At 64.8% G+C, this 56,526-nt stretch carries 52 protein-coding genes (1 of these 52 only partly in view); 28 read left to right on the top strand and 24 right to left on the bottom strand.

The window, feature by feature from the left end:
- The 6 genes from I6F09_RS34610 to I6F09_RS34585 form a co-directional block, all read left to right on the top strand.
- Positions 1-1,463: the 3' portion of a gamma-glutamyltransferase gene (locus tag I6F09_RS34610; RefSeq protein WP_225140593.1), read on the top strand. The gene continues 148 nt to the left of window position 1, outside the view; the window shows 1,463 of its 1,611 coding nt (coding positions 149-1,611); the start codon falls outside the window, past its left edge; it ends in the stop codon at positions 1,461-1,463.
- Between the two features lie 201 nt (positions 1,464-1,664).
- On the top strand, positions 1,665-3,809 hold the full coding sequence (locus I6F09_RS34605; protein WP_225140592.1) for a GumC family protein: 2,145 nt from the start codon (positions 1,665-1,667) through the stop codon (positions 3,807-3,809).
- A gap of 2 nt (positions 3,810-3,811) precedes the next feature.
- The gene (locus I6F09_RS34600; RefSeq protein WP_225190023.1) at positions 3,812-4,975 is read left to right on the top strand and encodes a cellulase family glycosylhydrolase; all 1,164 of its coding nucleotides are present in this window, start codon (positions 3,812-3,814) and stop codon (positions 4,973-4,975) included.
- A gap of 56 nt (positions 4,976-5,031) precedes the next feature.
- Positions 5,032-6,591, top strand: a complete 1,560-nt coding sequence (locus I6F09_RS34595; protein WP_225190022.1) for a hypothetical protein — start codon at positions 5,032-5,034, stop codon at positions 6,589-6,591.
- A 105-nt stretch (positions 6,592-6,696) separates the two neighbouring features.
- Positions 6,697-6,915: a hypothetical protein gene (locus tag I6F09_RS34590; protein WP_036026528.1), complete on the top strand. Its 219-nt coding sequence runs from the start codon at positions 6,697-6,699 to the stop codon at positions 6,913-6,915.
- A 10-nt stretch (positions 6,916-6,925) separates the two neighbouring features.
- Positions 6,926-7,384, top strand: coding sequence for a hypothetical protein (locus I6F09_RS34585; protein WP_225190021.1), 459 nt, complete (start codon positions 6,926-6,928; stop codon positions 7,382-7,384).
- An 87-nt stretch (positions 7,385-7,471) separates the two neighbouring features.
- Here I6F09_RS34585 and I6F09_RS34580 read toward each other — a convergent pair whose 3' ends face one another.
- The 5 genes from I6F09_RS34580 to I6F09_RS34560 all read right to left on the bottom strand — a co-directional run bounded on the left by I6F09_RS34580 (position 7,472) and on the right by I6F09_RS34560 (position 9,851).
- Positions 7,472-7,900: a hypothetical protein gene (locus tag I6F09_RS34580; protein WP_225190020.1), complete on the bottom strand. Its 429-nt coding sequence runs from the start codon at positions 7,898-7,900 to the stop codon at positions 7,472-7,474.
- A 21-nt stretch (positions 7,901-7,921) separates the two neighbouring features.
- Positions 7,922-8,275, bottom strand: a complete 354-nt coding sequence (locus I6F09_RS34575; protein WP_074448055.1) for a hypothetical protein — start codon at positions 8,273-8,275, stop codon at positions 7,922-7,924.
- 59 nt (positions 8,276-8,334) lie between these two features.
- Positions 8,335-8,835, bottom strand: coding sequence for a hypothetical protein (locus I6F09_RS34570; protein ID WP_057027814.1), 501 nt, complete (start codon positions 8,833-8,835; stop codon positions 8,335-8,337).
- A gap of 206 nt (positions 8,836-9,041) precedes the next feature.
- Complete coding sequence (locus tag I6F09_RS34565; RefSeq protein WP_051057172.1) at positions 9,042-9,434, bottom strand: hypothetical protein; 393 nt, start codon at positions 9,432-9,434, stop codon at positions 9,042-9,044.
- Between the two features lie 72 nt (positions 9,435-9,506).
- On the bottom strand, positions 9,507-9,851 hold the full coding sequence (locus I6F09_RS34560) for a DUF1236 domain-containing protein (RefSeq protein ID WP_036026829.1): 345 nt from the start codon (positions 9,849-9,851) through the stop codon (positions 9,507-9,509).
- 491 nt (positions 9,852-10,342) lie between these two features.
- Between I6F09_RS34560 and I6F09_RS34555 the strand changes: the two genes are divergently transcribed.
- The gene (locus I6F09_RS34555; protein ID WP_225190019.1) at positions 10,343-11,662 is read left to right on the top strand and encodes an aminotransferase class V-fold PLP-dependent enzyme; all 1,320 of its coding nucleotides are present in this window, start codon (positions 10,343-10,345) and stop codon (positions 11,660-11,662) included.
- A gap of 27 nt (positions 11,663-11,689) precedes the next feature.
- On the opposite strand, the gene I6F09_RS34550 is transcribed toward I6F09_RS34555, so the two are convergent.
- The 8 genes from I6F09_RS34550 to I6F09_RS34515 all read right to left on the bottom strand — a co-directional run bounded on the left by I6F09_RS34550 (position 11,690) and on the right by I6F09_RS34515 (position 19,957).
- Positions 11,690-12,088 carry a VOC family protein gene (locus I6F09_RS34550; protein WP_225126981.1) on the bottom strand — a complete coding sequence of 133 codons (399 nt, stop codon included), beginning with the start codon at positions 12,086-12,088 and terminating at the stop codon, positions 11,690-11,692.
- A gap of 153 nt (positions 12,089-12,241) precedes the next feature.
- Positions 12,242-13,315, bottom strand: a complete 1,074-nt coding sequence (locus I6F09_RS34545; RefSeq protein ID WP_225190018.1) for a M48 family metallopeptidase — start codon at positions 13,313-13,315, stop codon at positions 12,242-12,244.
- A 28-nt stretch (positions 13,316-13,343) separates the two neighbouring features.
- A complete protein-coding gene (locus I6F09_RS34540) occupies positions 13,344-13,742 on the bottom strand; it encodes a DUF2846 domain-containing protein (RefSeq protein ID WP_225114314.1) in 399 nt (132 codons plus the stop codon).
- 159 nt (positions 13,743-13,901) lie between these two features.
- Complete coding sequence (locus I6F09_RS34535; protein ID WP_225190017.1) at positions 13,902-14,924, bottom strand: LLM class flavin-dependent oxidoreductase; 1,023 nt, start codon at positions 14,922-14,924, stop codon at positions 13,902-13,904.
- A gap of 54 nt (positions 14,925-14,978) precedes the next feature.
- Positions 14,979-15,443, bottom strand: coding sequence for a hypothetical protein (locus tag I6F09_RS34530; RefSeq protein ID WP_109145435.1), 465 nt, complete (start codon positions 15,441-15,443; stop codon positions 14,979-14,981).
- A gap of 238 nt (positions 15,444-15,681) precedes the next feature.
- Positions 15,682-16,545: a L,D-transpeptidase gene (locus I6F09_RS34525; RefSeq protein WP_225126976.1), complete on the bottom strand. Its 864-nt coding sequence runs from the start codon at positions 16,543-16,545 to the stop codon at positions 15,682-15,684.
- 188 nt (positions 16,546-16,733) lie between these two features.
- Entirely contained in the window at positions 16,734-18,821 is a 2,088-nt protein-coding gene (locus tag I6F09_RS34520) for a LuxR C-terminal-related transcriptional regulator (RefSeq protein WP_225190016.1), read from the bottom strand.
- Between the two features lie 224 nt (positions 18,822-19,045).
- Complete coding sequence (locus I6F09_RS34515; protein ID WP_225190026.1) at positions 19,046-19,957, bottom strand: AraC family transcriptional regulator; 912 nt, start codon at positions 19,955-19,957, stop codon at positions 19,046-19,048.
- Between the two features lie 227 nt (positions 19,958-20,184).
- Between I6F09_RS34515 and I6F09_RS34510 the strand changes: the two genes are divergently transcribed.
- Together I6F09_RS34510 and I6F09_RS34505 are read left to right on the top strand one after the other, a co-directional pair.
- Positions 20,185-21,234, top strand: coding sequence for an aldo/keto reductase (locus I6F09_RS34510; protein WP_225190015.1), 1,050 nt, complete (start codon positions 20,185-20,187; stop codon positions 21,232-21,234).
- Positions 21,235-21,306: 72 nt separating this feature from the next.
- Positions 21,307-22,008, top strand: a complete 702-nt coding sequence (locus I6F09_RS34505; protein ID WP_225190014.1) for a formylglycine-generating enzyme family protein — start codon at positions 21,307-21,309, stop codon at positions 22,006-22,008.
- Between the two features lie 99 nt (positions 22,009-22,107).
- Here I6F09_RS34505 and I6F09_RS34500 read toward each other — a convergent pair whose 3' ends face one another.
- The 6 genes from I6F09_RS34500 to I6F09_RS34480 form a co-directional block, all read right to left on the bottom strand.
- Positions 22,108-23,154, bottom strand: coding sequence for a transglycosylase (locus tag I6F09_RS34500; RefSeq protein WP_036014474.1), 1,047 nt, complete (start codon positions 23,152-23,154; stop codon positions 22,108-22,110).
- A gap of 353 nt (positions 23,155-23,507) precedes the next feature.
- Positions 23,508-24,020, bottom strand: a complete 513-nt coding sequence (locus I6F09_RS37795; RefSeq protein ID WP_346730139.1) for a hypothetical protein — start codon at positions 24,018-24,020, stop codon at positions 23,508-23,510.
- 19 nt (positions 24,021-24,039) lie between these two features.
- Positions 24,040-24,507 (bottom strand): glycosyltransferase family 2 protein, encoded by a 468-nt coding sequence (locus I6F09_RS37790; RefSeq protein WP_346730138.1) that lies wholly within the window; start codon positions 24,505-24,507, stop codon positions 24,040-24,042.
- 322 nt (positions 24,508-24,829) lie between these two features.
- Positions 24,830-25,825: an acetylserotonin O-methyltransferase gene (locus I6F09_RS34490; RefSeq protein ID WP_225190013.1), complete on the bottom strand. Its 996-nt coding sequence runs from the start codon at positions 25,823-25,825 to the stop codon at positions 24,830-24,832.
- A gap of 711 nt (positions 25,826-26,536) precedes the next feature.
- Positions 26,537-26,869, bottom strand: coding sequence for a DUF3325 family protein (locus I6F09_RS34485; RefSeq protein WP_051057169.1), 333 nt, complete (start codon positions 26,867-26,869; stop codon positions 26,537-26,539).
- Positions 26,866-27,081 (bottom strand): hypothetical protein, encoded by a 216-nt coding sequence (locus I6F09_RS34480; RefSeq protein ID WP_225150889.1) that lies wholly within the window; start codon positions 27,079-27,081, stop codon positions 26,866-26,868. Before I6F09_RS34480 ends, I6F09_RS34485 begins: the two co-directional genes overlap by 4 nt.
- Before the next feature lie 10 nt (positions 27,082-27,091).
- Here I6F09_RS34480 and I6F09_RS34475 point away from each other — a divergent pair, with 10 nt between their 5' ends.
- Positions 27,092-27,334 carry a hypothetical protein gene (locus tag I6F09_RS34475; RefSeq protein ID WP_225190012.1) on the top strand — a complete coding sequence of 81 codons (243 nt, stop codon included), beginning with the start codon at positions 27,092-27,094 and terminating at the stop codon, positions 27,332-27,334.
- 99 nt (positions 27,335-27,433) lie between these two features.
- Here I6F09_RS34475 and I6F09_RS34470 read toward each other — a convergent pair whose 3' ends face one another.
- The 3 genes from I6F09_RS34470 to I6F09_RS34460 form a co-directional block, all read right to left on the bottom strand.
- A complete protein-coding gene (locus I6F09_RS34470) occupies positions 27,434-29,455 on the bottom strand; it encodes a YgiQ family radical SAM protein (RefSeq protein WP_225190011.1) in 2,022 nt (673 codons plus the stop codon).
- Between the two features lie 84 nt (positions 29,456-29,539).
- Positions 29,540-30,952 carry an amidase gene (locus tag I6F09_RS34465; protein ID WP_225190010.1) on the bottom strand — a complete coding sequence of 471 codons (1,413 nt, stop codon included), beginning with the start codon at positions 30,950-30,952 and terminating at the stop codon, positions 29,540-29,542.
- Between the two features lie 2 nt (positions 30,953-30,954).
- Positions 30,955-31,989 carry a LacI family DNA-binding transcriptional regulator gene (locus I6F09_RS34460; RefSeq protein ID WP_225190009.1) on the bottom strand — a complete coding sequence of 345 codons (1,035 nt, stop codon included), beginning with the start codon at positions 31,987-31,989 and terminating at the stop codon, positions 30,955-30,957.
- A gap of 202 nt (positions 31,990-32,191) precedes the next feature.
- On the opposite strand from I6F09_RS34460, the gene I6F09_RS34455 reads away from it, so the two are divergent.
- The 6 genes from I6F09_RS34455 (at position 32,192) to I6F09_RS34430 (ending at position 37,941) form a co-directional block, all read left to right on the top strand.
- Positions 32,192-33,133: an ABC transporter permease gene (locus I6F09_RS34455; protein WP_225190025.1), complete on the top strand. Its 942-nt coding sequence runs from the start codon at positions 32,192-32,194 to the stop codon at positions 33,131-33,133.
- Positions 33,133-34,041, top strand: coding sequence for an ABC transporter permease (locus I6F09_RS34450; protein ID WP_051057167.1), 909 nt, complete (start codon positions 33,133-33,135; stop codon positions 34,039-34,041). The genes I6F09_RS34455 and I6F09_RS34450 overlap by 1 nt, the downstream gene beginning before the upstream one ends.
- Entirely contained in the window at positions 34,038-35,027 is a 990-nt protein-coding gene (locus I6F09_RS34445; RefSeq protein WP_225190008.1) for an ABC transporter ATP-binding protein, read from the top strand. The genes I6F09_RS34450 and I6F09_RS34445 overlap by 4 nt, the downstream gene beginning before the upstream one ends.
- Positions 35,024-36,052 carry an oligopeptide/dipeptide ABC transporter ATP-binding protein gene (locus tag I6F09_RS34440; protein WP_225126955.1) on the top strand — a complete coding sequence of 343 codons (1,029 nt, stop codon included), beginning with the start codon at positions 35,024-35,026 and terminating at the stop codon, positions 36,050-36,052. Before I6F09_RS34445 ends, I6F09_RS34440 begins: the two co-directional genes overlap by 4 nt.
- 25 nt (positions 36,053-36,077) lie before the next feature.
- Positions 36,078-37,643: an ABC transporter substrate-binding protein gene (locus tag I6F09_RS34435; RefSeq protein WP_225190007.1), complete on the top strand. Its 1,566-nt coding sequence runs from the start codon at positions 36,078-36,080 to the stop codon at positions 37,641-37,643.
- 160 nt (positions 37,644-37,803) lie between these two features.
- The gene (locus I6F09_RS34430; protein ID WP_162130853.1) at positions 37,804-37,941 is read left to right on the top strand and encodes a hypothetical protein; all 138 of its coding nucleotides are present in this window, start codon (positions 37,804-37,806) and stop codon (positions 37,939-37,941) included.
- Positions 37,942-37,947: 6 nt separating this feature from the next.
- Here I6F09_RS34430 and I6F09_RS34425 read toward each other — a convergent pair whose 3' ends face one another.
- Together I6F09_RS34425 and I6F09_RS34420 are read right to left on the bottom strand one after the other, a co-directional pair.
- Positions 37,948-38,613 carry a GntR family transcriptional regulator gene (locus I6F09_RS34425; protein ID WP_225113404.1) on the bottom strand — a complete coding sequence of 222 codons (666 nt, stop codon included), beginning with the start codon at positions 38,611-38,613 and terminating at the stop codon, positions 37,948-37,950.
- 7 nt (positions 38,614-38,620) lie between these two features.
- A complete protein-coding gene (locus tag I6F09_RS34420; RefSeq protein WP_225190006.1) occupies positions 38,621-40,033 on the bottom strand; it encodes an FAD-binding oxidoreductase in 1,413 nt (470 codons plus the stop codon).
- 165 nt (positions 40,034-40,198) lie between these two features.
- Here I6F09_RS34420 and I6F09_RS34415 point away from each other — a divergent pair, with 165 nt between their 5' ends.
- The 12 genes from I6F09_RS34415 (at position 40,199) to I6F09_RS34360 (ending at position 56,369) form a co-directional block, all read left to right on the top strand.
- Positions 40,199-41,083 carry a dihydrodipicolinate synthase family protein gene (locus I6F09_RS34415; RefSeq protein ID WP_225190005.1) on the top strand — a complete coding sequence of 295 codons (885 nt, stop codon included), beginning with the start codon at positions 40,199-40,201 and terminating at the stop codon, positions 41,081-41,083.
- A 192-nt stretch (positions 41,084-41,275) separates the two neighbouring features.
- A complete protein-coding gene (locus tag I6F09_RS34410; RefSeq protein WP_225190004.1) occupies positions 41,276-43,609 on the top strand; it encodes a TonB-dependent siderophore receptor in 2,334 nt (777 codons plus the stop codon).
- A 2-nt stretch (positions 43,610-43,611) separates the two neighbouring features.
- On the top strand, positions 43,612-44,808 hold the full coding sequence (locus tag I6F09_RS34405; protein ID WP_225190003.1) for a PepSY-associated TM helix domain-containing protein: 1,197 nt from the start codon (positions 43,612-43,614) through the stop codon (positions 44,806-44,808).
- Between the two features lie 76 nt (positions 44,809-44,884).
- The gene (locus tag I6F09_RS34400) at positions 44,885-46,117 is read left to right on the top strand and encodes a rhodanese-like domain-containing protein (RefSeq protein WP_225190002.1); all 1,233 of its coding nucleotides are present in this window, start codon (positions 44,885-44,887) and stop codon (positions 46,115-46,117) included.
- A gap of 125 nt (positions 46,118-46,242) precedes the next feature.
- Positions 46,243-47,487: a phosphoglycerate dehydrogenase gene (gene serA / locus I6F09_RS34395; RefSeq protein WP_036014487.1), complete on the top strand. Its 1,245-nt coding sequence runs from the start codon at positions 46,243-46,245 to the stop codon at positions 47,485-47,487.
- A gap of 108 nt (positions 47,488-47,595) precedes the next feature.
- Positions 47,596-48,615 (top strand): patatin-like phospholipase family protein, encoded by a 1,020-nt coding sequence (locus I6F09_RS34390; protein WP_225140558.1) that lies wholly within the window; start codon positions 47,596-47,598, stop codon positions 48,613-48,615.
- Between the two features lie 3 nt (positions 48,616-48,618).
- Positions 48,619-50,073: a GntP family permease gene (locus tag I6F09_RS34385; protein ID WP_225190001.1), complete on the top strand. Its 1,455-nt coding sequence runs from the start codon at positions 48,619-48,621 to the stop codon at positions 50,071-50,073.
- Between the two features lie 92 nt (positions 50,074-50,165).
- A complete protein-coding gene (locus I6F09_RS34380; RefSeq protein ID WP_225190000.1) occupies positions 50,166-51,827 on the top strand; it encodes a tannase/feruloyl esterase family alpha/beta hydrolase in 1,662 nt (553 codons plus the stop codon).
- Between the two features lie 49 nt (positions 51,828-51,876).
- On the top strand, positions 51,877-52,326 hold the full coding sequence (locus I6F09_RS34375; protein ID WP_225189999.1) for a MarR family winged helix-turn-helix transcriptional regulator: 450 nt from the start codon (positions 51,877-51,879) through the stop codon (positions 52,324-52,326).
- 14 nt (positions 52,327-52,340) lie between these two features.
- Entirely contained in the window at positions 52,341-53,111 is a 771-nt protein-coding gene (locus I6F09_RS34370) for an enoyl-CoA hydratase (RefSeq protein ID WP_225189998.1), read from the top strand.
- Between the two features lie 110 nt (positions 53,112-53,221).
- Positions 53,222-55,303 carry a methyl-accepting chemotaxis protein gene (locus I6F09_RS34365; RefSeq protein ID WP_225189997.1) on the top strand — a complete coding sequence of 694 codons (2,082 nt, stop codon included), beginning with the start codon at positions 53,222-53,224 and terminating at the stop codon, positions 55,301-55,303.
- A gap of 127 nt (positions 55,304-55,430) precedes the next feature.
- Positions 55,431-56,369 carry a dihydrodipicolinate synthase family protein gene (locus I6F09_RS34360; RefSeq protein WP_036026912.1) on the top strand — a complete coding sequence of 313 codons (939 nt, stop codon included), beginning with the start codon at positions 55,431-55,433 and terminating at the stop codon, positions 56,367-56,369.
- The last annotated feature ends 157 nt before the right edge of the window (positions 56,370-56,526 follow it).

Raw genomic sequence — 56,526 nt, 5'->3', positions numbered from 1 at the left:
CCCTCAACGTGGTCGAGCCGTTCATGTCGGGGCTTGCCGGGTTTGGACTGGCCACGATCTGGGTGGCGATCGAGCAGCGCATTCGCGTGCTCGACTTCGCTCCGCCGGTGCCCGCAAGCTTCCCGGTCGGCAGATACACCAGCAGATTCGAGCTCGAGCGCGGTGCGCAGGCGGCCTCGACGCCCGGCAATCTCGCGGGCTGGTGCGAGCTGCTCTCGCGCTATGGACGCAAATCGCTTCCAGACGTCTTTGCGCCGGCGATCACGCTGGCGCAGGGCGGCTTTGCGCTCTCGGACTTCGGTGTTGATGAGATCAACGAGCAGGTGCCGCTGCTCGAACCCTGGCCGGAGCTGCACGCCGCACTGGTCAGGAACTATCTCCCGGATGGAATGCCGGTGAAGCTCGGCAGCATCGTCGCGCAGCCTGATCTTGCGCAGACTCTTGCCGAGATCTCCGACTTGGGGCCCGAGCATCTGTATGGCGGCAAGCTCGGCCGGCGGATCGTGGACTATCTCGCCACGCTCGGCGGCAGCCTGACGCTGGACGATGTCATCGCCGTCAAGCCGCATTGGTTCGATCCCCTGACCGTGTCCTATCGGGGGCTCGAGCTTCACGTCCCGGCGCAGCAATGCGGCGGCTTCCAGTTCGCCCTGACCCTCAAGATCCTTGAAGGCTTTGACCTCGGGCGTCTGCCGAAGGACGGCGCCGATCATCTCGACACGGTCTATCGCGCGATCCGTCTCGCCGCCGGCGAGCGCATCGCCCATGGCAATCTGGGACCGGATCAAGCCGCTGGAGCAATGTCCGAGGCGACGATCGCGCGGCTTCGCCAGCGTGTGAGCGACGGCCGCCCGATCACGGGCCCGACAGAGCAATGGATGCCGCAGGATCGTGCCGATCCCGGCCACACCACCTCGTTCTCAATCGCCGACACCGAAGGCAATCTGGTCTGCATGACGCAAAGTCTCGGCAGCCCGTTCGGCAGCGGCGTCGTGGTGCCGGGGACTGGCGTTTGCCTCAACAATCATCTGCATTGGGCCGACGTGCAGCCGGGAAGCCCGAACCTCGCCAAGCCGGGCGATGCGTTGCCGGTGACGCTGGCACCGTCGATTGCGACGCGCGGTAGCCGCCCGGTGCTCGCGCTGGGGACGCCCGGCAGCTACGGCATCCCGCAAACCCAGGCCCAGGCTTATGTGCAGCACCTCGAGTTCGGCCTTCCGCTGCAGCAGGCGATCGAGGCGCCGCGTTCACGGCTGTGGGACGGCCGCTTCATTCAGGCGGAGAACCGCATCGCGCCGGAGACCATCGCCGAACTGAAGCGCCGCGGCCACGAGATCGAGATCTTGGACACCGAATGGACCATGCTCTGCGGCGGCATGCAGGCCGTCGCGCTCGATCCGGTAACCGGCGTGATGACGGGTGCCGCCGATCCGAGGCGGGACGGGTATGTCATCGCCTTGTGAGCGGTCTGCACATCGAGGCGAGCGCAGGCAGGCGCCGCCGATGTGCGCCGCGCCTGAATGGCTGGCCGCGTCGCGTTAACGAATCGTTCACCGCCCAAGACCATCCCAGCCCGGCCCAGCCGTAACCGCCGGTTAACCATGGATATTTACGGTGTAGCAAGCCTCAGAGCTATGACTGTCAGTTGATTTCGAGTCCAACCCATGGCGTTCGGTAGCCGCGCATCTCCGCGAAGCATCGCCCCGACGGAGCAAGCGGCTTCGTGGGAAGCGCCGCGCGCTGCGAAGGCGAAGCCTGACGGCGCCTCGCCGGGACTGACCAAGGGATCGCTGACCGTCTCCGGGACGCTGTCCTTTCTGCGCGAGAACGGCCGGCGCATCCTGACGCTGACGCTGGCGCTGTTCGCCCTCGGCGTCGTCGCCCTGATGGTGCTTCCGGTCCGCTATGCCGCGACGGCCTTGGTCGTGCTCGATCCGCGCGAGCTGCGCGTGACCTCGGAGCAGGACGTGCTGCCCGGCATCGGCCAGGATGCCGCGGCGCTGCAGAGCCAGATCGAGATCGCCAAATCCGACGGCTTCCTCCGCCCCCTGATCGAGCAGCTCAAGATCGCGGACGACGACGACATCGCGGGCGGTTATACCGACATGACGCGCCTGCTCGAAAGATTCCGCAACCGCCTCGAGATCACCCGGCGCGGGCTGACCTACGTCATCGCGATTTCCTTCACCTCCAACCGGCCGGATCGCGCCGCCTACTACGCCAATGCCATCGCCGAGGCCTTCGTCGCCAGCCAGGGCCGCGTCCGCACCGAGGCGACGGACGAGGCGGCCGGCTGGCTCCAGGACCGGCTGAAAACGCTGAGCGAGCGCCTGCGCGCATCGGAAGACGCCGTCGCCGCCTTCCGGCTCGAGCACAACATCGTCAATGCCGGCAAGGAATCCACCACGCAGCAATTGCGGGTGACCGACCTGACCCAGCAGGTCTCCGCCGCCCGCGCCCGCACCGAGGAGGCCAAGGCGCGCTACGAGCAGGTGCAGCGCGACGTCAAGGCCAATGTCGAAGGGCCGGTGAAGCAGGATCTCCTCAGCATGCTGCGCGCGCAGCGCTCGGCGCTGAACGACCAGATCGCGCAGAAGAAGGCGGTTTATGGCGACCGCCATCCCGACCTTGCGATCTCCTACAGCCAGCTGGCGGACATCAACCGGCAGATCGAGATCGAGCGGAAGAAGAACATCGATACGGCCAAGTCCGAATATGAGGCTCAGCTGGAGCAGCAGAACGCGCTGGAAAAGCAGCTCAAGGCGGTCGAGACCAAGATGCTGCGCGACGGCCAGGCGCTGGTGAAGCTGCAGGAGCTGCAGCGCGACGCCGATGCCAACCGCAACATCTACGAGCAGTTCCTGTCGCGGTTCAAGACCACCAATGAGCAGCGTCAGCTGCAGGCGTCCCAGACCAAGATCGCATCCGTTGCCATTCCGCCGTTGCGCTCGACGCGTCCGCCGCTCGCCTTGCTGCTCGCGGCGCTGGCGATCGGCTCGCTGCTGACGTCGACCGCCGCCGTTGCGGTGACGACCAGCCTGTCCGCCGACAAGCCCGAATCCGTTGAGGCGCCTGTCTCACGTGAAGCGGAGGAGACGCCCAACCGGCAAGTTTCCCCTCCTGCCGCCGCCGCGCGCCCAGCCGAGGCGATGCCCCGCCTTCCTGTCTGGGCTCGCATCCCCGAGCTGGCGCCAGGAGGCGGGATCAACACGGTCTGGCAAAGACCGGTCAGCGCGTCGGCCGAGCTCGATCTCGGCCCCCACTTACGGCCGCTGCTCGAACGCATCGACCGCGTGCCGGTGCGCGGCTGCAAGGTCGCGCTGGTCTTGTCGGTCGGTAAGAGCGCCGGCGGCAACACGGTGGCGCGCTCCCTCAATCGCGCCGCCGTCAACCGCGGCATGATGAGCGTGCTGATCCGGCTCCAGCCGGAATTTGCAGGCTCCCAGCCGCCGGTGACCGAATGGCAGGACGGCTCGACCACGGCGGGACTTCAGTCGATCGACGAGTTGCTGAGTGCCGGCCGCAAGCCCGATGCTCGGCCCGAGGACGATATCCGCTCGGAGTTCGACCTGATCGTCGTCCACGCCGGTAATCTCGCCTTGCAGCCCGACGCCATTGCGCTCGCCGCGCATGCCGACCTGATCGTCCTGGTGGCGCGCGCCGGCGAGCTCGACTCGTCCGCGATGCGCAGGGTGACCGCGGCGCTGGCGAGATACGCGGCGGTGCCGACCGGCCTCGTCGTCAATCACGTGCCCGCCGATTCGATGGCGCCTCAGCCCGACGGTGGCGCTTTGGGCCTTGCGGTGTGACGATGACAGTCTTGCGCCGCCGTCTGCTGGCTGCGGCGATGCTGTTGTCGATCGCGGTCGGCCGTCCGGTATTCGCCGAGGATTGCGTGCCACTGCCGTCGACGGTTTCGCCCGGGCGGCTGGCCGCCCTCTCGCGCGGCTTCAACGCCGACGGTTGGATCAACGGTGCGCCACCGAGCCGCGCGCTGCTGCAGCAGCTGCGCAAGGCGGGCATGAGCCATGTCCGCCTGCCGGTGCCGGCGGAACGCGTGATGCCGCGCTTTGCCGCAAAGGACGAGCGCCAGGCGACGCTGCGCGTGCTCGACAGCGCGCTGAAGCAGCTGACCTCGCTCGGCTATTCCAGCTCCGTCGACCTTCATCCGGGCGAGCGCTTCAATCGCCTGCACAAGGATGATCCGGATGCGGCGATGGGCGAGATGCAGGAGGCCTGGCGCGCGCTTGCAGGGGTCATTCGATCCTATCCTGCCGATCTAGTCTTCGCCGAGCTGCTCAACGAGCCCGATATCGAAGCGGACAGATGGCAAAGAGAGGTCGAGGCGCTCGCCGCCTTCGTTCGCCGGTTGCTGCCCGCAACCACCCTCATCGTCGGCCCTGTCAACTGGCAGCGCGCGGACTCGCTGCCGCGGTTTCGCCCCCTGGCGGACCCTGACGTCATCTACGCCATCCATTTCTACGATCCGATGGTGTTCACCCACCAGGGCCACTGGGACGCGCGCGATCCGCTGCACGACATCATGGATCTGCCTTATCCGATCAATGCCGGCGATCCCAAGGTTCAGGCGCTTCGGCAGGATTTGCAGGCTAGGGCCGCTGTCAAGGCGCTCGCCATGCTCGATACCGCGATTGCCGCCACCAAGGAGAAGCCGGGAGCCGATCGCTGGCTCGCGGCCGCGCTCGCATGGCAGCAGCAATTTTCGCGGCCGATCGTCGTCAATGAGTTCGGCGTGTTGAAAGCCGGCGCCCCCCGGCAGAGCCGGTTGCGCTGGCTGGCGGAGGTCACTGCCTATGCTCGCGCGCATTGCTGGGGCTGGGCGCATTGGGAACTGGAGCAAGGCTTTGGCCTCGTCGATGCCGCAACCGGCAAGCCCGATCCCGACGTGATGCGGGCGCTGCTCGGCGCGCCCGGCCGGCCTGAACGGGCTCCCGCTGTGCGCCGCGATCGTTAACGGATCCTTACCCCTCGCGCGGCTATCGTGTCCGGCGCGATGGCAAAGGACGATTGATGAGCGCCGGGTACTCACCGCAAGGCCAGAGCGTGCAGGCCGCGCCGCCACCTCCGGCCTGGCGCGAGTTGACCGCGACCTTCTGCATCGCCATCGCGGCGATCGGCTCTGCGCCGGTTCTGCACCTCGCCAATCCCGCGCTGGCCATCACCATCGAGGTCCTGATCGGCATCGCCATCGTCGTTGCGGTCCCGACGTCGGCGCCGGCCGTCGCGATCTTCGTCCTGTTTTTCCAGAACCTGTTTGTCTCCGTGCTGTCGCCGCTGGTGCCGCTGCCCTCCGATCTCGACTTCATCAAGGGCTACAATTTCCTGCTCTGCTCCGTGATGTGGCTGGCGACGTTCGGGCTTTACGTGCTCGGCCGGAGGAGTCAGTCGAGGGAAATCAATCAGATCATGCGCTGGGGCGTCGTCACCCTCGCCGTCGTCTCGCTCTATTTCGCGATCGGCTTCGTCCAGGACGGGCAGCCGGCGGCGGTCTATTTGCGCAACATCGTTCTGCCGCTGTTTCTGTTTCAGCTGTCGCTCCTGACCGCGGCAACCTTTGAGGTGCGCATCACGCCGTTCCTGGTCGCGCTCGCGGTCATCCTCATGCTGTGCGGCTATGTCGAGCTCGTCTTGCGCGATGTCTGGCTGGCCGTCACCAACGGCCATACGTTCTGGGGCTTCGACGAGCTCAAGGCGACCCATTCCGGCGTCTGGGAAACCCAGATGCGGCAGACCGGCAACGTGCCCGTCACACTCAAGGATCGTTTCAGCTTCGATTTCCTGAACACGCCCTTGCTCGAAGGCTTCGGCCTGTCGAAGATGCTGCGCGTTCACGGCCCGAACATGCACCCGATCAGCTTCGCCTACGGGATCGGCTTTCTCGCCCTGTTCCTGTTCTCGGTCGGACGCCCGCTGCTCGCCCTGGCAGCCCTGCCGCTGCTGGTCTTCTGCAGCGTGAAGGGAGCGCTCATCACCGTCATCTTCGTGGCTGCGGGCTGGATCGGGACCCGCCTCATCGGTGCCGTAGCGACATTGTTGCTGGGGTTCGCCGGCATGATCGCCTTTGCGATCCTGGCGATCCGCATCGGCCTGCAGATCGGCGACTATCACGTCATCGGCCTGATGGGCGGCCTCGACGGATTCGTGCAGAGACCTTACGGCCGGGGCCTCGGCATCGGCGGCAATTTGTCGGACAGCTATTTTTCGATCGATTGGAGCGCTGCGCAGGCGGCCGGCACGATCGACGGCGCGGTCGAAAGCGCGATCGGCGTCCTCTTGTACCAGATGGGCATCGCGGCCTTCGTGCCGCTGGCCTTCTATTTCGCGATGGCGCTCAAGGCCTGGCGCCTCTACGCGTCGTCGGGATATCTGACGCAGGGTCTCGCCGGCTTCGGCGTGCTCGTCGTTCTGCTCAACGGATTATTTCAGGAAGAGGCCCTGTTCGCGCCGCTCGCGCTGGGCCTGATGCTCTCGCTCGCCGGTCTCGTCATCGGCAGCCATGCGAGGGTGCAGAGCGTTGCAAACGAGCATGCCGAGCCCGCTCGGCTCACCGGCTACCAGCCGGCTGCGTGAGCTGCCGACCTGCCGACGGTCCCAGTACTCGGGACCGTGCCCATCCAGGAACTTCCGGTTTTTCCCGGCGTTGAACACGACCCGCACAAGCGGCCGACGCACGCGATGAAGAATTTTTCCAACGCCGAATTTTCTCCCGAGGTGATCGAGATCATGACGACCGCGCTGGAAGCTGCGGTTGCGACCCTGCCGGATCCCGTGCATTCCTCGCATGTCAACGCGCTCGCCGAATCCATCCTGCGCACCGCCGGCGCTGGCGAGCGGGACGTCTCCAACCTGCAAAGGATGGCCTTGATGGAGCTGCAACTGGCGCCGCGCAAATGACGGGGCGGACATGAAGACATTGCTTGCCGCAATCATCGCGCTCTGTGCGACATCCTCGATCGCCTCGGCAAGCGGCTGGAGGACTTACCGCATCCCGGAATCCGGAACGACGGTCGACATTCCCGCCTCGATCTTCGCCGAGCCGGCTGGCAAGCCAGACGGATATGGGCAGCAGTTTCGCAGCTCCGACGGCAGTGCAGATCTCACCGTTCAGGCCGTCGAGAACCGGCAAGGTCTGTCGCCGGCCGAATTCCTCGCCAGCAAGAATCCGCCGACGGGGATCATCTACAAACGGATCAGCTCGAACTTCTTCGTGGTCTCGAGCATCAAGCGCGACAAGATCTGGTACAACCGCTGCAATTTCGCGCGCGGCTACGTGCACTGCGTTCTGATCAACTACCCGGCCGCCCAGAAGCGGCGATGGGATGCCGTCGTCACCCGGATCAGCCACAGCCTGCGTGGTGGCTGAGCCGGCTCGCAAGACGGAAAGTCGCAAACGGAAAAGCTGCCCGGGCCAAGCCGGGCAGCAGGTGGTGAGGAATAGAGCCGCGCGATGCTAGCGGACCGTCGTCGTCGTCCTCGACATTGTCGGCTTCGAGCCCGGCACATGCGACATCGTCTTGGTGGTCGAGCCGACCTGCTCGCCGGCCTTGACCTTGGTGCGGGTGTGCGAGCGGCTGAACGTGCCGCCATCATGGGCTTGCGCGCGGGCGTTGGAGTTCAGTACCGGACCGTTGCCCTTGTTCATGCTGACGCCGGTCTTGGTCTTGCCGTCGACGGTAGCGGCGCTTCCGCCGGCCGCGATCGAAGAGCCGGTGCGGCCCGTCGCCGAGGTGGACGTTCCGCCGGTGCCGACGGTGGAGGCGGAGGTGCCGCCCGCTGCAGCCGAGCCGCCGCTGCCACCGGTGATGCTGGTCTGCGCCAGCAATGGTGAAGTGGCGGCAAGCAGAAGCGCGACCGCCGAGGTCGTAACGAGTGTTCTCATGTTTTCAATCCTTTCTATGCCTTAAGGCGACGAGGTCGAGATCGTGCAGCCGTTGACGGTGATGGTGCTGGCGCTGGTGGAGCCGGGCCCACCCGCCGTCGACGAGGAGCTCGAGACGTGGCCGCCGCCCGCTTGCACATTGACCGACGATCCGCCGGCAGAGCTCGAGCTCGACAGCGAACCGCTCGATGCGGTCGAGCCCGTCGTGCCCGAACCCGATGCGCCCGCGGCCGTGATGCTGCCGTCCGCATGCTTCACCACCGTCACCTTGCACGTCTCGCCCGACGCCGTCTTGCCGGTCTTTTCCATAGTAGCCGCCTGAGCTGCGCTAAAGGTCAGTGCCAACGCTGCGATCGCAATGATTGATCTGTTCATGCGAGTTCTCCTCCAACAAAGACGAAGGAGCGGCATCGCTGCCGCTCCTGGTCAAGGCACTAGTTCTTGTCCTTCTTCCACTCGTCCTTGTTATGGCCCTTGCCCTTTTCGAGGCCCATGTCGCTGGCGTGGCTACCGGACTTGCCGTCGCCCATGCCGGGCGATTTCGACGAACCGGACTGGCCAACTGTCGAGCCGCCCGCAGCCGAGCCGCCAGTGCCGACGCTGGATGAGCTCTTGCCATCGCCCGCCGATGAACCACCGGTGCCGAGCGTCGAGGCCGAGCCGCTGCCCGAGCCACTGCCGGCCGCCGATCCGCCGGTGCCGACGGTCGAAGAGCTGGTGCCGCCGCCGGCCGAAGAGCCGCCGGTGCCGAGCGTCGAAGCAGAGCCTGACCCGCTGCCGCCAGCCGAAGAGCCACCGGTGCCCACCGTCGAAGAGCTGGTGCCGCCGCCGGCCGATGAACCGCCGGTGCCGACCGTCGAGCTCGATTGCGCAACGGCGAGCGCCGTGCCGGCCAGCAGCGCGGCCGCAGCCGCAGAGAGCTTCAGGATCCTCATGTGCATTTCCTCCAGGTTTCCAAAAATCAAATCGCCAATCAGGCCCGGGATAAATTGGCAATCGCGGAAACGTTCCTTGTGTCGGACACGTTGACGCTTCGATTCAGCCTGAGACAGTTCCGCGACGCGAAGCGCACAGCTTTTATTCATTCAGCGTTCATCTGGTGCTGCGGCCATGGAGTCGCGTTCGCTACGATCGCCGGCTCTCAGAATGCTCCGGCCGTCACCTGACGCGTGGAGAGGCGAGAGGAAGCCGCGCGGCCATTCCGATTCGAATGCAGACCGGCTGCGCGCGCCGTGTCGCGCCGAGATGCCGCGACGTCCGGCGTTCGCGTTTCAAGCATCGTCAATGCGCCGCTCGTACCGCGATCAGGCGCGTCGGCGGCGAGCAGGGGAGTGGAGACGGTGGCGGCGATCCGAGTGGATGTGTCGAAGATGATTTTTTCAGGCAGCGCCCGTGCGGAGTGGATGCGAATGGTGGCCCGAGCGGCCTCCGGGCCGGCAGCACGCTCCGCGGGCTGCGGCAGAGAGCGATCCAGCAACAAGAGCAGCGCCACCGCGAAAATGCTTGCAAATACGACGTATCGAACGATCGGCATCAGGCGCTACCGCAAACGAGCTATCGAAAGAATGCACGGGCGGGTCGCCTCGACGACCCGCCGTGCGGCGGTTTAGTCAATCTCCTGGACGACCATGCGGCTGCCGGGATCGACCAACATCACGCGGTTGCCCGAGTAGACGTAGCGGTACTTGGTGAGCGAGGGACCCCAGTCACTCGGCACGGCTGCGAGCTCGACGTCGCTCGGCACGGGCGAACCGACGACGATCTTTTCGCGCGTTTCGACCGGACGGATCTTGCGCTCGGTGACGTAGGACCGGATCTTGGTGCGGTACTCCGGTTCGATCTGCACGGCCGCGCCGTGCCCGGCTCCGGTCGTGGTGGTGACGGTGGTTTGTGCCATCGCGCCCGTCGACACGAGCAGAGCGGCGGCCGAAATCAACATGAGCTTCTTCATTGCGTTCTCCCTCGCCGCTGCATGCGGCGCTGCAATGAACTCGCCATCAGCTGCGCCGTTCCGGCAAAACCCGGAACGTTTGCCGTTTTTTCCCGTTCTCTCACCGGGAGCACTCAACTGGAGGAGAGGAAAATGCCTGTGTTGATTCTTTGGGCGGTGCCCGCGCTCATCGTCCTGGGCGGCGGCATCTATCTCATCGGCTACCTGCAATGAATGTGAAGGTTCCGGTTTCCGGACAAAGGAAGAAACCGGACCCCACATCCGCTCGCGCGCGTCGAGGCCGGTGCTCCGGCCGCGCCGTCGCCATCGGCTTCCGATCATCACATTGTCACGCTCCGGTCATCTCCGCTGCATCGTCCGTTGCTCTTGTCCCGCGCGCCAGAGCCTGCCTCGTCCGGTGACGTCGGAACGGAGCTCTGGATCGTCGTTTGGCACTTTCGCGATGCGATTCCGACGCCGCTTCGCTCGCAAACGCTCTGGGGAGAGCTGACATGCAACTAATCAGGACGATTTCAGCGGACCGCCGCGCGATGCTCAAGGGCCTCGCGGCAGCAGCCGTGGCGCCGCTTGCGGGCCCGGCCTTTGCCGCCGAGGGACTTCCGCCGCAGCCGACCGGCTCAGTGGCTGCCATCGCCACCGACAAGTCCTATTGGGCGGCCGTGAAAGGGCTCTATGCCGTGACGCCGGACATCGTCAATTTCGAGAACGGCTATTGGGGCATCATGGCCGAGCCCGTGCGGCGCGAGTTCATCCGCCAGTCCGACATGGTCAATTATCAGAACACCTATTACGCGCGGCTGCGTGCGGGTGCGGATTTCGAGGCGGTGCGCACCAAGGTGGCGGAGGCGGTCGGCGCGCTTCCAGCTGAGATCGCGCTCACCCGCGGCGCCACCGAAGCGCTCCAGCTCCTCATCGGCGGCTACAACAGGCTGAAGCCGGGCGACGGCGTGCTCTATGCCGATCTCGACTATGATTCGATGCAATATGCGATGAACGCGCTGAAGGCGCGCCGCGGCGTCAACGTGGTCAAGTTCGACGTGCCGGAGCCCGCCACCCGCCAGGCGGTGCTCGACGCCTATGCCCGCGCCATCGAGGCGAACCCGAAGACGAGGCTTCTGCTCCTGACCCATGTCAGCCACCGCACCGGCTTCGTCATGCCGGTCGCCGAGATCGCCCGCATGGCCAAGGCCAAGGGCATCGACACCATCGTCGATGCCGCCCATTCCTGGGGGCAGCTCGACTTCCGGGTGAGCGAGCTCGAGGCCGATTTCGTCGGCTTCAATCTGCACAAATGGATCGGCGCGCCGCTCGGCGTCGGCTTCCTCTACATCAGGAAGGATCGCCTCGCGGCCATCGACCGCAACATGTGCGACGAGGATTTTCCGGAAAGCGATATCCGCTCGCGGGTGCATACCGGCACGGTCAATTTCGCCACGATGCTGACGGTGCCCACGGCGATGGCGCTGCATCAAGAGATCGGCGCGGCGGCGAAGCAAGCGCGCCTGCGCCACTTGCGCGATTATTGGGTGAGCCGCGTCCGCGGCTTCAAGGACATCGAGATCCTGACGCCGGATGAGGCCGGCTCATATGGCGCGATCACGTCGTTCCGCCTCGCCGGCAAGACCGGCAAGACCGACAACGAGGCCATCGTTGCGAAGCTTCGGGACAGCTACCGGATCATGACGGTGCGCCGCGCCGGCGTCGCCAAAGGCCAGTGCATCCGCGTGACTCCGGCGCTCTTCACCGACGAGGCCGATCTCGACCGCCTCGTCGAGGCGCTGGCCGTCATCACGGGGACGAAGACGGGGTGAGCGTCGCGGAAGCGGCGTCGTCGGGCGTCAACTGCGGCTGGAGGGCTGGATGAGGTCCCAACGGTTGCCGCATAGGTCCTCGAAAACCGCGACGACGCCATAGGCCTCGTGCCGCGGCGGCCGGACGAAACGCACGCCGGCGGCAACCATGCGCGCATGATCGCGCTCGAAATCATCCGTTTCCAGGAAGAGGAAGACGCGCCCGCCGGTCTGGTCGCCGATGCGCGCCGTCTGCGCCGGCCCGTCTGCTCGCGCCAGGAGCAGGCCAGAACCAGGATTGCCCCGCGGCCGCACCACCACCCAGCGCTTGCCGCCGCCGAGCGGCGTGTCCTCGCAAAGCTCGAAATCCAGAGCGCGCGTGAAGAAGGCGATCGCTTCATCATAGTCGGCGACCACGAGACTGACGAGTGACAGACGCTGATTCATCGCGCGACCCGGCGAATGGCGGCAAGCTCGCTGTGGAGGAGACAGGATAGCATAACACTGTCCAGCTCGCGTGATCCTGCCGCCGGTCCCAAGAGCTAGCACGGACACACGAAGATCGTCGAGCAATTGTTCGCTCGGCCAGAGCCCGCACGTTCATCTGCCGACGCTGACCCACTCCTGGACCTTCTTCCGCCATTCCTCATCGAATCGTAAGGTGAGTTGGTTGGCAGCGTCCGGTGAGAGAAGTTGGTCAACCGCGGACATTTGTATCTCGCCAACGTCAGGTACGTCGATGTATCCGAGGCTGGCCAACCGCTGGCCAAAAGGCGGATGTGTCGAATCGGGATCGTGCTGGCGGCTCAGACTGGCGACGGCGGCGGTCATGAATCCGGGCGCTCTTATAGCTGAAATCTGATCTAAGATTCGCGCGAATGGCGGCGATGGCGCCTTGATTGCGCCGAGCACCTCCTTCTGCAGGGGAGCGAAGACGAGATCGGCCAGACGTGCTCCACAAACCTCCATCATCACCAGCGCGCGTGCCATCTCCTCGCGTCCAACATGCTCGGCCGCTTCCAGATCGGCGGCAAGCTCGTTCTCCCGTGACAATGCCTTGTATTCCTTCTCCAGCCTTTCGAGCAGGGAATGGAGTAGGATGCGAGCAATGTATCCGGTAATCGTGTGCTCCGGATCGGCGTAGAAGAAAACGTTCTCCGCGGCCGCCATGAAATCGGCGAGGTTGGTGCCTCCCGAAGTGTGCCGAAGCCGGGCGTGCGCCACTTCATGAGCGATAACGGCACGAACCGATCGCTGGTCCAGGATCATCAACAATGGCAGACCAATGGTCATCGTGACATGCTGTCCGAACACGCCCGCATACCGGCTTTCTTCCGAGATCGAAGCGTTGAAATCGGTGTCGACCAGCAGAGTGCGGTTCGATCTGACAAAACTGCGATCGAGCTCCCTCCATGCGGCCCAAAGCCCCGGGGCGGTCTGTTCGTCGGCTTCGAAACCGCCATGCTTGCGCGAAGGCAGGAACAGGAGCCCAATTGCGAGTGCTATGGTGGCCATGGAGCTTGTGAACACAATCGGTGCCGTGGCCAGCGCCGCAATCGTGTAGCGGTCCATGATCATCAGCCAGATGGCGAGAATCGTGCATGCCAGCGCGACGACGGGAAGCACCGCATAGCGACCAAGGCGCAAGACGATTTGCAGAATAAGGCGTTTCATCCGCGTTTCGGCCGCGGAGAGCCTCAGATCACGCCTTGCCACATGAGCTGTTGCTCTGATGCAAGCTGGCGACGTCGGCACGACCCTGGCTTTCCGTGACCTGAACCAACGTGATCGCACCGGGCGTGATGATTCCCACCTGTGGCTGGGCGGAGAGGTAGGTGGTGCTGCCGGCGCGCAGATCGAGGCTCACTTTCTCGCTTCCCTGCCCGAACAGGTTGGTACTCAGTGGAAGATTGTTGACCGCAACCTCGTGGCGGCCCGGAGGCAGCTCGCAGGCGACGAACCCTGCAGCCTGGCTGCCTCCAACGACGTTTCCATCGACCGCATAATTTGGCTGGATCGCAAAACCGAGGGCGGACGAGCGATAGATGACAAGCCGCGCAGTGTTGGCCTTGACGTTCTCTGTCAGCGCCGAGCTGCCCATCGGCCCTGACGCACACCCCGCTAGCAAGAATGCTGCAACGAAAATTCCTGGACGCAAGCCCATTCAACCCCCGATCAGTCCAACAATGCCCCGGGGGATCATTGGCGTCGGTGGTGCATGAAGTCAATCACGACTTGCGGTCGTGTCACGCCTTTCAGGTCACCGCCACCCCAGCGCCGGCGCGACATGCATCAGGATCGCCTCGATCGCATGCGCGCAATAATCCACGCCGAGCTGGTTCGGGATCGTCAGCAGCAGCGTATCGGCTTCGGTGATCGCCTCGTCCTGGCGCAGCTGTTCGATCAGCACGTCGGGCTCGGCCGCATAACTCCGCCCGAAGATCGCGCGCGTGCGCGGGTCGATGAAGCCGATCTGGTCTTCGCTGCCGCGCTCGCCGCCGAAATAGGCGCGGTCGCGCTCGTCCATTAGCGCGAAGATGCTGCGGCTGACGGAGACGCGGGGCTCGCGGCTGTGGCCGGCTTCCTTCCACGCCGCGCGATAGGCGCGAATTTGTGCCGCCTGCTGCACGTGAAAGGCCTCGCCGGTCTCGTCGTTCTTCAGCGTCGAGCTCTGCAGGTTCATGCCGAGCTGCGCCGCCCACACCGCGGTGGCGTTCGAGCCGGCGCCCCACCAGATCCGCTCGCGCAGGCCCGGCGCATGCGGCTCCAGGCGCAACAGCCCGGGAGGATTGGGAAACATCGGCTGCGGGTTGGGCTCGGCAAAACCTTCGCCGCGCAGGAGATCGAGGAAGACCTCCGTATGGCGCCGCCCCATGTCGGCATCGCTCTGGCCCTCGGTCGGCCGATAGCCGAAATAACGCCAGCCGTCGATCACCTGCTCTGGCGAGCCGCGGCTGATGCCGAGCTGCAGCCGTCCGCCGGCGATGAGATCGGCGCTGCCGGCGTCCTCCACCATGTAGAGCGGGTTCTCGTAGCGCATGTCGATCACGGCCGTGCCGATCTCGATTCGGCTGGTCTTGGCGCCGACGGCCGCGAGCAGCGGAAACGGCGAGGCCAGCTGCCGCGCGAAATGATGCACGCGGAAATAGGCGCCGTCGGCCCCGAGCTGTTCGGCCGCGACCGCCAGCTCGATCGATTGCAGCAGCGTATCCGCCGCCGAGCGCGTCCGGGATTGCGGCGAGGGCGTCCAGTGCCCGAAGGAGAGAAATCCGATCTTTTTCATGCGGGCAACATATGGCTGATCGGAAGAGTTTGCGAGACGTTCCTGGAGGCGGCCTCAGATTTCGCAGCCGGTCAAGTTCAAAGCCTTGAGCAGGCCGCCGAACGCCTTGAGGCGACACTGCTCGGTCTCGTTGGCGGCCTTTGCGCGCTGAACAGTGGCGGCTCGTTTGACGCCAAATGCCTTTGGCTTCGGCTTGGGAGGTTCAGCGGTCGCGATCCGTTTCGGTTTGCTGCGCGGACGGACGATCGGCGTCGGCGCGAATGAACGGACATGCACGTCCTGCGGAGCAACCGGGTTATCCACCGAAGCGGTCTGTGTCGGCATCGCGCGGCTCTCAGCGGCAACCTCGAGGCGATCGGCCTTCGCCAGCGCATCGTGCGAAGCGGGGATGCTTGCGTTCTGCTCGGCAGGCGGCTGGACCGTGGCGGCGATGCGACGCGGTGGAGCGCTCAGCTCCATGGCCGACAGCATTCCCACACTCAACAGGATGAGGAGGCCCAACAACGCCATTCTCAGCATAACGCGCCTCTGACCCAGGTTAGCGCCGCTGAAAATTCTGCGCGTCAATGAGGCAACTTTGCCGGCGGCCGCCGCCTAACGGCAATCATTTGTCGATAGGGTTAATTCGGTGCCGCATCTTGCCAACGCAGACCGGCTTTGGTCGCGCAAGATGGTCTGTTCGGCCGTGGCTATCGACGTGAAGTGACGACTTGAATTGCTCTTTGTCCTCGGGGCAGAGCCAGGAGGAAGGACCGAACTACTGCACCTCGGCGATCTTCGGTCCGGGTGACGGCACCTGTGCGCTCGTTGCCGACGGCCGGTTCGATGGCGACGCCGGGTCCGGAGATCGGGATGCGGCATCGGGCGGCGTACCCTGGGACGGTCGACGGGCCGCATTCGTCGGAAGCACGATCACCTTCGCGCCGACTTTCACCCGCTCATAGAGGTCGACGACGTCCTCGTTGGTCAGGCGGATGCAGCCGGACGACACCCGCTTGCCGATCGTCTCGGGCTTGTTGGTGCCGTGAATTCGATATTCGGTCTCGCCGAGATACATCGCGCGGGCGCCGAGCGGATTGCCGGGCCCGCCCGCCATGAACCGCGGCAGATAGGGCTGACGCGAGACCATCTCCGCAGGCGGGCGCCAATCCGGCCATTCTGCCTTGCGCGCCACGGTCTGCTCACCGGACCACGCAAAACCTTCGCGGCCCACACCGATGCCGTAGCGCATCGCCTGCGTGTCGCTCAGGACGAGATAGAGGAACGTGTTGTTGGTATCGATGATCACGGTGCCCGGCGTCTGGCGGCTGGCATAGTCGACCACCTGCCGGACCAAGGCTCCGGGAATTTCGGCGTCGGCTTTGGGCGGTTCGACCAGCGGCGCCGGAGTAGGAACCGGGGGCGGCGCGGGCGCTGCTGCGTGAACCTGCGGTGCCACGTAGACCGGCGTTGACGATGCCATGGCCTGGGGCGCGGACGGCTTCCGCACCGGTTGCACGTTTCCCGGGCGAGCCAGCAGGCCATACCCCAATGCTGCGATGGCCACGGCGCCAATTCCGACTCTCGCTGCCATCGGCAGTGCGATCGTCTCGACCTTCCGGCGTTTGGCCCGCTTGCTCATGTCTTCTCCCAGGTCGCCACGCCCAGGAGGAGTACCCAGCAAGATTTAAGAAACTTCGAAGCGATTTCGCTGGGACCGGAACCGTCGACCATGGTTAACGCCGGCTGAGCCCGCGGCGGCCGCGCGGGAGACCGTCGAGCGAAGCGGCGTCATTCGTCCTCTTGCTTTGGCAGCTTCTGCTTGGTCAGCTACACAAACCAATCATGCACTGGATGATGCTCAACGCCCCTCGCGTGATCAACGGCGCTTTGCTCCGCGTGCGAATGGCCAATCAGGTCTGCATCTGGGATCAGCGACAGTTCGGGATGTCCGGCGCGGTGCGGGCCGTGTTCTGCCGTGTCGGTGCCATAGCCACTCTCGCGATGATCCGAACCCTTGGCCGATGGCATATCGTTCCTGAAATGAAAGGAATCTCCGGCCCCGGGCGCGGCAGCCGCTTGTGCTGCACCGGCGCCGTGGTTCGCCGGGTTGTGGCCGTCAGCCTTTTGGCCCGGCTCTGCATGCGGATTTTGAGAAGCGTTTGGATGCGCCTGGTGCAAGTCACGCTGCGATTGGCCGGAATTGGCATGGCTTGCGGGTCCGTCATCGTCGGCAAGCTGCTTGGCAGCTGCGGAACCGGGTTCCGAAGCGTGATCCGATTGTCCATGATGGGAGTCGTGCCCGGTCGAGCCCTGCTTGTCCTGATGCTTTCCGGCCGCTGCACCGTTTTCCGAACCATGCAAATCACGCTGCGATTGTCCACGAGCGGAATCGCCCTCCGGCGGGCCGAGCTCGGCATGCTTGTTGCCGGCTGCTGCATCCTTCTCCGAAGCGTGCGATTTTCCCTGGCTTGATGCGTGGTCGGGTGGCCCGTGCTCGGTCTCCGGCTTGCCGGCTGCTGCGCCGTCTTCCGAAGCGTGCAAATCGCGCTGCGCTTGTCCATGATCGCGTGCGTCGATCGCCGCTGCCTGTGTCGTGGCGCGTTCGGCATTCCTCGCGCCCGTTGCGGCCGCCTGTTCCAAGCCGCCATGATCACTCAGAGCGTCGATGGCGCCGGATCCGATATGAGGGTTGCCGTTGTCGCCGAAGCCGTCCTCGCGCGCGGCCGCATCGATGATCTGAACCTCGTCGGCTCTGGCCATGGCGTCGCCTCGAGCAGCTTCAAATGGTTCATGGTGTGTGTCGGGATCGAGCCAGGGCAGCTTGTCGAAGCCGTCGAGATCGGGCCTGCCGGGACTATCGAGGGCGACCAACTCGCGGGGGGCGTTCGCGTCAGCCCACGCAAAGACATCGCTCGGTCTGTCCCAAGCAGTGAACGCCTGGGCGTGACTGCTCAGGAGCGAGACTCCGACTGCCGTCATCATGAACGTGCCGGCGCTGCTCAAGCCCGGCCTTGCAGGATTGAGTGGCGGCACTGTGATCGTGCTGCCAGCAATATCGGCTCGGGCTTCGATGAGCTTGGCGGCTCGCGTCGGCATGTCGGCCGGGGAGTTCTCGATACGGACGGCTCTGGCCATTTTGCCCGGAGCAGGGGCCGTTTTTGCGGAGGTGATCTTGATCGTCACGACCGCGCCGGTGCCATCTGCGGTCATGACCGTGACGTTATCGGCACCCGCATGATCGGCCGCGGCCGCGTTCGCGGATTGAAGGTCGTCGAGCACGGCCCAGATCAGAGCTGCAAGCGCGCCGACCCCGCCGTAAAGCCGCGACAGGGCGAACCTTGCGAGCTCCGTTCGGTTTTTGATGCCAAGCTGCGCAGATATCTGTTCGATTCGCGCCTCAACTCTGGCTGGGGCGACCTTGATCTGGCGCGCAATCTCCTTGTTCGACATGCCGCTGGCGGCCAGGCGGATAATCTTGTGCTCCTGGTCCGTCAGTGCTGCCAGGCTATTTTCGCCAAAGGCGCGACTGCCGGTCTTGCGGTCCGCAGCCGGCGCCACCAGCCGCAGCGACTGCAACAGGTTTTCGGGCTCCTCGCGCATCGGTATGGCGGTGCAGGCACCCGCTGCGACGGCCGCAGCGAGATCGCCGCGTGCGATCGATGCGGTGTAGAAGACCAGCCGTGTGCGAAGGCTTTCGGCGTTGACGGCGGCCAGCATGGCTGCGGCCGTCAGATCGGGAAATCCATCCTCGACAAGCGCGACGTCCGGCGCCAACGTCCGGACGGCTTCGAGACAATCGGCTCCATTGATGCAGGACGCAACGATCTCGAAGTCACGTTCGGTCGCAAATAGCGTGGCAAAACCCTGCAAGACGATCGGACGGCGATCTGCGATCACGAGTCGGATACGACGCATCTGGTTTGGCTCGCCCGGCTTTCCCGTCTTGATTGGCCCAGCAAAGGCGGCCCGGCTTCAGCCGCGTCACCTTCGAGAGCAGCGCGGCAACGCGTGACACCCTCGTTGGTTCCACGAACTCGCCGCCAGGCCCCTGACGGAAGCGATGGGCCAACAACGGACGTGGTCGCCACCTGTATTCATAAGCCTCGCGAAACCAGGGCGTCAGGAGTTACTTTCCCCTGTCAAAGATGGAATGAGCGTCGATATTGGGATGGGCTCTGGCCGGTCATTGACCGGAAGACGCGGGCAAAATGCGCGGGACTGAGAAAACCGACGCGTAGCGCCATCTGCGCCACCGAAAGCTTGCTGCTCGCCAGCAGTTGTTTTGCCATCGCGACACGCCGCGCATGGACGAATGCCAGCGGCGTCTGCCCGGTCGCTGCCCTGAATGCGCGATGGAAATGGCCTTCCGAGAGCTGCGCAAGATCAGCGAGATCGGCAATCCGAATTGTCGCGCTCAAATGCGCGTCGATGAATTCAGTGACGCGCCGTAACCTCCACGCCGGCAGCTTGATCGATGTATCCTTCACTCTTGCACCACCGTATCGGCGTGCAAGGTATACAACGAGAGCAAGGCTCATCGTGTCGCAATAGATCGCGTCGAGACCTCCCTCCAGCGCGTCAACTCGTTCGAACTCCGCGAGCATGTTCCAGACAAAGCTGTCTTCCGAACCCGAGAGGGGGCCCAGTCCTTCGATCGATGCACCGGCGATTGCTGAAATCTTGGCGGGGTCGAGGGCGATCGCTGCCCATCGCCAACCCACATTGTGAAGCCGAAGTCGTCGTTCGCAGCCAGCCGGGAGAAATGAAACGGTCGACGGCAGATCGGGCCCGTCATAGCGATGCCCGCCATCGGCCGAGATTTCATGTCGCTCGGCGCCGCCGGACAGGGTCGCCATGATGAGGTGATTTGGCGACAGGATGCGTCCTTCGACGATGGGGGTCATCGGCCGGTACGCCGTTTCGAATGCGCCGTTCGCCCATTGGGTGCGCCGCCAGCCATCCGGCCGGGAGCTCAACCGATCGATTGTCGACGCATTCTCAAAGACACGGTGCATCGCGACTTCCTGCGCAGCGACGTCGCCTGAATACACATTCAAGCTTGGAACCGCAATTCCTTGCAGGCCGGAAAGGGAGCATCGTCGCGTCAGGATCCGAGTGATTTGATCAGAATCCCGCGCGACGAAGCGAGAGGTCGATCCTTTCTATTGGCAGGCGACAAGTGCCGCAGGCGAAATCACGGAGATTTGCAATGGACAAGACACCACAGGATTGGCCGACGGCGACCGATCGCCGCCAGTTTCTCGGCGCAGCCACCGCGATGGGCGCCATCGCGGCGACAGCTGTTCACGCAACTGCAGTCGGCGTTTCGAGCGCCAGTGCGCAAGCGCCAACCGGCACAGCATCGCGTGCGGCTGCGGCGGGGCCGGTACTCACCCGAACGATCGGCCGCACCAACGAAAGTCTGCCCGCGCTCGGACTGGGAACGTTTCTGACTTTTGACCTGCTGCCGGGCAGCAATCGTGACGCGCTGCGAGAGGTCACCAGGAAATATATAGATGCCGGCGTCCGGGTGATCGATACATCGCCGCTCTACGGTACCGGCGAGGTCAGCGTCGGTGGATTTCTCAGCGCCATGGGCGTGACGGACCAGATGTTCATCAGCAACAAGATCTGGTCGACCGGCGACTACCTGGCCGACGAAAGCCACGCCTTGGCCAGCATGGAGCAGTCGAGGCTTCGGCTGTGGCGCGACAAGATCGACGTGCTCCACTGCCACAGCCTGGTCAATGTCGACGCGATCGTGCCACTGCTGCGCGTATGGAAGAGAGAGGGCAGGATTCGCTATGTCGGCGCCTCGGTCCACGAGAATGACTATCACAACATTCTCGCAGGCTTGATCGACAAGGATCTGGTGGACATCATCCAGGTCAACTATTCGATCTTCAATCGTCACGCCGAGGAGCGCGTCCTTCGCGCGGCGAGCGACAAGGGCGTCGGCGTGCTCACAAATATGCCGCTCGAAAAAGGCCGCTTGCACAAGATCGTCGAGGGCCGGCCGCTGCCCGATTTTGCCCGCGATATCGCTGCGGAGAACTGGTCGCAGTTCTTCATCAAATGGGTCATGGGCCATCCGGCGGTGACGACCGTTCTTGCCGCGACATCGAACCCGGATCACGCGGCCGAGAATGTCGGCGCGTTGCGCGGTCCTCAGCCGGATCAATCCATGCGGCAGCGGATGGCACGGCATATGGAAAGCATTCCCGGTTTCGCCAATCTCGCGTCGATGCAATGGTATCCTGACAAGCAGAGCATGTACCAGGGCGTCATCCGCCGTTCGCAGGCGGCATTGCGTCAGCGCATGAGTTGATCGATGAATGGCAGGCGCGCAGGGTCGACGCCTGCCCTTCTCACCTGGAAGCAATACAGGAGAAGTTCATACATGAAATGGCACTTGATTGCTTTGCGATGTGGCTTGATGGCCGTTACCGGCGTTGCATTCGCCGATCCTGCCCAACGCGAGAATCTGGGCAAGTTTGCCATCGACCGGACCGAGGTCACGATCGGCCAGTTTCGCAATTTCGCTGCTGGCAAAGCTCTGAAGACCGCGGCCGAACAGGAAGGAGGCGGACACGAATTCGCGGACGGCTGGATCCGTCGCAGCGGCTGGACATGGGCGACTCCGTTCGGAGAACCAGGCGGCGAAGATGAGCCGGCGGTGCATGTGTCGTGGAACGAAGCTCGTGACTACTGCTTAGCCGTGGGCGGACGCTTGCCGACCCTGGAAGAATGGGAAAGAGCCGCCTATACCGAAACGCGTGCGAATCCTACCGACGATTTCGTAAGTGGACGCACCTATCCTTATCCTGTCGGCGACAGACCTGACGGCATGAACACATCCGATAGAGATCGCTGGCCGCGGCATGCGTCGGTAGGTACCACCAAGCGGGGTGTCAACGGTCTGTACGACATGGGTGGCAATGTCTGGGAATGGCTCGCGGATCGGCGGGGCGATGAGGCACTGACGGCCGGCGGGTCGTGGTGGTACGGTGCGGACAAGACAAAAGCGTCAGCCGTACAGTGGAAATCGGCCGACTTTCACGCGGTCTATATCGGGTTTCGTTGCGTTTACACGGCTCAATAGCCCGTTCAGGTGAGGGCCCAACACACCCTGGGTAAAGGCCGACGGCCGGCGAGTTGCGCTAAAGACAAGCAAGCATGCGCGGCGCTGCCGACGACCGACTTATTGGTTTGCCGCCGCCGCAGCAGTCGCCACATATTTCGTGTAGAATTCGGCGACCCGGCCGCGCCACATGCCGACGAACGCTTCTGACGTCACGTTGTCGACCGATTTCCAGGTGCGCTTGAAGGCCGGAAGTGCATTGCCCCAAATCGCGCGTTTGCACCACCGCTCACCCTTCTCCTTGCCTTCGCTGGTGGCGCACATCGATTTCCACGCGGCGCGAGCGGGCCGGCTGATGTGCTCGGCGGCGCCTTCCCAGCCCTGCTGATGAATCAGGTAGAGATCGCTCATGTCCGGCTTACGGTGGGTGATCCACTCGAACAGGACGCCCTCGGTAATGATCTTGTAGGCGGCGGCGACGGCGTTATCCCGCGGACTGCGAATTTGCCCGAAGCCGAACTTTCCGAACTCATAATAGCTCAGCTGAAACAGCCCGATATAGGACCCGGTGCGTTGATTGGGGTTGAAACCGGATTCGATCTTGGCAACCGCCATCATGAAATTGAAATCGAGACCAAACGCGTCGGCAGCGCGCTTGATTTCTTCGGTCGGCGTTCCCAGCGGAATGTCCCTGAACGCACGCAAGACGATCTCCGCCGGTTTCTCGGCGGGCGGCAGTTCGGACCAGACGTAGTAGGCCAGATGACGGAAATCCCGCGTCGACGCCGCTTTCGGAGCACCGTTGGACGCATCGCGTTCCGGCGGCAGCGATTGGACGACATCCTGTCCCAACGAGGCCAACTTTGGCGCGACGGGTTCATCGACAATCTCGGCTTCCGTGCGCAGCGGCCCGGAAGCTGTTGACGTCACCGCGCCCGGCTCTGCTCGTTCCGCCCGAAGCGCCGCCGCAAGTCTGGCGGCTGCGTCTGCGTACGCCGCAGGCGTCACTATGTTCACAGGGGCCGCTGTGCTTGCTGCAGCCGGTATGCTCGCTGCCGCTTCCGACATGAGATCCGGCAACGTCGGGGCCGGTCTGTTAGCGGCGGCCAGAAAGAGTCCCACGGATGCGAGAACAGCCACGATGCAGCTGGTCTGCCAGGCCTTCATTGCCCGAAGTCACCGGATGGCTTCTGTACGAAGGCTGTTGGCATGGTCCTGCGGCCCGTGGGTGAGCACTCTTCGTACAATCTTAAGGTTTAAATGTGGTGAACGAGAGCAGGCATTCTGCTTCGCAACCCGATATGTCCCTCTTGGGCCACAAGCGGCTCCTGGCGGAGGACGCTCGTGGGTCGGCCATGGGCGCATATGCTGCCAATGGGATCCGATCTCAGCGGCTTCCGCGCTACACCCCGCAACCGATGCGCCGACAGCCACCGGAACCGTCGGCTACGGGCCAGAAGCGGAAATGATGCGCCAGTGGTTTTAGCGAGCAGCCTATGCGTCGCAGCGAGCTCGGCTACTCAGCGCCGCTCGTTCCGGAAGATGGATCTGAACAACTCAACTGAAGGCCGCACCAGCTGCCATCCTCGCAATCCAAGAATCTTCTTGCAGGCAAGAAACCACCAACGACGTGAATGTTGAACGCTTGGGTCAATACTCAACGCAAGTTCGGCAAGGCGTGCTGAGGTGTCTATCGCTCCTTCGTTGAAGGCAATGCTTGCGCGGACGATCGCGTCAAGTGCCAATTGGCGGGTCAACCAGTTCCTGAGATCGTTTGTCAGCATCGCGGCGCCGCCATTCAGGAAATGTTCGATAGCCGCCTTGCGTTGGAGCAGGTTTAGCTCCGGTGAAGGCTCACTCGACATGTTGACTGAGTGGTATCGATACACGGCCTGGTCCGCACCAATGAATCCGACGTCGCCATGTGCGGCGAGCCGCATCCACATTTCCATGTCGGAGGCGTAGGGCAAGTCTGCTAGATACCCGCCCAGTTTTTTCTGCAGGCTCGTGCGAACCACGGCGGTCGGTGACACCACAATACATTGTGCACGACTAAGAGTGATGAACCTCGAGTCCGGACAAGATGCGCGTTCGGAGATCCACTTCCGTTCCATAATAGCTTCTGTAGAATGGATGATCCCCGCGCTGGTCTAGAACAACCGCGCCTCCGAAGGTGAAAGCGACAGAAGGGTGATTGTCCATCAGATCGACCGATCTCGACAGGGCACCGGGCAGCAGGTAGTCGTCCGCAGACAGCAGAAGCATATAGTCGGCGCTCGCCCAGGCAATGCCCTCGTTGGCGGTCGCGATGAGACCTTGATTCCAGATGTGCCTGCGGTAATCGACGCGGGGATCGGAGCACCGTAACTCTTGCGCAACTTCCGCGGTATTGTCAGGTGACGCATCATCGATGATGAGCACGCGCAACTCGGGACCGGATTGCGTCAAAACGCTCTCGACGCACTCTCGCAGGAAGTGCCCATACCTGAAGCAGGGAACAACGACGTCTACGGAGCTCATTTTTTGTCGGATTCCACCGACGATCGAGCGTCGATCCATCTGTTCAAGAAAATACTATTGAAAGCGTTCCGGGCCGGCTGGCACCGGCCAGCTCATCCGCTCCAATGCTGCCGATGGCACATCCCCTCCTTGGCAACACGGAGGCCGCAATGGGTCATTCGCGGCGATCCGGCCCGGCTTAGGTGAGGCCCGGTCTACCCTTGACAGCCGACATATCCTCGGTCGTGGGATGCCGCAGCGATGGGCCAAAGGCTGACATGCAGAGGTTTCGACGATCTAAAGGTTCGTTGCGCATGTATGACCCGATGCTTTTTCGAAGACTTCAGGCTCGGCTTGCCTCAAGAACTGAGATCGCCCGGGCGGTCGAAATGACCCGCTCAAGCCGCAGACCTGCGGCGGCAAGCAAAGCGGCAAATTCGCTCTCGGTTCGCTCGACGCCCCCCGTAACGACAAGCATGTTCGCATCGATTAGCTTGATCGTATTTCGTTCGTTTCCCGGGGGAATAATAGTCTCCGCAATTAACACTCGTCCGTGGGGTTTCATTACCTCTCGGCAATTGCGCAGGATGCGTACCGCTTGCTCGTCATTCCAATCGTGAATGGCCTTTTTCATGATATAGACGTCCGCACCGGCTGGAACGGCGTTGAAGAAATTGCCGGCCACGAACGAGGTCTGTGGCGGGAAACTTGCCGCATCAGCCCGCGCTGCCTCAACCCCCGCCGGTAGGTCAAACAATATGCCGGAAAGGTGAGGGTGTCTCTTTAGGATCTCCGAAAGCAGCTGTCCATGGCCGCCGCCGACATCGACAATCTGAGAAAACGCACCAAAATCACACGCCTCTGCTACAGCTTCATTGGCGCCTTGGCTAAGCGCGATCATCGCCTGCTGGAATAGCGAAGCCGCGTCCGGATGGTCCGCCAGCCAATCGAACCTGGGCTTTCCAAATACGGTTTCGAACGTCGGCAAACCCGTTTGCACTGAATGAGTGAGCTGAGCGAAGGCGAGATAGGGCTCCCTGTTCATCATTCGGATCAGGTCGCGGGGACTTGAGGGCGCGTCGGAAAGCAAGGCTGCGCCCAATTCGGTGAGTTGGAAACGGCGGGCCGAGGTTTCGCTAAAGACCCCCTCGGCGGCGAGAAGCCGCATAATCCTATAGAGCGCATCGCAGTGACAATGCGTTTCCTCCGCCAGATCGTCGACGCTCCGCTCTCCGGCGACCAAGCGATCCGCAACGTTGAGATCTGTCGCAACGCGCAAGGCTTGGGAGACCATGAAGCCAAGGCCCAGGTGAATGAGTTGTTGAGAAGGACTATACATAGCTTTCCTTTCAAACAGCCGCCGCCTCACGGCGCCCGTGGTCTCAATATCACGACCTGAAGTGCCGGTAAGGGATGATAATTTAGCCGAGGGTGCAGTGTTTGTCGTTCGATGTAGACATCCCGCTCAGGTCGATGTCCGGTTCGGGTCAATAATCGACTCGGGTAATCCTCTATCGGGCAGAGATCGCCCAGGCTGGATCGTCGTCCTGAGTGCGCGGCGGCTTCTTTTTCGCTACGGGCAATGGGCGCCTGATATGTCCAAATCTGGCGTTAGGATCAGTAAATGTCCCCGGAATCGGCTTCTGGTCGCATTCGCCCAATTTGAACCTGATGCAATTCAGTTGCTGACGAAAAGCGCAGGTGCATGTGCATGGTCCGAACTTCTTCTTACCTTTCGGCATCTGGTCTCGCGCTGCGGATGTGTGACTTATGTGGTTGCGTAAGGTGGTTATCCACCTCTCGACCGAGAGCGCTTTGGGTCAAAGCCTAACGAAGTCGATCGCCGTTGCGGACGTTCGGTCCGCCTTTGGCAGGCATTTCCAAGCGGACTGGAGGCGATGATCACAAAGAGTCGGCTTCGGGTCAAAAGCTGACGCTAGGCAGGCAGCGCGGCAAGGTCAGCTTTGGACCAGAAGCAGACAAGGTCACGACCATCTATTTGCCGCATCCACGACCGTTTCTGGCCAGCTTGATCACGAAACGAATACCTTCAACGTCGAGTGACGGAGCGGACGCGAGCATCATTCTGTCGACGTCGCGCCGTGCGGGCAGCCAGTCTTCCCCACCCGATCAGCGCACAAAACACGATGGCGGCAGCCATCGTGGTGTGACCACTGAACATCACGAGGCCCACGCTCCAGCTCTTTGCGGCCACGAGGATGCCGAGCGCCAGCAGCAGCACCCCTGCACCGGCAGCCCGAAGTCCATAGGTCGTCACCCGCGGCAGCGCCTTGCCGAAAATATCGCGCTGCTGGCGGTGCGTGGCGAAAGCCAGCGCAGCAAAGCCCGCCAGACACAGCCCAAGGGCAAGCAGATGGATCATTCTGCCGCACCGCTTGAAGCAATGGCGACCGGCACCTGCGGCATGCGCTTCGATTGCACAATGGATCGGTTCCGGGCGGTGCGAACAGCCAGGACAACGTGGAGCAGTGCGAGTGCCCAGCACGTCACGTCGATGCCGGCGAACACCCAGTCGCCTTGCGCCAGGCTGTGCCACAGCGGCCGCTGCGTCGTCAGCGCGTTGAGGACGGGCAACAGGGCGCTCGTGGCGAACCTGCAAGCCAAGCCGGAGAAATTCGGGCGCGGCGCGGTGAGCTCAAGCTATCGATACGGAGCAGCAGGACGGGTTCGTCTCATCCACGTTCCGCGATCGTGGCATCATACGCCTGTTTTGCCCGACGATCAAGCGAATTTCGTAAAAACGGAAATTGACCGTTTCCCCGGGCCGATCATGCCTCGATTTGCGGTCGATGTTCGCGCCGATCTCATCGCGCTCGTAAGCCGTTGATCTTGCTGCCCCCGGCTACTGTGCATGGGGTTGTTTTCGAGCTTTCGTCTTGCCGACGCGAAGACGCCACACCAAACCGTGCCAGATCCGGCTCGCCCGCTACTTCATCACCCGCAGGCCCTTGGTCGTGAACCGCTGCGTCTTGCCGCCGGGCCGCATTGGCCGCCTGGTGCCGGCGGCCTTGCCGGTGCCGGGCGGCTGATGTGCTGGCACGAGCTGATGCGGCTGCGAGCCGATCAGGTCGCGGCGGCCCATCTCGATCAAGGCTTCGCGCAGCAGCGGCCAATTGTCGGGGTCGTGGTAGCGCAGGAATGCCTTGTGCAGGCGCCGCTGGCGCAGGCCCTTGATCGCCTCGACCTTGTCGCTGCCGCCGTGGCGCACGCCGCGCAAGGGGTTGACGCCGGTGTGATACATCGCAGTCGCGGTCGCCATCGGCGAGGGCAGGAAGGTCTGCACCTGGTCGGCGCGATAGCGGTTCTTCTTCAGCCACAGCGCGAGGTTCATCATGTCCTCGTCGGTCGTGCCCGGATGCGCCGCGATGAAGTAGGGGATCAGGTAATATTTCTTGCCGGCGCGCTCGGCCGCCTCGTCGAACATGCGCTTGAACTTGTTGTAGGCGCCGATGCCCGGCTTCATCATCTTGTCCAGCGGGCCGCGCTCGGTATGTTCGGGGGCGATCTTCAAATAACCGCCGACGTGATGGGTGACGAGCTCCTTGATGTATTCGGGGCTCTCGACGGCGAGGTCGTAGCGCACGCCGGAGGCGACCATCACTTTCTTAATGCCCTTGGTCTCGCGCACCTTGCGATAGAGCCGGATCAGATCGTCATGCGAGGTGTTGAGGTTCGGGCAGATCTCGGGGAAGACGCAGGAGGGACGGCGGCACGCCGCCTCGACCTTCGGATCCTTGCACGCCATCCGGTACATGTTCGCGGTGGGGCCGCCGATGTCGGAGATGACGCCGGTGAAGCCCGGCGTCTTGTCGCGGATGCGCTCGATCTCGCGCAGGATCGAGCCTTCCGAGCGGTTCTGGATGATGCGGCCCTCGTGCTCGGTGATCGAGCAGAAGGTGCAGCCGCCGAAACAGCCGCGCATGATCGTCACCGAGAACTTGATCATCTCCCAGGCGGGGATGCGGGCATCGCCATAGGACGGGTGCGGCGCGCGCGCGTAAGGCAGATCGTAGACCGCGTCCATCTCTTCCGTCGTGAGTGGGATCGGCGGCGGATTGAGCCAGAGGTCGCGGTCGCCATGGCGCTGCACCAGCGGCCGCGCATTGCCGGGATTGCTCTCCCGGTGCAGCACGCGCGAGGCGCGCGCATAGGCTTCCTTGTCCTGCTCGACCTGCTCCAGCGCCGGCAGGCGGATCACGGTTAAGCCCTTCTGGCGCGATGCGCCCTCGTCGGCGGACTCGAGATCGTCGGCGTGCAGCTCGGTGTAATCGTCCGGCACTTTTCGGAACAGCGCCACGCCCCTGATGTCGTCGAGCTCGCGCGGCGCTTCGCCGCCCGCGAGCCGGTGCGCCACTTCGACCACGGCACGCTCGGCGTTGCCGTAGAGCAGCAAGTCCGCCTTGGCGTCCGCCAGCACCGAGCGGCGCACCTTGTCGGACCAGTAATCGTAATGTGCGATCCGGCGCAGCGAGGCCTCGATGCCGCCGAGCACGATCGGGGTGTCCTTGAACGCCTCGCGGCAGCGCTGGGCGTAGACGATGGTGCAGCGGTCCGGCCGCTTGCCGCCTTCGCCGCCCGCCGTATAGGCGTCGTCGCTGCGGATGCGCCGGTCGGCGGTGTAGCGGTTCACCATGGAATCCATGTTGCCGCCGGTGACGCCGAAGAACACTCTTGGCTTGCCGAGCGCCTTGAACGGCTCGGCCGAATGCCAGTCCGGCTGCGCGATGATGCCGACCCGAAAGCCTTGCGCCTCCAGCAGCCGGCCGATGATCGCCATGCCGAAGCTCGGATGGTCGACATAGGCATCCCCGGTCACCAGCACGATGTCGCAGGCGTCCCAGCCGAGCGCGTTCATCTCGGCGCGGCTCATGGGGAGGAACGGCGCCGGCTTGCGCGGGCGCGCCTGGGCCATCAGCGGCTTTTCGGCGGCAATCATCTGGGTGTCCATGGCGCCTACGCATAGGGCTCCGAGGCCATGAATTCAACCGACGGGCGCGTGAAAGATCAGGTTCCGCGGGACATCGCCTTTCCCTCAGGACGGCGAGGAAAACGCCTGCTCGATCCGCGCCGCGAAGGAGATCAGGCGCTCCTCGCTGTGCGGTGGGCCGACGACCTGCAAGGAGACCGGCATGCCGGCCCCATCGCGGCCGGCGGGCACCGCCAGCGCAGGGCAGCCGAGGATCGACCAGACATAGGTGATCATGATCCAGTCGATGTAGATCTTCGATGCGGTCCCCTCGATCTCGGCCGGCCACATGATCTCGACCGGAAAGGGCGCGACCTGCACGGTCGGGCAGATCAGGATGTCGATGTCGCCGAAGAAGTCCTGCATGCGGCGATAGATGGCCGCGCGCTGCTCCATCGCGGCCGCGATGTCTGTTGCGGAGAGGCTTTCACCATGGGCGATGTCGCCTGCCACCTCGGGCGTGAAGGCCGCGCGCGATTGCGGCCAAAGTCTGCTCCAGGTGGCAAGATAGGCGAGACCACGTAGCGCGCGGATCACGCGCGGCAGCCCGGCGAGATCAGGGGCGGTCTCGCTCATCCTGCAGCCTGCGGGTTGGAGCCGGTCGATCGCGCCGCGGAAGGCGGAACGAATGTTCCGATCGACCGGCAACAGGCCGAGATCCTCGGACACCGCTATGCGCCCCGCCCATCCGGGTCGTGCGGCGGCGTTGCGGAACGATGCGGGATGCTCGCGCGACAACAGATCGGGCGGATGGAAGCCGGCCATCGCATCCAGCATCAAGGCAAGATCGGGAATCGTCCGCGCCATCGGTCCCTCGACGAAAACGGTGTCGAACGGATCGGAGAGCGGCTTTCTCGGCACGAGGCCCGGTGTGGGCCTCAGCCCCGCAACACCGCAAAATGCGGCCGGCGTGCGCAGGCTGCCGCCGACATCATTGCCATGGGCGAGATAGACCTGATGCGCGGCCAGCGCCGCTGCCGATCCGCCGGAGGAGCCGCCCGCGGTCAGCGCAGGAAAGAACGGATTGCGCGTCGCGCCGAACAGCGCGTTGGTGGTGTTGGCGCCGCCGAGCTCCGACAGATTGCTCTTGCCCACGACGATGGCGCCATTGCGCTGGAGACGATCGATCGCGGGATTCGATACCTCGGGGGCGCCGCGGGCCGTCAGCGCGCTGCCGCCGCTGGTCGGCACGCCTGCGACATCGGTGTTGTCCTTGACCGCGAGCGGAAGCCCGCAGAGCAGGGGCCAGTCCTCACCGGCCGCCTTTTTCTCCATAAGCCGCCGTGCTTCACCCCGTGCGGCCTCGAAGCAGCGAACCGGAATCGCGTTGATTCCCGCATCCGTCGCTTCGATCCTGTCGATCGCGGCATCGACCACGTCGAGCGGCGACAGATGGCCTTTGCGAATCTCGGCAATGGCGTCGACGGCGGACAGCGCAAGAATGCCGGTGGAAGGCGCAAGGCCGGGCGCATCACTCATCTCTATGTCCGGATCGCGGCGGTGGACCCGCGCACCACCAGCGCCGGCTGAAGCTGGATCGATCTCGCCTCTCCCTCGACGCCGGAACGTCCCTCCGAAACTCGCGACAGCAGGGTCGAGACCGTGGTTTGGGCAATCGCCTCGGATGGCTGCGTCACGATGGTCATGCCCGGCCGCACCAAGCCGGCCCACGGAGGCTCGTCAACCGCGATGACGGAGAGGTCGTCGGGAATGGTGAGCCCGCTCTCGGCAATGGCACGAAGCAGTCCGAGCGAAAGATGATTGTTGGTGGCGAAGATCGCGGTCGGTCGCTGTGCATGCCGCAGGAGCCGCATTGCGGCGGCATGGCCGGCGGCCTCGGAGAAATTGTCCTTCTCGATCAGCCGTTCGTCGAGGGTGGTGCCGCGCGAGGCCAGGCCGCTTCTGAGGCCATCGAGGCGGTGGCGCGCGATCTGATGCTCGGGCGATCCCATGATCACCGCGATGCGGCGATGGCCGAGATCGTCGAGATGTTCGGCCGCGAGCCGTCCCAGCGCGACATTGTCGGTCGTGACCGAATCGAGGTCGAGCCCCTCGATGCGTCGGTCCACCAGAATGCCCGGCATCGGCAAGTCCGCCAGCGCGGCCTGGCGTCCGCTCCAGCCGCGCCGGGTCGGGATGACGATGACGCCGTCGGCGCGCTGCGACAGCAGCATGGCAAGATGCCGCTCCTCGCGCCCGGGGTCTTCGGCACTGTTGCAGAGAATGACGGAATAGCCCGCGGCGCTCGACAGCCGCTCGATGCTTTCGATGAGCTTCAGGAAGTAGGGATTGGCGAGGTCTGCCACGAGCAGCCCGAGGATGCGCGTTGCGCCGCTGCGCAGGCTGCGGGCGCTGGCATGCGGTGCATAGCCGAGCTTGCGTGCTGCCGCATTGACGCGCGCCTGGAGGAGCTCGCTGACCTTGCCCGACCGGTTGAGCGTCTTCGACACGGTGGCCACGGAGACACCGGCGAGCCGGGCGACCTCGTGGATAGTGGGCAACGGCCCTGCCGGCATCAACCATTCTCCTGTTAAACGTTTTTGTATTGGTTGGATTGACTGGAGGCAAGCCAAAAGAGCATGAGAAATGTACAACACCGTTGCGATAGACCAGCTTCCGTGCTTCATTAGAAAAACGTTTAATTACAGCCAGGGAGGCAATGGTGCGTGGGCTGGATGGCGTCCGGCGATGGCCGGTCCGCATTTGCAGGCGCTCGTCATGACCGGCTATGTGGTCGGTCGGCTGTTCGCGGCCATCCCCGTGCTGCTCGCCGTCGCGGTATTCGTCTTTCTGCTGCTCAGCCTCGTGCCGGGTGATCCCGCCGTGCTGATCGCCGGTGACTTCGCCTCGCCGCCACAGGTGGAGGCGGTGCGCCAGGCGCTCGGACTCAATCTGCCGCTGCTGCCGCGTTTCCTCGCATGGGCCGGCCGCATCCTGAGCGGCGATTTCGGCCTGTCGCTGTTCAGCCGCATCCCGGTCTCGCAGCTCGTCGCGCAGCGGATCGAGCCGACGCTGCTTCTCTCTCTCATGACGATCACGATCGCGGTCGTCGTAGCCGTGCCGCTCGGCCTCGTCGCCGCCTATCGTCCGAGGGGGCTCGTCGCGCGCCTGACCATGGCGGGGGCGGTGCTCGGCTTCTCATTGCCGGTCTTCGTCGTCGCTTTCGCGCTTGTCTATACGCTCGCACTCGGCCTGCACTGGTTTCCGGTGCAGGGCTATAAGCCGCTGTCGCAGGGCGTGCTGGCCTGCCTGCATTCGCTCGCGCTGCCCGCGATCTCGCTGAGCTTCCTCTATATCGCCTTGATCGCGAGGGTGACGCGCGCTGCGGTGCTGGAGGTGCTGCGCGAAGATTATGTCCGCACCGCCCATGCCAAGGGGCTCGCGGCCCGCAAAATCATCGTACGGCACGTGCTCAGCAATGCCGCAGTCCCGATCATCACGGTCGTCGGCATCGGATTTGCCGCGCTGCTTGGCGGCGTCGTCGTTACCGAGACCGTGTTTTCCATTCCCGGCCTCGGCCGGCTGACCGCAGACTCCATTCTCCGGCGCGACTATCCGGTGGTGCAAGCCCTGATCCTGCTGTTCGCCTTCGTCTATGTCGTCGTCAATCTCGTGGTCGACATTCTCTACGCCGTCGTCGATCCGCGGATCCGGTACTGATGCAGGACGAGCCGATGGCGATGACCCACGCAGCAGAAGGGCTCGATGCGCCGGACATCGGTGTCAACCGGTTTGCGCAGATCGCGAGCCTGCCGGTTCGCCAGCCCATACTGGCTCTGAGTTGCGTTCTGCTGCTCGCCTTTGGCGTGACGGCCGTCGTGAGCCCGTGGATCACCGCGGATCCCGCTGCGCTGGATCCGCTGAACCGGCTTCAACCGCCGTCGCCGGCGGAGCCCTTCGGCACCGATCAAGTCGGACGTTCCGTGTTTGCCCGCGCGCTGGTGGGAACGCGGGTTTCGCTGTCGGTCGGCATTGCCGTTGCTGTTCTCACCACGCTGATCGGCGTGTGCATCGGTGTCATCGCCGGTTATTTCCGCAGCGTCGACAAGATCGTAATGCGCGCGATGGATGCGGTGATGGCGATCCCCGCGATCCTGCTCGCGATCGCACTCGTGGCGCTGATTGGCGCTTCGCCCATCGTGATCGTCACGGCGATCAGCCTCCCGGAAATTCCCCGCATGGCGCGCGTGGTGCGCGCCAGCGTTCTCAGCTTGCGCGAACGCGTCTATGTCGAGGCCGCCATCACTTGTGGCGGGCGTACCGTGACCATCCTGCATCGTCACATCCTGCCCGGCGCTGCCGGGCCGATCATGGTGCAGTCGACCTACGTCTTTGCCTCCGCGATGATCCTGGAATCGATCCTGTCGTTTCTCGGTGCAGGCACGCCGCCCGACGTGCCGAGCTGGGGCAACATGATGTCGGAGGGACGGCAGTTCCTGCAGATCGCGCCGTGGATTCTCGGCTTCCCAGCCTTGATGCTGGCGATGACGGTGCTCGCCGCCAACCTGCTCGGCGATGCGCTTCGCGACCTGCTCGATCCGAGCTTTGCGGGAGGCGAGATGCGATGAGTACGCCGCTGCTCTCCGTCGAGAACCTCTCCATTACACTCAACACGCGAGGCACCCCGGTGCCGCTCGTCCGCAACGTCTCGTTTGCGATCGATCCGGGTGAAACGCTGTGCCTCGTCGGCGAGAGCGGCTGCGGCAAGAGCCTGACCGCGCTCTCCATCATCGGCCTGCTCAACCGAAGCGTCATGCAGGTCGCTTCCGGTCGCATCCTCTTCGAGGGGCGCGATCTCGTCACGCTCGGGGCCGAGGATCTGCGCAAGCTCCGGGGCGACCGTCTCGCCATGGTGTTTCAGGAGCCGATGACGTCGCTCAATCCGCTGCTGCGGGTCGGCGAGCAGATCGCGGAGGTGATCGTCGAGCATCGTGGCGTGTCCGAGGCGGACGCGCGGCGGCAGGCGGTCGGATTGCTCGATCTCGTCCGCATTCCGGATGCGCGGCGACGGGCCTCCGAATTTCCGCACCAGCTTTCCGGTGGCATGCGGCAGCGCGTGATGATCGCGATGGCGCTCGCCCTGCGCCCTGCATTGCTGATCGCCGACGAGCCGACCACCGCGCTCGACGTCACCATCCAGGCCCAGGTCTTGACCCTGATCGACGATCTGCGTCGCGAGTTCGGCACGTCCGTGCTCCTGATCACGCACGATCTCGGGGTCGTCGCGGAAATGGCCGACCGGGTCGTCGTGCTCTACGCCGGCAGCATCGTCGAGCAGGCCGGCGTCAACGGCATCTTCGATGCCGCGGCCCATCCCTATACGCGCGGCCTGCTTGGGGCGATCGGCCAGCTCAACAGCGGCATCCGCGATCGTCTCGTCGAGATTCCCGGCAGCGTGCCGAGCCCGGTCTCGCTCGGCACGGGCTGCGCCTTTCGCCAGCGCTGCGGCGCGGCGATGCCGGTGTGTCACTCGGAGCCGCCGTTGTTGTCGGGCGCTGACGAGCACCTGACGGCATGCTGGCTGGGCAAGGCCGGCGCGATGGTGCCGGCATGAGCGCCGTCCTCGAGGTCTCAGGTCTGACCCAGATCTTCACCTCACGGCAGGGGCCGTTCGGATTGTTCGGCCGGCGCGATCTTCGCGCCGTCGACGACGTCAGCTTCGTCGTCGCGCGCGGACGTACCTTCTGCCTCGTTGGTGAAAGCGGCTGCGGCAAGACCACGATCGGCCGCATGGTCGTGCGCCTGTTGCGGCCGACGGCCGGCTCGGTCCACATCAATGGCGAGGACTTCGGCAATCTCTCCGGCGAGACGCTGCGCAGGAAGCGCCAGCAGGTGCAGATGGTGTTCCAGGATCCCTTCGCCTGCCTCAACTCGCGCATGACCGCGGCGGAGATCGTCGAAGAGCCCTTGCAGAATTTCGGCATCGGCGATGCGGTGTCGCGACGGCGGAAGGTCGCGCGTCTGTTCGACCAGGTCGGACTGCCCCAACATTTTCGCGCACGTCTGCCGCATCATCTGTCGGGCGGACAGCGGCAGCGCCTCGGCATCGCGCGGGCGCTCGCCGCGGATCCCGCGCTGATCGTCGCGGACGAGGCGGTCGCGGCGCTGGACGTGTCGATCCGCTCCCAGATCCTGAATCTCCTGAAGGATGTCCAGCGCGAGATCGGGATCTCCTATCTGTTCATCTCGCATGATCTCGCCGTGGTGCGCTATCTCGCGGACGACGTGGCGGTGATGTATCTCGGCGCCATCGTCGAGCAGGGGCCGGCGAAGGCCGTATTCGCTGCACCGGCGCATCCGTATACGCGGGCGTTGATCGATTCCGTCCCTGCGGTCCACCCGCGCAACCGGCGCCGCCGCGCGGCTCTCGAAGGCGAGGTGCCGAGTGCCGCTTCGCTGCCGTCCGGATGCCGCTTTCGCACGCGCTGTCCGTTCGCGACGGACATTTGCGCGCAAGCGGCGCCGGCGATGACTGAAGTCACGCCCGGCCATGCCGTCGCCTGTCATCACGCAGGATCGCTGCCACGCTTCGGCGCGCCGGGTCCGGGCCGGGCCGTAGCCCCCGACGCAGTTGCCTAGAAACAGAAAACGGGAGGAGTATCAAATGAGATCGCCGAACGGAATATTTGCGGTCATGATGGCGGCAGGCTGGCTGGGTGCAATATCGCCTGCCGTTGCGGAGACGGTGCTCAAGATCCGCCCCTTCGGCGATCTCAAGCAGATCGATCCCGTGATCACGTCCGACTATATGGTTCGTAACCACGGCTATATGGTGTACGACACGCTGTTCTCACTGGACGAGAAGCTCGTCGCGCAGCCGCAGATGCTGGAGTCCTTTGCGGTCGGCAGCGATCAACTCACCTACACCTTCACGCTGCGCGGCGGCCTGACCTTCAGCAACGGCCAGCCGGTCACCGCGGAGGATGCGGTCGTATCGCTGAAGCGCTGGTGGCAGCGCGATGGCCTTGGCCAACAGCTTGCCTCCGTCAGCGACAGCCTGACGGTCAAGGACGAAAAAACCTTCGAGCTGAAGCTCAAACGTCCTTGGGGGCTGGTGATCGAGGCGCTCTCCAAGCCGAGCTCCAACGTGCCCTTCATCATGCCGAAGGGGATCGCTGCGACGCCGGCGGACACCGCCATCACGGATGCGACCGGCTCGGGTCCCTTCATCATGAAGAAGGACGAGTGGGTTCCGGGCTCCAAGGTCGTTTACGTCAAGAGCCCGTCCTACAAGTCGCGCGCGGAGCCGGCGAGCGGGCTTGCCGGCGGCAAGCTCGCCAAGGTCGACCGGGTCGAATGGCATTACATCCCGGATGCGCAGACCGCGCTCAATGCACTCCAGGCCGGCGAGATCGACATTTTCGAGGAGGTGCCGCCGGACTTCCTGCCGACGCTTGCCGGCAATCCCGACATCAAGACGATGCCGCAGGACACGCTCGGCATGCAGATGGTGTTCCGCATGAACATTTCGGTCCTGCCGTTCAACAATCCAAAGGTCCGGCAGGCGATCAGCTACATGATCGACCAGGACAAGTTCGCGCGAGCCTATGTCAGCGACCCCAAGCTCTACAAGAGCTGCCCGAGCTTCTACATGTGCTCGTCACCCTATTTCACGGCCGCCGGCTGGACCAAGCCCGATATCGAAAAAGCCAAGAAGCTGATTGCCGAGAGCGGTTATGACGGTACGCCGGTCGTGGTGCTGCATGCGACCGAAAGCGGGCCCACGAATACGTTCAGCCTCGTTGCCGAGCAGTTGATGCGTCAGATCGGCCTCAAGGTCGAGCCGCAGGCGATGGACTGGGGCACGTTGGTCGGACGGCGCGCGTCCAAGGAAACCGTCGACAAGGGCGGCTGGTCGCTGTTCATGTCGGGACCGACCGGCGCCGACATGTTCGAGCCGGTCGGCCACCTTGGGCTGCGCGCAAACTGCGACAAGGCCTGGTTCGGCTGGCCTTGCGACGAGCAGATCGAAAAGCTGCGCAACGAATTCGCGTTGGCGACAGATCCCGAGCAGAAAAAGAAGATCGCAGCCGACCTCCAGCTCCGCGCCGTCGACTATGTGCCGTATTGGCCGGCTGCACAGCTCTATCTGGTGCGGGCGGTACGCAGCAACGTTGACGGCCTCGTAAAGGGAGCGGTCCCGGTCTACTGGAACATCACCAAGAAGTAGTGCGATCCGGCACGGCGCCGGAGGAACCAATCGCTCCCAGCAACATTCAAATGGAGGGTTCGACGCGGGCCCGGGTTGCGCGCGCCTCCATCGTCTCGGCGTCCGTGACGTCGCCTCTGGCGATGGGGGAATCGTGGGTACGGTCATAGAGAACTTGCTGATGCGGAAGCAGAAGCTGGTGGAACAGCTCGAACAGGCGCCATCGGTGGAGGATCGCGACCGAATCGAGCACCAGCTCGAGCAGATCAACACCGCGCTGGATTTTCTGGACAGGCCGGGATCGAAGGAGGAGCGGTAGACGCGCTCAATCCACCTTCAGCGCCGTGGCATAGACCATTCCCGAATTCGTGATGTGCGTCGTCATCAGGCCTTCGAAGGCGGCGAACTCGCCGCGCGCGAACAGATCGAGCAGCTTGCGGTGCTCGTCGAAGGACGTGCGGGTGCGCACGTCGATCGGCGAGGTCAGATTGGTGCGCAGCGCGGCGACGCGGCCGGAGACGAGCTGATAGGATTCGGCGAGATAGCGGTTGCCGCAATGGGCGAACAGCGCCTCGTGAAAAGCGGTGTCGGCGCGGCCATAGGCGATGTTGTCCTTTGCCCCGACGGCCGGCTCCATCGCCGCGATCGCCGCGCTCATGGACGCAATCGCGCCGTCGCGGTCATTGCGGAAGGCGAGCTCGGCGGCCTTGGGCTCGAGCGCAATGCGGAAGGTGCAGAGCGCATGGATGTCGTCCGCACTCGGCGTGAAGACGAAGCTGCCGACCTGGGGTCGGATCACCACGAGTCCCTGCGCCTGCAGCTGGCCCATGGCCTCGCGCACCGGTGTGCGGCTGACGCCGAAGGAATTGGCCACCATCTCCTCGGAGATGGCAGCGCCTAACGCGAACTCGCCGTCGATGATGGCCTGGCGCAGCCGCAGCATCACCCGCTGCGACAGCGATTTCGGCGTATCGAGCTTGAGCGATCGCATCGTGCGTTCAGATCACCTTGCCGGGATTGAGCAGGTGATCGGGGTCGAGCGCCGCCTTGAGCGTGCGCATCAGCGCGATCTCGGCCTCGCCCCTCGCATGGCCCAGCCATTGCTTCTTCAAGGTGCCGATGCCGTGCTCGGCGGAGACGCTGCCGCCGAGCTCGCGGACCAGACCGTAGATGATCGCGTCCATCTCCTCCTTCGGCTGCTGCGCGACGGAAAGGCCGGTGACCCAGGCGACGAGATGCAGATTGCCGTCGCCGATATGGCCGTAGTAGACACTCTCGCAACCCTTGATGCCCGAAGCGAGCGCGGCCTTGCAGCGCGTGACGAACTCGTCCATGCGTGCCACGGCAAGGCCGATGTCGTAGGAGATGTGCGGCCCCAGCACCTGGCCGAACTCGGCGCAGATGTCGCGCACGCGCCAGAAGGCCTGCGTCTGCGCCAGCGATTGCGCCACCGCGGCATCCGCCAGCAGCCCGCGCTCCATCAGCTCCTCGAGCCAGCTCTCAAAGCGCGGCGCATCGATGCTCTCGTCGGTGCCCTGCGCTTCCACCAGCACGTAGAGACCGTGGCCTGGGGCGACCGGCGGCTCCACGCCGGCGCGATTCGTGATCACGTCCCAATAATCCGGCCACATCACCTCGAAGGCGGACAGCAGCGGGCCGAGCCCTGAGCGCGCGGCGTCGAGCAGCGCGATCACCGCGGCATAATCCTTCAGCGCGCACAGCGCGGCCATGGTCGAGCGCGGCTTCGGGAACAGCTTTAGCACCACGCGGGTGATGATGCCGAGGGTGCCTTCCGAGCCGATGAACAGATGCTTCAGGTCATAGCCTGCATTGTTCTTCATCAGCTTGTTGAGGCTGGTGATGATGGTGCCGTCCGGCAGCACCACTTCGAGACCAAGCACCAGCTCGCGCGTCATGCCGTAACGGATCACGCGGTTGCCGCCGGCGTTGGTCGAGAGATTGCCGCCGATCGCGCAGGAGCCGCGCGAGCCGAGATCGAGCGGAAAGAAGAAGCCGGCTTCGTCGGCCGCCTTCTGGATCGTCTCCAGCGGCGTGCCGGCTTTCACCGTCATCGTCATCGAGGCGCGATCGATCTCCTCGATGCCGGTCATGCGCTCCAGCGAGATCGCGACCCAGCCTGCTTCGGGCGAAGCGCCGCGGCACAGTCCGGTCAGTCCGCCCTGCGGCACGAACGGCAGATGCGCCTGCCGGCAAGTCGTAATCGCGTCGGCAACGCCCTGCGCATCGACGGGGCGGATCACCGCGCGCGGCGTCTGCGGCAGGCTCGCGCTCCAGTCGTTGCAATTGCGCGCCGGCACATCTGTGCCAACAAGCACTGCCAGCGCGCCGAGCCTGTCGCGCAACGCGCCGAGCAATTGGTCGGGGCGTCCGGTGGGGGTCACCATGTTCATGCGAGACCTCCTCAAGATCGGGCCGCGCACATGGCGCGGAGGATTTGCATGAACGTTGTATGTAAGGTACAAGACCAAAAGTAAAGTGAAAACAAGGTCTCGGCAAGCGCGAAAGATCGTTGAAGATCAGCGGCTTGGCCGGGTGCGGCAGCAAAGGGTGGTGTGATGGCCGAGGCAATTTGCGGGTTCTGGGTGGCGTCGGCGACGCCGCTGGCGACGGACGGCAGTGTGGACGCCGCCAAGCTCGCGTCTCACGCCAAGCACCTCTTCGGCAAGGGCGTCGACGGCGTCGTGCTGTTCGGCACCACCGGCGAGGGGACCTCATTCAACGCCGCCGAACGGATTGCGACGATCGAAGCGATGCTCAAGGCCGGGGTCGCGGCGGAGCGCATCGGAATCGGCGGCGGCTTTCCGGCCATCACCGACAGCATTGCGCTGACGCGCGCCGTGCTCGGCCTCGGCCTGCGCCACGTGTTGCTGCTGCCGCCCTATTTCGATCGGAGTGTCACGCATGAAGGCATCGAGGACGCCTTTGCCGCCATCATCGACGGTGTTGCCGACGATCGCCTGCGCGCCTCGCTCTACCACATTCCGCAAGTCTCGGGCGTTGCGATCCCGACGACAGTCGCCGCAAGCCTGCGCAAGCGCTACGGCCAAGTGGTTGCCGGTCTGAAGGACTCCAGCGGCGACTTCAAGCAGTTCCAAGCATTCCGTGCCGCCGCGCCCGAGCTCGCCATCACCGTCGGCAGCGAACCCGACATCGCCCGCGCGATCGCTGCGGGCGGCGCCGGCACCATCTGCGGCATGGCCAACATTGCGCCGGAGCTGGTCAAGGCGATGGTTGACGGCAAGAACGTCGAAGCGCGCATGCAGGCGGCGGTCGACGTCGTGCTGAAGACGCCCTCCCTTGTCGCAACGCTGAAGGCGATCCTTGCGGCGCAGACCGGCGATGCAGGTTGGTTGCGCGTGCGTCCGCCGCTCCGCGCTTTGTCGGACGGCAGTGCGTTCAAGCGGAAGCTCGACGAGTTGATCGCTCCCGCCATCGCGTGATCGTGAAATATCGGGCCACGATTTCGCGTGCAGCGTGTCATGCGCGGTGCACCGGCAATTCATGATTGCTGTTCAGCATCCGCCTCCTCTTAGAACAATTCAACACTAGAGCGATTCAAGCCCGGCTACGGTTCTCCTTGATCGCGGCGGCTGTTACAGGCGCACACTTCAATGCTCCTGACTTGAAGTGGAATGAAAGTGCGTGCCTTCGTGGATGGCCAACGTGACAACGGCCATCGAACTCGTGCCGGCAAGAGCCGTGCAGGTCTTCTCATGGGAGCAGCGGTGCTGCTCATCGAATATCCCTCCATCACGACGAGCGCACAGGCGCAATCGGCTCTGCCGCCGGTGACGGTGGAGGCGCCGGCGCCACGACCGAAGCCGGCACGTGCATCGGAGCAGTCGTCACGCCGCGCGCAAACGGCGGCGCGCCGCCAGCCCAGCCGCAATCCCGCACCCGCGGCGCCGACGCTGTCGGAGCGCGCCGCTGCCGTAGCCGCCGCACAGGAAGCCGCAAAGCTCGGCTACCGCGCGATGCCGAGCGCGACCACGCTGCGCAGCGGCGCCTCGCCGCTCGACACCTCGCAGGCCGTCAACGTCGTGCCCGCGCAGGTGCTGAAGGACCAGCTCCCGCGCAACATCGACGACGCGCTGATCAACGTCTCCGGCGTCACCCAGACCAACACGCTCGCCGGCACCCAGGACGCGGTGATCCGCCGTGGCTTCGGCGACAACCGCGACGGCTCGATCATGCGCAACGGCATGCCGCTGGTGCAGGGCCGCAGTCTCAATCCTGCGGTCGAAAGCGTCGAGGTGCTGAAAGGCCCGGCCTCGCTGCTCTACGGCATCATGGATCCCGGCGGCATCGTCAACACCATCAGCAAGCGGCCCGAGCTCTATCAGCACGGCTCGGTCACGCTGCTCGGCTCGGCCTTCAGTGCCTCCAAGACCGGTGCCGACGGCCTGCTCGACGTCACCGGTCCGATCGGCGACCAGGGGCTCGCCTATCGTTTCATCGGCTACGGCGTCAGCGAGGATTATTGGCGGAATTTCGGTCGCCACCGTGAGATGCTGGTTGCGCCCTCGCTCGCGTGGTACGGCCAGGACACCACGGTGCAGCTGAACTACGAGCACCGCGAGTTCATCTATCCGTTCGACCGCGGCACCGCGTTCAATCCGGTGACGAAGGCGCCGCTGGCCGTGCCCGCTACGCGCCGACTGGATGAGCCTTTCAACAACACCTGGGGCACGTCCGATCTGATCCAGGCTTCGGTCGAGCACCGCTTCAACCAGGATTGGAAGCTCTACGCAGGCTACAGCTACAACACCGAAACCTTCAGCGCCAACCAGCTCCGCATCACCGGCATCAATTTCACGACCGGCGTCGAGACGCGCAGCAACGACGGCACGGGAAGCTCGCTGAGCAATGTCAGCTATGGGACATCCTATGTCTCGGGCGGCTTCTGGCTCGGCGACATGCGCAACGAGGTGCTATTCGGCGGCGACGGTCAGTATCGCACGATCTATCGCGACGTCTTGATCCGGCAGACAACTCCCGCCTTCAACGTCTACGATCCTGTCTATGGGCTGATCGGGCCTGGAACCAGGGTGTCGAACCCCGACAGCGCCCAGACCGACAAGCTTGGCCAGTGGTCGCTGTTCTTGCAGGACACGCTGCATCTGACCGAGCGGTTCGCACTGGTCGGTGGTGTGCGCTATATGGACTACGATCAGATCGCCGGACGCGGAAAGCCGTTCAACACCAACACAAACGTGTCGCAAGACAAGGTGCTCCCGCTTGGCGGCGCGATTTTCAAGCTGACCGACCAGATCTCGCTTTATGCGAGCTACACCGAATCGCTGAAGCCGAACTCGACGATTGCGCCGATCGGCGTGGTGATCGACTCCAGGGTCGCGCCCGAGGAGGGTGTGTCGTACGAGACCGGCGTGAAGTTCGACATCAACCAGCGCATCTCCGGGACCGTCGCATTCTACGACCTCGACAAGAAGAATGTGCAAACGACGAAGACGAACAGCGCGGGCGTGGTGGAGCTTCACACCGTCGGCCGCGCTCATTCGCGCGGCCTCGAAATCGACGTCACCGGCAGGCTCACCGAGAGTTGGGCATTGATTGGGAGCTATGGCTATACCGACGCCCGCGTGACGGCCTCCGAGGATCTGACGTTGCTCGGCAAGAAGCTGCAAAACGTCGCCTTGAACACCGCTTCGCTCTATCTGGTCTACGACTTCGGCACCGCATTGCCCGGCCAGCTCCGTCTCGGCGGCGGGGCGCGCTATGTTGGCGACCGCCCCGGCGATTCGATCAACAGCTTCTTCCTGCCGTCCTATGTCGTCGCAGACCTCTTTGCGACTTACGAGACGAAACACGAGCAGTTTCCGGTGGTGTACCAGGTGAACGTCAAGAACCTGTTCGACACGGTCTACTATCCCTCAGCCGTGAATAATTTAAACGTCGCTATCGGCGACGCGCGCCGGGTGTCTCTCTCGGCGACGGTGAAGTTCTAGCCATGGCCGCGCGGCCCGGGCACATGATCAAAACTGTCCTGCTCCAGGTCCATTCCATCGCAGGCCTGGTGCTCGCGCTGCTGCTAGCCTTGATCGCGCTGACCGGCGCGATCATGAGTTTCGAGGACGAGATCGTCGATCATCTCAACGCCGGCATCATGCATGTCGTGCCACGCGAGATGCCGGCGCTGATGCCGGACGAGCTGGTCGCGCGGCTGAAAGCGGAGCAGGGTTTCAGCCAGGTCTCGGCCGTCATGTTGTCGAGCGATCCGACTGCGGCCGTGCGGGTCCGCTTCGCGCGCGACGAGCAGGGCGAGCGGCCGAATTCGCTCTATGTCGACCCCTATGATGCGCGCGTGCTGGGTGCGCCGCGCGGCGAGGCGTTCTTCGCGACGGTTCGGAAGCTGCATCGCTGGCTGCTGATCCCTGGCGATGCCAAGGGCTGGGGCCGCCAGATCACCGGTGTGGCCGCGCTCGGCCTGATCGTCATGCTGGTCTCGGGCCTCGTGCTGCGCTGGCCCCGCCGCGTGCGCAGCGTGAAGATGTGGCTCAAGCCCAATCTCGGTCTCGGCGGACGCGGGCTGCATCGCTCGCTGCATGCGGTGATCGGCACCTGGGTTCTTCCGGTCTATCTGGTGATGACGCTCACGGGCCTGTGGTATTCGTTCGACTGGTACAAGGACGGCGTCGTCTGGCTGCTGTCGCGTCCAGAAGTCTCTGCCGCGAAGATGCAGCCAAGAATGTCCGCGAAGGCGCCGCGTGCGGCGGCCCGTTCCGAGCCGGCCCAGCCGATCGGGTTCGACCTGGCGTGGACGACGTTCCGGCGTGAGGAGGGCGACCGCTTCGCCAGGGCTTGGCTGACGCTGCCGCCGGGGCCTGGCACGGCGATACGGATCCGGTCTTGGGGAAAGGACTCGGCGCTCGATACTACGCGCGATGAATTCCGCATCGATGCCGTCACCGGTCAGGTCGCCTCCACGGAACGTTACGCCGACAAGACGTTCGGCGAGAAGATCATCGCCAACGTGCTCGATATCCATCGCGGCGCGGTCCTGGGCTGGCCCGGCAAGCTCGCCTTCATGATTGCTGCGGCACTGATGCCGCTGTTCTCGGTCACCGGCATTTTGCTCTATCTGTCGCGCCGCAAGCTGCGGCGCCCGGCGCAGCCGCCGCTTGGGCGGCTCGTTCCGGGCGAGTGAGTTGCAGCCGAAGAGGCTAGCCAACACCTCGACAATCGTTCAAAAGCCCGTGGCACGTCCTTGTCAGGTTTTCGCCATGAAGCTTCCGACCGTCACCCCCGCCGATATCCGCCGCGCCCTGCTCCTGCGCGAAGAGATCGCGCTGCTCGATCTCAGATACGAGGCTGCCTTTGCCACCGGCCATCCGCTGTTCGCCGCCAACATGGCCGCCGACCGGATCGCGATCGAGGCCGAGGTGCGGCTGCCGCGCAAGGACGTTGCGATCGTGCTTTATGATGACGGCGAGGGGCTGGTTGCGACCTGCGCCGAGCGTCTGGCTGCACTCGGCTACAGCAATGTCAGCGCACTCGAGGGCGGGCTGAAGGCGTGGCGCGATGCGGGCTTCGAGATTTTCGAGGACGTCAATTCCTATTCCAAGGCTTTCGGCGAGCTGGTCGAGTCGCGTCGCCACACGCCCTCGCTGAGTGCCGATGAGGTGGCAAAGCTGATCGCCGACAAGGCCAACATCGCCATCCTCGACGTCCGCCGCTTCGACGAATATGCGACCATGAACATCCCGGGCTCGGTCAGCGTGCCCGGCGCGGAGCTGGTGCTGCGGGCAGGCCAGGCCGCGCCCGACCCTGAAACCACCATCATCGTCAATTGCGCCGGCCGCACCCGCTCCATCATCGGCACCCAGTCGCTGATCAATGCCGGCGTGCCCAACAAGGTGCGGGCGCTGCGCAACGGCACCATCGGCTGGACCCTGGCGCGCCACGGGCTCGATCACGGCGCCGACAGGCGCGGCGCGATCGGCCCGTTCGAGGGCGGCCCGGCCAATGCCCGCGACGTCGCCTATCGCGCCGGTGTCCGCCATATCGGAGCGAACGAGATGGCGGCGCTGGTCGCAGAAACCCATCGCACGCTGTATCGCTTCGACGTGCGCGGTGCCGAGGACTATGCGGCCGGGCATCTTCCCGGCTTCCGCCATTATCCCGGCGGCCAGCTCGTGCAGGAAACCGACATGGCCGCGCCCGTGCGCGGCGCGCGCATCGTCCTGACCGATGACAGATGCGTCCGCGCCGACATGACGGCGTCCTGGCTGGCGCAGATGGGTTGGGAAGTCTATGTGCTCGAGGGCGGCTATGATTGCGCGCTGGAAATCGGTCCACCGCAAGTCTTGCCGAGGCCCGACCCGGCCCACCGCTACCGCCGTCCCTATGAAGGCACCGATGTGGCCGAAGCTGCGATGCAGGCCTATCTCGATTGGGAATACGGCCTCGTCGAGCAGCTCCGCCGCGACGGCACGCACGGGTTCTATGTGATTTGACCGAGCTCTGGGATGCCAAGCGCATCCTCGGCTCCGGCCGTCTTCTCCCCGTATCCGTTCCCTATTGTGCTGCGCACCGCCCGCGGTCTATGTGCGAAGGCAAAGCTGCCATCTACGGAGATGCCATGTCCGCCCCAGGCCAAAGCCCTGAGCGAAGCGCCAAGGCGCTGCTGCTCGAAGGCGTCAATGATAGCGCTGTCGACCTGTTCGCGAGCGCCGGCTTCACCAATGTCGAACGGCTGACCAAGGCGCTGGACGGCGCGGATCTGCGGCACGCGCTCGAGGGCGTGTCGCTGCTCGGCATCCGTTCGCGCACGCAGATCACGGATGAGGTTCTGGCGGCGGCCGGCCAGCTTCTCGCGGTCGGCTGCTTCAGCGTCGGCACCAACCAGGTCGATCTTTCGGCGGCGCGCAAGCGCGGTATTCCCGTCTTCAACGCCCCGTTCTCCAACACGCGCAGCGTCGCCGAGCTCGTCATCGGCGAGATCGTGATGCTGCTGCGGCGGATCTTTCCGCGCTCGGTGTCGGCCCATGCCGGGGGCTGGGACAAATCGGCGGCGGGCAGCCGCGAGGTGCGCGGCCGCACGCTCGGCATCGTCGGCTACGGCAATATCGGCTCGCAGCTTTCGACGTTGGCCGAAGCCATGGGCATGCGCGTGATCTATTTCGACCGCACCGACAAGCTTCGCCACGGCAACACCGAGCCGGTCGAGAAGCTGGAAGATCTGCTGGCGCAGAGCGACGTCGTCAGCCTGCACGTGCCGGAGACGCCGGAGACTGCGGGCATGATCGGCGAGAGGGAGCTGCGGGCGATGAAGCCGGGCTCGTTTCTGATCAACAACAGCCGCGGCACCGTGGTCGATCTCGATGCGCTGGCGCGTGCCTTGCGCGACGGTCATCTCGCCGGTGCGGCCGTCGACGTCTTTCCCGTCGAGCCTTCGTCGAATGCCGATCGTTTCAATAGTCCCATTCAGGGCATCGAGAACGTCATCCTCACCCCCCATATCGGTGGGTCGACTGAGGAGGCGCAGGAGCGCATCGGCGGCGAGGTCGCGCGAAAACTGGTCGACTATTTCATTACCGGCTCGACGATGGGCGCGGTCAACTTCCCGGAGGTGCAGCTGCATCTTCGTCCCTCCGGTGCACGCTTCAGCCATGTCCATCGCAACGTGCCCGGCATGTTGCGGCGGCTGAACGAGGTCTTCCTTCAGCGCGACATCAACATCGCCGCGCAATATCTGGAGACCGCCGGCGACCTCGGCTACGTCGTGCTCGACGCCGATCTCGGCGGTCAGGATTCCGGCGAGCTGCTGCGGCAGATCCGCGGCCTCGAGGGAACGGTCGGGGCGCGGCTGGTATTCGAGCACTAAACCGCCCACGTTCCGGTTGCATCTTGCGGCCGGTGCTCCCACACTGCGGTCGAATTCGACGTGTTCCAATCGCGTCGAATTTGAGCTTCAGTTGCGTGAGTGTCCGCCATGGAACGGGACGCCGTACTGATTGATCTCGCGCTGCAGGGCGGCGGTTCGCATGGCGCCTTCTCCTGGGGTGTGCTCGACCGTCTTCTGGAAGAGAAATGGCTGGAGATCACCGCGATCTCCGGAACCTCCGCAGGCGCGATGAATGCGGCGGTCCTGGCGGACGGGTGGACGGCCGGCGGCGCCGAGGGGGCGCGTGAGGCGCTCGACCGATACTGGCGTCGTATCTCGAAGGCCGCGGCCTTCAGCCCGCTACAGCGCTCTCCGCTCGACCGCTTGATGGGGCGCTGGACCCTCGATACGTCGCCGTTCTACATCCTCACCGATTTGATGTCGCGTGTGCTCTCGCCCTACGACCTCAATCCTACCGGTTACAATCCGCTGCGCGCGGTGCTGGCCGAGAGCATCGATTTCGAACGGCTCGTGCGCTCGCCGATCCAGCTATTCATCACCGCGACCCGGGTACGCACCGGGCGCGGACGTATCTTCCGCAACGCGGAGATCACGGCCGACGTGCTGCTGGCATCGGCCTGTCTTCCAACCATGTTCCGCGCGATCGAGATCGACGGCGAGCCCTATTGGGACGGCGGCTATGCCGGCAACCCGACCATCACGCCGCTGGTCCGCGAAAGCGACGCGCATGACACCATTCTCGTCCAGATCAATCCGACCGAGCGGCCGGAGCAACCGCGGACGGCTGCGGAGATCCTCAACCGTCTCAACGAAATCTCCTTCAACTCGCCGCTGATGAAGGAGCTGCGCATGATCGCGCTGCTGCGCCAGGCGGCCGATCCGGGCAGCGGCGAGGGCGCGCGCTGGGCGAAGATGCGCACGCACCGGATCAAGAGCGACATGCTGGCGAAGTTCGGGGCCTCCTCGAAGCTCAACGCGGAGTGGGAGTTCGTCTCGATGCTGCGCGCCGAGGGACGCATGGCCGCGGACAACTTCCTCGCCGAGCACGGCGCGGAGATCGGCCGCCGCTCGACCGCCGATCTCGATGTCCTGCTGTCGGAGTGCTGAGGCATGGGTCTCCTCGGCCTCCTCGTCGGACTCGGTCTGCTCGTCCTATTCGCCTTCCGCGGTTGGAGCGTCCTGCTGCTCGCGCCGTTCGCCGCACTCATTGCTGCGTTGTTCGGCGGTGAGCCGCTGCTCGCGAACCTGACCCAGGTGTTCATGGTGAACGCGGCGGGATTTCTGGCGCAGTTCTTTCCGATCTTTCTGCTTGGTGCCGTCTTCGCCAAGTTGATGGACGACAGTGGCGCGGTGACGTCGGTCGCCGGCTTCATGGCGGAGCGCCTCGGCGAACGCCGCGTGATCCTGGCGGTCGTGCTCGCCGGCGCGCTGGTCACCTATGGTGGTGTCAGCCTGTTCGTTGCGTTCTTCGTCATCGTTCCAATGGCCCGCTCGCTGTTTCGTGCCGCTTCGATTCCGCGTCGTCTGATCCCGGCCGCGATCCTGCTGGGAACGTCGACCTTCACCATGTCGGCCCTACCTGGCACGCCGTCGATCCAGAATGCGATTCCGATGCCGTTCTTCGGCACGACGCCGTTTGCCGCGCCGGGCCTCGGCATCGTCGGCTCGCTCATCATGCTCGGCGCGGGATTGTGGTGGCTGCATCGCGCCGAAGCTGCGGCGCGCCGCGCCGGGGAAGGCTATGGCGACGACGCCGAGGGCGCGATCGAGCAGGCCGCTGCTGACGAGCTCGTGCGCGAGCGCGCGACGACTGCCCGCGAGTTCGATCCGGCGGAGCTACAGCACGGTCATCGCAGCGAGCGGCCGTCGCCCGTGCTGAACGCCATGGCGCCGCTCGTCGTTGTCGTGACCGTCAACTTGGTGATGTCGCTGGTGGTGCTGCCGCGGCTCGATGTCAGCTATCTCGCCGAGCCGCGCTTTGGCGACACGACGCTTGCGGCGGTCGCAGGCGTGTGGTCGGTCGCGGTGGCGCTGGCTGCCGCCATCGTCACGACCATCGCGCTGAACTGGGCGCGCCTGCCGGTGCTGCGCCGGACCATGGACGCCGGGGCCAATGCGTCGGTCCTGCCTGCGTTCAGCGTCGCCAGCCTCGTCGGCTTCGGCGCCGTCGTGGCCTCGCTGCCGGCGTTCACGATCGTGCGCGACTGGGTGCTGGCGATCGAAGGGGGACCGCTGGTCTCGCTCGCCGTCGCGACCAACATCCTGGCCGCGCTGACCGGGTCGGCGTCGGGCGGCCTGACCATCGCCCTCGATGCTCTCGGCCCGACCTATGTCGAACTTGCCGCGCGGCACGGCATCGACCTTGCGCTGATGCATCGCGTGGCGGTGATCGGCGCGGGAACGCTGGACATCCTGCCGCATAACGGTGCGGTGGTCAGCCTGCTCGCGATCTGCGGCCTGACCCATCGCGACAGCTATTTCGATATCGTCATGGTCGGTATCGTGACCTCGCTCCTGGCGCTGCTGGCGGTGATCGCCCTGGGCACTGCGCTGGGCTCGTTCTGACGGAAAGCCGGCGTCAGCGATTGACGGACGGGCGAAGGTTGCATTGAATGCGGCCAAGTGCCGAACGCAACAGGACAAGCCGGGTGGAAACGATGAAGCGCAACAGAGCGAAGCTGTGTGCATGGCTGGTGGGCACTGCGGCCGCAATGAGCGCGAGTGGTGCCTTAGCGGCAACGCTGGCCGAAGACGCCGAGACCGTCTGCAAAGGCCTCGTCGGCGGCGCTGACGCCGTGAAGATCGATTCCGCGACCTTGCAGGCGCCTTCCCAATTGGCCGTCGCCGAGCGTGGGCCGACGCCATCGGCACGCATCACGCCGGCCAATCCGCGCTTCTGCAAGGTGCTCGGCCATATCGATCCCACCGATCCCACGGCGCCCCCGATCAAATTCCAGATCAACCTTCCCGTCGAATGGAACGGTCGCTCGCTGCAATATGGCGGTGGCGGCTTCAATGGTGTGCTGATCACGGGCCTTGCGCTGCCGCCGGCCTACCCCTTCGACAAGCCCTCGCCGCTGGCGCGCGGCTTCGTCACCTACGGCACCGACTCCGGCCACGAGACCAAGCAGGGCGAGCCGCCGCAGGTCTTTGCGCTGAACGACGAAGCGTTCGAGAATTTCGCCCATCGCGCCTACAAGAAGGTGCGCGACGCTGCGGTCGGGCTGATGCAGCGTGCCTACGGCAGGAAGCCGGAGAAGCTGTACTTCATGGGCTCGTCAGAGGGCGGCCGCGAAGGCCTCGCCATGGCGCAGCGCTATCCCGATGATTTCGACGGAATCTTCGCCCGCGTGCCCGTGATCAACTGGGTCGGACTGCAGCATGCCGGTACGCGCTCGGGTCTCGTCACCATGGGCGAGGGCTGGATCAACCCGGCGCAGGTCAAGCTCGTAGGCGAGGCCGTGCGCGCGGCTTGCGACAAGCCCGACGGCTCCGACGATGCGCTGGTGCAGGATCCCGTCGGCTGCAAGGCCGCCTTCAAGGTCGAGACGCTGCGCTGCGCGGCCGGCAAGAGCGGTGACCAGTGTCTCACCGATGCACAGATCAAGGCGGTGAACACGCTGCACTCCACCTATAAATTCCCCTTCGCGCTCGCCAATGGCCTCGACGATTATCCGGGCTGGGGCGTCTCCGGCGAGGACATCCCCGCGGTCGGGCCGACCGGCGGCTGGGTCTCCTGGTGGCTCGGCACCGCGGCGCCGGCGCAGCCGCCCGCGCCGAACAACGGCATCGCCTGGATCTACGGCGCCGGCGGCATCCAATATGTCTTCGCGCGCGATCCGAAGCTCGACGTCACCACCTACAAGGTGGAAGAGCACAAGGCGCGGCTGCTCGAAGTGTCCAGCCTGATGGATTCCACCGATCCCGATCTCAGTCGGTTCCGGGCGCGGGGCGGCCGGCTGATCGTGCTCGAGCACATGGCCGACTACGCCCAGAGCCCCTATGCCGGCATCCGCTACTTCGAGAGCGTCGAGCGCAAGATGGGCAAGGCCGAGACCGCGGAGTTCGCGCGCCTCTACACCGCGCCCGGCGTCGACCATGTCGGCTCCGGCGCGCCCGCCAATGTCGACATGCTGAGCGTGCTGGTCGACTGGGTCGAGAATGGCAAAGCGCCCGGCGACTTAGAGGTCAGGGAGCAGAAGGTCGAGGCGCCGTCGTTTGCCGCGACGCGCGCGCTGCCGCTGTGCCGCTGGCCGGCCTGGCCGCACTACAAGAGCGGCCCGGTGACGGAAGCGGCGAGCTTCACCTGCGCGCCGTAACCAAGAGGGCCCGTTTGACAACGCGCCTGCGTTTCACTATCTATTTCGCATGCGAAATAACGACGCCGACGCTCGGCATCCCCGGCTGATCTACTTGCTGAGTGTCGCCCAGCGCCGGCTGCAGCGCTGGATGGCGGCGCGGCCCGAGAGCGAGGTGACGCCGGCGCAGGCGGGGCTACTGTTCATCCTCGGCAAGCAGGATGGCGTGCTGATGGGCGAGGCGGGGGCGGCACTCGACATGGGGCCGGCTGGCATTTCTGGTCTCGTCGACCGGACGGTGGCTGCGAAGCTGGTCGAGCGGCGGGCCGACCGCGAGGACGGCCGCGCCTTTCGCATCTGGTTGACGCCGAAGGGGCGCACCGCGCTGGCGCAGGCCAAGACCAGCGCGGCGGAGGTCAATGCGGCGCTGACGGAAGGTTTCACGGCCGCGGAAATCGACATCGTCGCACGCTGGCTGACGAGCATTCAGGACAAGTTTCCAAGACGTTCAGACGAATAACACGGAGCAGACTAATGACCGAGCAGGTCCGGATCGAGAACAGCGGCGGAATCCTCACCCTCACGCTGGCACGTCCCGACAAGAAGAACGCGCTGACGGATGCGATGTACGGCAAGCTCGCCGATGCGATCGAATCCGCCGAGTTCGACCCGTCCGCCCGCGTGATTCTGATCCGCGGCGAGGGCGACATGTTCACCGCCGGCAACGACGTCGGCGAGTTTGCGGCGGTCGCGGCCGGCAAGTCCGAAGGCAGCCGCAACGTGGTGCGCTTTATCCAGTCGCTGGCGCGCTGCACCCGGCCGCTGGTCGCGGCCGTGCAGGGCCGTGCCGTCGGCGTCGGCACCACGATGCTGCTGCATTGCGACCTCGTCGTGCTCGCCGACAACGCGCAATTGTCGACGCCGTTCGTCAGCCTCGCGCTGGTGCCTGAAGCCGCTTCCAGCCTGTTGATGCCGGCGCGCATCGGCTACGCCCGCGCCTACGAGATGTTCGCGCTTGGCGAAACCGTGCCGGCCAGGTCGGCGCTGGAATGGGGACTCGCCAACCGCGTGGTGCCGCTCGATAGGCTCGACGCCGAAGCGCTTGCGCTGGCGCAGCGTCTCGCCCGCCAGCCCGCCGGGGCCCTCATCGCGACCAAGCGGCTGATGCGCAACGGCGAGGCGCTGGTCGCGCAGATGCAGGCCGAAGGCGAGCAGTTTGCGCAGCGCCTGCGCACCACTGAGGCGCGTGAGGCGTTTACGGCGTTTGCGGAGCGCCGCCCGCCGGATTTCACCAGAATAGGATAGTATTCCGAATGCGTGCAGGTTGGACCGTTTCGATTCAACTCAAACCTTAACGAAACATTGGCACGTGGCGGTGCAAGGTGGCCTCTCCGGAGAGTTAGGCCCCTTGACCCATGTCCATTTTTAAGAAATCGGTAAGCACGCTTCTCCTGGTCCTGATGACGCTGCTGGCGGCCGGCGCGCTGACCAGCACGGCCATCCAGATGGTCGGGGCTTTCGGCCGCTACAGCGACAGTCTGGAGACCGAGCGGCTCGCGAATGCCGACAAGTCGATCTTCCATGGCGTGGTTGCCCTGCGCAGCAATCGTGGCGATGCCCAGAGCGCCCTGCTCGGTGAGGACGATCCGCGCGCCAAGCTCGGCGTTGCCGAGAAGGCGGAACAGGCCGGCTACGATGCCATCAGCGCGGCGCTCTCTACCGTCGAATTCGCCCGCCGCGACGAGCTCGCCAGCACGCTGAAGCAGCGCTGGAGCGAGGCCGCGCCAAAATTCCAGTTGTTCTACGACGAGGCCAAGCTGCCGCGCGCCGAGCGCAAGCTGGAGCGGACCGCGCCCTGGTACGATGCGGTCACCAAGGTGATCGAGACCGCCAATCTCGCGTCCACCGCGGTGTCGAACCGCGCCTGGATGAACGATCCTTACATCGCCCGCATGATCCAGGCCCGCCGCCTCGCCTGGCAGGTGCGCGACCGCTACGGCATCCAGTGCTCGACCCTGCGGCCGAACGTCAACGCCAGCAAGCCGCTCGACGATGCCCAGAAGCAGACCGTGGCCGGATGGAACGGCGTCGTCACCGCCGGCTGGACCGGCATGGAGGAGCTGCTGGCTGCGCCTGACGTGCCGGCCGACCTCGTCAACACGGCCAAGGAGGCGAAGGCCAAGACCGACGGCGCTCTCAAGCAGATCGGCGAGCTCACCAAGGGCTTGGATGGCAGCGGCCGTCCCGCGATGCCCGCTTCGGAATGGAACGCGTTGTGCCAGGCTCCGTTCGCCTCCATCGTCGCGGTCGCGAGCAAGGCGCTGGACCTGTCGATCGCGCACGCGGAGGCGGTTCAGGCCAAGGCCCTCACCAATCTCATCGTGCAATCCTTCGGCTTCCTGCTTGCACTGGCCGTGACTGTCGCGGGCGTGTTTGTGGTGCGCAACCGGCTGATGCGCCCGGTGCGCGCCATCCTCGACGCCATCGCCCGCATCAGCGCCCGCGACTATGCGACGCCGGTGCCGCAATCGCGGCATCCCGACGAGTTCGGCACCATGGCGGCTGCGCTCGAAAGCCTGCGCGAGAGCGCGGCGACCGCGGAGCGGCTGGGTAAGGAACGCGAATCGCAGCAGGCGCTTCAGCTCGCCCGCTCCGGCACCGTCGATGCCGCCTGCCGCAGCTTCGACGACACGGTGCAGGCGGTGATCCAGAGCGTTGCGGCCTCGACGCGGGAGCTCGACGGCACCGCTAGCGGCGTGCGCTCGCTGGTCTCGGAATCGAGCAGCCAGACCGCGGCGGTCTCCTCGGCAGCCGAGCAGGCCACCAACAATCTCGAGACCATCGCCGCCGCGACCGAGGAGCTCTCCGCATCCGTGGGCGAGATCTCCGCGCAGGTGCAGTCGAGCGCGCGCGAGGCCCGCGAGGCCGTGGCGCAGGCCGAGCAGACCAACGCGACGGTCGAGATTCTCGATCAGACGGCCAGTCGCATCGGCGAGGTCGTGAAGATGATCAACGCGATCGCGGCCCAGACCAATCTGCTGGCATTGAACGCCACCATCGAAGCCGCGCGCGCCGGCGAGGCCGGCCGCGGCTTCGCGGTGGTTGCAGGCGAGGTCAAGAGCCTTGCGGCGCAGACCGCGACGGCGACGGAAGAGATCTCGCGCCAGGTCGAGGAGATCCAAGGCGCGACCGGCCAGGCGGTCGCCGCGATCCGGTTGATCGGCGGCGCCATCGGCGGCATCGACGAGAAGATGACGGCGATTGCCGCCGCGGTCGAACAGCAGCGCGCGGCCACGACGGAGATCTCGCGCAACTTCCAGCAGGCGGCCCAGGGCACCCGCGAGGTCACCGATACCATCGGCAGCGTCGCCAGGCTCAACCAGGAGACCGGCAATGCCGGGACGGTGCTGTCGGAGTCCGTCAAGAAGATGTCGGCGGACGCCGATCGTCTCCGCGTCGCGGTCGAGAGTTTCCTGGGCGCCGTGAAGAGCGCCTGATTTTCGTACTCTTTCCATCGGACGTCGCGCGGGCATTGCCGCAGCTCGGCACTGCGGGTACATCTGTGCCGCCTCGCTCCCACGGGCGCGGCGGCAGACGCAAGACACATCAGGGATGGAGAGTTCGATGCCGGTCACCCCACACAAGGCCCAACGCCCCTATCGCGGCGTGTTCCCGGTCGCGCCCACCATCTTCGACGAGCGCGGCGAGCTCGACCTCGAGGGTCAGCGCCGCTGCATCGATTTCATGATCGATGCCGGCTCGCACGGCATTTGCATCCTCGCCAATTTCTCCGAGCAGTTCGTGCTCACCGATGCCGAGCGCGACACGGTGATGCATGCGGTGCTGGACCATGTGGCCGGCCGGGTTCCCGTGATCGTCACCACCACCCATTTCAGCTCGGCCGTATGCGCCGCGCGCAGCAAGCAGGCGGAGGCGGCCGGCGCCGCCATGGTGATGGTGATGCCGCCCTATCACGGCGCGACCTTCCGCGTCCCCGAGAAAGGCATCGTCGAATTCTTCAAGGTGCTCTCCGGCGCGATCAACATCCCGATCATGATCCAGGACGCGCCGGTTGCCGGCACGCCGCTGTCGGTCGAGTTGCTCGCGCGGCTGTCGCGCGAGTTTTCCAACATCCGCTATTTCAAGATCGAGGTGCCGGGCGCGGCCTCGAAGCTCCGCAGCCTGATCGAGGCGGGCGGCAAGGACATCGAGGGCCCCTGGGACGGCGAGGAGGCGATCACGCTGCTCGCCGATCTCGACGCCGGCGCCACCGGCGCCATGACCGGCGGCGGCTATCCCGACGGCATCCGCCAGATCATCGATCCCTATTTCGCGGGCGATCGCGAAAAGGCGAAGGCCGCCTATGAGCGCTGGCTGCCGCTGATCAATTACGAGAACCGCCAATGCGGCCTGATCGCCTGCAAGGTGATGATGCAGGCCGGCGGCGTGATCAAGTCGGAGGCGGTGCGCCATCCGCTGCAGCCGCTGCATCCGGCGACGCGCGCCGGGCTATTGGAGCTCGCCAAGGAGCGCGACGCGTTGGCGCTCAGGTGGGGGAAGTAATTCTCTCCCCCGTCATTGCGTGAAGCTGTCGTAGGACCTCCTAGCCTTGGTCAAGAGGTTTCATGCCTTAATGCAACAGAGTAGCGCAGTGCTCACCGCTGTCCAGGACGCTTCGCGCCGGCTACGCCGGTGCCGATGGCATCCTGGACAGCGGCTG

Source organism: Bradyrhizobium sp. IC3195, assembly GCF_020193585.1.
Lineage (GTDB): Bacteria > Pseudomonadota > Alphaproteobacteria > Rhizobiales > Xanthobacteraceae > Bradyrhizobium > Bradyrhizobium yuanmingense.
Note: the sequence above shows the minus strand (reverse complement) of the source record. Positions and strands in the feature narration are given on the sequence as shown.

What these genes read in the sequence shown, in the direction of transcription:
- I6F09_RS34365 (WP_225189997.1), top strand. Translation starts at nt 53,222, where the DNA reads ATGTCCATTTTTAAGAAATCGGTAAGCACGCTTCTCCTGGTCCTGATG.
- I6F09_RS34410 (WP_225190004.1), top strand. Translation starts at nt 41,276, where the DNA reads ATGAAAGTGCGTGCCTTCGTGGATGGCCAACGTGACAACGGCCATCGA.
- I6F09_RS34420 (WP_225190006.1), bottom strand. Translation starts at nt 40,033, where the DNA reads ATGAACATGGTGACCCCCACCGGACGCCCCGACCAATTGCTCGGCGCG.
- I6F09_RS34425 (WP_225113404.1), bottom strand. Translation starts at nt 38,613, where the DNA reads ATGCGATCGCTCAAGCTCGATACGCCGAAATCGCTGTCGCAGCGGGTG.
- I6F09_RS34470 (WP_225190011.1), bottom strand. Translation starts at nt 29,455, where the DNA reads ATGGACACCCAGATGATTGCCGCCGAAAAGCCGCTGATGGCCCAGGCG.
- I6F09_RS34360 (WP_036026912.1), top strand. Translation starts at nt 55,431, where the DNA reads ATGCCGGTCACCCCACACAAGGCCCAACGCCCCTATCGCGGCGTGTTC.
- I6F09_RS34530 (WP_109145435.1), bottom strand. Translation starts at nt 15,443, where the DNA reads ATGCTGAGAATGGCGTTGTTGGGCCTCCTCATCCTGTTGAGTGTGGGA.
- I6F09_RS34535 (WP_225190017.1), bottom strand. Translation starts at nt 14,924, where the DNA reads ATGAAAAAGATCGGATTTCTCTCCTTCGGGCACTGGACGCCCTCGCCG.
- I6F09_RS34415 (WP_225190005.1), top strand. Translation starts at nt 40,199, where the DNA reads ATGGCCGAGGCAATTTGCGGGTTCTGGGTGGCGTCGGCGACGCCGCTG.
- I6F09_RS34490 (WP_225190013.1), bottom strand. Translation starts at nt 25,825, where the DNA reads ATGTATAGTCCTTCTCAACAACTCATTCACCTGGGCCTTGGCTTCATG.
- I6F09_RS34545 (WP_225190018.1), bottom strand. Translation starts at nt 13,315, where the DNA reads ATGAAACGCCTTATTCTGCAAATCGTCTTGCGCCTTGGTCGCTATGCG.
- serA (WP_036014487.1), top strand. Translation starts at nt 46,243, where the DNA reads ATGTCCGCCCCAGGCCAAAGCCCTGAGCGAAGCGCCAAGGCGCTGCTG.
- I6F09_RS34450 (WP_051057167.1), top strand. Translation starts at nt 33,133, where the DNA reads ATGCAGGACGAGCCGATGGCGATGACCCACGCAGCAGAAGGGCTCGAT.
- I6F09_RS34460 (WP_225190009.1), bottom strand. Translation starts at nt 31,989, where the DNA reads ATGCCGGCAGGGCCGTTGCCCACTATCCACGAGGTCGCCCGGCTCGCC.
- I6F09_RS34575 (WP_074448055.1), bottom strand. Translation starts at nt 8,275, where the DNA reads ATGAACAGATCAATCATTGCGATCGCAGCGTTGGCACTGACCTTTAGC.
- I6F09_RS34440 (WP_225126955.1), top strand. Translation starts at nt 35,024, where the DNA reads ATGAGCGCCGTCCTCGAGGTCTCAGGTCTGACCCAGATCTTCACCTCA.
- I6F09_RS34405 (WP_225190003.1), top strand. Translation starts at nt 43,612, where the DNA reads ATGGCCGCGCGGCCCGGGCACATGATCAAAACTGTCCTGCTCCAGGTC.
- I6F09_RS34455 (WP_225190025.1), top strand. Translation starts at nt 32,192, where the DNA reads ATGACCGGCTATGTGGTCGGTCGGCTGTTCGCGGCCATCCCCGTGCTG.
- I6F09_RS34550 (WP_225126981.1), bottom strand. Translation starts at nt 12,088, where the DNA reads ATGAATCAGCGTCTGTCACTCGTCAGTCTCGTGGTCGCCGACTATGAT.
- I6F09_RS34505 (WP_225190014.1), top strand. Translation starts at nt 21,307, where the DNA reads ATGAAATGGCACTTGATTGCTTTGCGATGTGGCTTGATGGCCGTTACC.
- I6F09_RS34500 (WP_036014474.1), bottom strand. Translation starts at nt 23,154, where the DNA reads ATGAAGGCCTGGCAGACCAGCTGCATCGTGGCTGTTCTCGCATCCGTG.
- I6F09_RS34565 (WP_051057172.1), bottom strand. Translation starts at nt 9,434, where the DNA reads ATGCCGATCGTTCGATACGTCGTATTTGCAAGCATTTTCGCGGTGGCG.
- I6F09_RS34435 (WP_225190007.1), top strand. Translation starts at nt 36,078, where the DNA reads ATGAGATCGCCGAACGGAATATTTGCGGTCATGATGGCGGCAGGCTGG.
- I6F09_RS34525 (WP_225126976.1), bottom strand. Translation starts at nt 16,545, where the DNA reads ATGAGCAAGCGGGCCAAACGCCGGAAGGTCGAGACGATCGCACTGCCG.
- I6F09_RS34580 (WP_225190020.1), bottom strand. Translation starts at nt 7,900, where the DNA reads ATGAGAACACTCGTTACGACCTCGGCGGTCGCGCTTCTGCTTGCCGCC.
- I6F09_RS34595 (WP_225190022.1), top strand. Translation starts at nt 5,032, where the DNA reads ATGAGCGCCGGGTACTCACCGCAAGGCCAGAGCGTGCAGGCCGCGCCG.
- I6F09_RS34570 (WP_057027814.1), bottom strand. Translation starts at nt 8,835, where the DNA reads ATGAGGATCCTGAAGCTCTCTGCGGCTGCGGCCGCGCTGCTGGCCGGC.
- I6F09_RS34510 (WP_225190015.1), top strand. Translation starts at nt 20,185, where the DNA reads ATGGGCGCCATCGCGGCGACAGCTGTTCACGCAACTGCAGTCGGCGTT.
- I6F09_RS34560 (WP_036026829.1), bottom strand. Translation starts at nt 9,851, where the DNA reads ATGAAGAAGCTCATGTTGATTTCGGCCGCCGCTCTGCTCGTGTCGACG.
- I6F09_RS34385 (WP_225190001.1), top strand. Translation starts at nt 48,619, where the DNA reads ATGGGTCTCCTCGGCCTCCTCGTCGGACTCGGTCTGCTCGTCCTATTC.
- I6F09_RS34370 (WP_225189998.1), top strand. Translation starts at nt 52,341, where the DNA reads ATGACCGAGCAGGTCCGGATCGAGAACAGCGGCGGAATCCTCACCCTC.
- I6F09_RS34555 (WP_225190019.1), top strand. Translation starts at nt 10,343, where the DNA reads ATGCAACTAATCAGGACGATTTCAGCGGACCGCCGCGCGATGCTCAAG.
- I6F09_RS34585 (WP_225190021.1), top strand. Translation starts at nt 6,926, where the DNA reads ATGAAGACATTGCTTGCCGCAATCATCGCGCTCTGTGCGACATCCTCG.
- I6F09_RS34605 (WP_225140592.1), top strand. Translation starts at nt 1,665, where the DNA reads ATGGCGTTCGGTAGCCGCGCATCTCCGCGAAGCATCGCCCCGACGGAG.
- I6F09_RS34375 (WP_225189999.1), top strand. Translation starts at nt 51,877, where the DNA reads ATGCGAAATAACGACGCCGACGCTCGGCATCCCCGGCTGATCTACTTG.
- I6F09_RS34430 (WP_162130853.1), top strand. Translation starts at nt 37,804, where the DNA reads ATGCGGAAGCAGAAGCTGGTGGAACAGCTCGAACAGGCGCCATCGGTG.
- I6F09_RS34520 (WP_225190016.1), bottom strand. Translation starts at nt 18,821, where the DNA reads ATGCGTCGTATCCGACTCGTGATCGCAGATCGCCGTCCGATCGTCTTG.
- I6F09_RS34590 (WP_036026528.1), top strand. Translation starts at nt 6,697, where the DNA reads ATGAAGAATTTTTCCAACGCCGAATTTTCTCCCGAGGTGATCGAGATC.
- I6F09_RS34540 (WP_225114314.1), bottom strand. Translation starts at nt 13,742, where the DNA reads ATGGGCAGCTCGGCGCTGACAGAGAACGTCAAGGCCAACACTGCGCGG.
- I6F09_RS34390 (WP_225140558.1), top strand. Translation starts at nt 47,596, where the DNA reads ATGGAACGGGACGCCGTACTGATTGATCTCGCGCTGCAGGGCGGCGGT.
- I6F09_RS34465 (WP_225190010.1), bottom strand. Translation starts at nt 30,952, where the DNA reads ATGAGTGATGCGCCCGGCCTTGCGCCTTCCACCGGCATTCTTGCGCTG.
- I6F09_RS34380 (WP_225190000.1), top strand. Translation starts at nt 50,166, where the DNA reads ATGAAGCGCAACAGAGCGAAGCTGTGTGCATGGCTGGTGGGCACTGCG.
- I6F09_RS34400 (WP_225190002.1), top strand. Translation starts at nt 44,885, where the DNA reads ATGAAGCTTCCGACCGTCACCCCCGCCGATATCCGCCGCGCCCTGCTC.
- I6F09_RS34485 (WP_051057169.1), bottom strand. Translation starts at nt 26,869, where the DNA reads ATGATCCATCTGCTTGCCCTTGGGCTGTGTCTGGCGGGCTTTGCTGCG.
- I6F09_RS34445 (WP_225190008.1), top strand. Translation starts at nt 34,038, where the DNA reads ATGAGTACGCCGCTGCTCTCCGTCGAGAACCTCTCCATTACACTCAAC.
- I6F09_RS34600 (WP_225190023.1), top strand. Translation starts at nt 3,812, where the DNA reads ATGACAGTCTTGCGCCGCCGTCTGCTGGCTGCGGCGATGCTGTTGTCG.
- I6F09_RS37790 (WP_346730138.1), bottom strand. Translation starts at nt 24,507, where the DNA reads ATGAGCTCCGTAGACGTCGTTGTTCCCTGCTTCAGGTATGGGCACTTC.